Below are 57,671 nucleotides of genomic sequence, written 5' to 3'. Positions count from 1 at the left end.
TTCCCGATGAAGAGCGCTGCCGAAGTAGGAACCAGCAAGCAAATGCCGATGCCGCCAAGCACATATGGTGCCACTGGCGTCGCTTTCGGGAAGTGGCCATCGGGTCGACGCTTGCGCGCAATAGCGAAGCGTCGGATAAACAGAGCGGCACTCAACATGAGCAGGAACGCGCCGACAATCTGCAGCACCATCAAGCCGAATTCAATAAGGAAAAGGACCAGGTACGAGAGCAGCACCCCCACGACTACCCTCACTTACTCAGATTTCGGCATTAGTCAGAATCCGGTCGGCTTTCATTGCCGTCGGCTGCAACCACGCGCAAGGCGGACAAAAGGATCATGGCCTGGACTGCGTCAACCCGTGCAGCTGAACGCGTGTCCGATGCGTGCCCGACCGGTTGGTAAGTCGCGGCCATCTACGGGCTCCCCCGCCCTGGACCAGCAACCGCGACAAGCACCACCACGGCAGGTCAAGGGCACTTACCCCACTGGTGGTTCTGGTGATGATGAGGCGCACGCCCCCCTCCGTACAGCAGTGAAGTACAGCAGCGACAGCAACCGACAGCGCCCGCCATGAAGTCGACAGCGGCCCGAAAGCGGCCGTAATGACTCTGGATGACCGATCCATTCTTAGCTACGGATCAGAAGATCACGCCAAGCTAAGACGGTTCGGCCCTACGCCGGACCGTCTTAGCCTCGGTAGCGCCCGATTCCCTGCACTAGCAAGTGGGCGCCGTTGTCTCGACTGCTACCGGCCTGGCTTCCAGTCCGCATCGAGGATGGCAGCATGCACGGCGGCAACAATCATCGTGATAGCGAGGACGCCACCCATCCAGTTCTTCGGGTTGCCAAGGATCGACCCCAGAACGGCCGACCCGTAGATGATCGCCGCGTACACCGCTGGCACAGCCATGCTGACGACACGCTTCTTGGCCGCGATGAAAAACAGGGGCGGCGCGAGAAGGCCGGCCGACGCCACGACCGCGACGACCCAGACCACCTTGTGCACTGCGTTCGCGTACATGCGAGCCTGGATGGCACATTGATGTGTGGACTGGTCATGGTCCTCCCTTGGCTTCGCAGACGCCCAGTGTGACCTACGGCACCCACAGCCTGAAGGCGTTTCGAACGATACGCGGAGCGAACCTCAGTGCTCGCCTGGCTCCGGTCCGGCTATGCGGCTGGCATGCCAGTCCCGGACCGAGCGGGCCAGTACGACACGGGACCAACTGGCTGCGTGCCCGCCACGTGCCCGATCAGCCGGGGTCGCGCGGGGTGCAGCGGGGAACGGCAGCGAGAGCGCCATTAACGAGCTGGTCAGCTTCTTGGCAGGTCAGGCCGCAGGCGGGTACGCGATCTTCCAAACTAGCTACGCGGGTTCGATTCCCGTCGCCCGCTCTGAACACTCAAGGGCCAGGTCAGAGGATGTTTCCTCCGCCTGGCCCTGAGTCGTTTCCGGGCTTTTCCGGGCTTTCGATTGACGCCGCCCGCGTTCGCCGGTGTACTCCCACGCATGCCGGATGCGGACGCCGAAGCGGATACGACCCAGCGGTACCTGGAGAACAGGCTCTCCCAGTATCAGGAGTGGTACGACCGGAAAGCCGTCAGGATGAAGGCCATGCATCTCAGGATGCGGACCGTGTCCGTGGTCGGCGGTGCGCTGGTTCCCGTGCTCGTCAACATCGACCTGCCGTTCGCCAGGATCACCGCCACGGTGCTCAGCCTGGTCGTCGTCGGCTCCGTGTCGCTGGAGAGCGTGTACCGGTACCGCGAGATGTGGAAGAACTACCGGTCGACCGAGCAACTCCTCGGCCACGAGCGGGTCTACTTCGAGACCAGGGTGGGCCCGTACGCCGGCCTCTCGGACGGCGAGTCCTTCACGAGGCTGGTCGCGCGCGTGGAGAAGGCCATCGCCAACGAGAACTCCGCCACCTTGAACGTCATGACCCTGGGCGGGCAGGTCAACGCCGACCTTCAGGCCCAGTGCGTCATCCCCGAGGCCAGGCAGGAACGCCGGGACCCCTAGGGCTCCCCCTAGAGCTTGATGTTCGCGATCATCGTCGCGAGGGAGTTGAGGAAACGGTTCACGTCGTCCGCGATCGAGCTGGACGCCAGGAAGAAACCGAAGAGGGCCGCGACGATGGCGGGTCCTGTCTTGATGTGGTTGCCGCGGATCAGCACCACCAGGATGACCGCCAACAGAACCACCACTGACAGCGAAATGGCCACTACTGATCACACCTTCGGTCGTCCCCTGGTCGGCCCGGGGCGCACGGCCACGCACACCCCCACATGGACCATCCTCCCACCAACGGACCCTGCCTATCCGCCCCGTGACGAATCACCATCGTTCCGTTTCCGCCAACCACACGTGCACAAGTCATATTTCGGGCGCGGGGCGGGAGTCACGGCGCGGTGAGGCCGAGCAGGGAGCGGACATAGGCGTACTTCGCGGACAGCCGCTCGCGCGTGGGGCCGTCCAGTACGGCGAGCCGTGCGGGATCGGCGTTGTGCGCGAGGTCGGCCTCCTTGACCAGCAGGGCGCCCGGGGTGGCGAGGATGCGGGCCGCGTACTGCTCGACCGGTTCGCCGGGGCGCTTGGTGACCGCCAGGATCATGTCCTTCACGTGCTGCGGGAGGGCGGCGGAATCCAGCCAGGTGAGGCTGAGGGCCTCGTCCTCGATGGCGTCGTGGAGCCAGGCCGCCGCCTGCTGCTCGGGGCTGCCGCCGCGCACGCGGACGCCCTCGGCCACGGCCGCGAGGTGCTCCGCGTACGGCCGGCCGGCCTTGTCGGTCTGGCCCTCGTGCGCGGTGCGGGCGAGGGCCTCTACCTCGATGAGGGTCAGGGGGCTGCTCGTCATGCGATCTCCCTTGCCGCTGTCCGGAGGGCCTCCGCGACCCGGTGTACATCCGCCTGCGTGGTACGCCAGTTGGAGAACGCGGCGCGCAGGGCGGGGGTTCCCCCGTACACGGTCGGAGTGACGAAGACCTCGTCGGCCACGGCCTCGCGCAGGGCCGTCAGCCGGGCCGGGGTGGGGTCGGCGGCCAGAGTGAAGCAGACCACGTTGAGGCGGACCGGGGCGAGCAGGGTGAAGGCGGGGTCCCGGGAGAGGCGCTCGCCCAGGGCGCGGGCGCAGGCGATGTCGCGTTCGACGATCTCCCGATGGCCCTGGCGGCCGTACGCGCGGAGCGTGAACCAGGCGGCGAGGGCGCGCAGCCGGTGCGAGTTCTCCGGGGTGAGGTGGACCAGGTCGGGGTGGTCGCCGAGGGGGCCGAGGTAGGCGGCGGCGTTCTGGAAGACGCGGGCCTGGAGGTCTTGGCGGCGGGTGAACTGGACGGCGCTGTCGTAGGGGACGTTGAGCCACTTGTGCAGGTCGACGCAGAGCGAGTCGGAGGCGTCGAGCCCATCGGCGAGGTGCGCGTGGTCCGGGGAGAGGGCGGCGAAGGCGCCGAAGGCGGCGTCGGTGTGCAGCCAGAAGTCGTGGCGGGCCTTCAGCGCGGCGACGGCCCGGAGGTCGTCGAAGTCGACGAGGTTGACGGTGCCGGCGTTGGCGACGACCACGGCCGGGCCGGGCGTGTCGGCCAGCGCCCGCTCCAGCGCGGCCGGGTCCACGGCCTCGCGGCCGGGCAGGGTGGGGACCTTGACGAGGGAGCCGCGGCCCAGGCCGAGGACGGAGAGGGCCTTGGCGATGGAGGAGTGCGGGGCGCCGGAGAGCACGCGGACCGGGCCGAGTGCGGCGACGCCGTCCTCGGCCGGGGCGACGCCGAAGCGTTCGCCGAGCCATTCGCGGGCGATGGCGAGGCCGGTGGTGTTGGACATCGTGGCGCCGCTGACGAAGGTGCCGGTGTGGGCGGCGGAGAGGTGGAAGAGCTCGCGGAGCCAGCCCACGGTCTCGCGTTCGAGGTCCTGGCCGGCGCCGTCGAGGGCCGAGTTGGAGTTCTGGTCGTAGGCGGCGGTGAGCCAGTCCCCGGCGAGGGCGGCGGGGGTGGCGCCGCCGGTGACGAAGCCGAGGTAGCGGGGGCCGGCGGAGGCCGACAGCCGGGGCTCCCACCGGTCCTGGAAGGCGGCGAGGGCGGCTTCCGTCCCGGTGCCGTGCTCCGGGAGGGGCTCGGGGCCGTCCGGCTTCCCGGCGGGCGGTACGACGGGACGCGCGTCCAGGGCGGAGAGGGCGTCGGCGGCGGCGCGGCGGGTGGCGTCGAGGAGGTCGGGGAGCCGGGCGAGGTCGGCGGCGAGCGTGCGGTCCATGGCGGCACGTTAGGCGCCGCCGGGGTCTTGGGGGCGGGCCAATCCCGGGTGATTGGCCCGGCACTGCCCCACAAGTCGGCGGCGTCACGTCGGTAGGGTCGGAGGGATGATCACGAAGCGGTGGGTGCGGGGCCTTGTCGGGGGCGTGGTCGTGACGGGGGCGCTTGCGGGGGTCGCGGGCTGTGACACGCCGCCGGCGCCGAGGGCCGCGCCGGGGCCGACCCGGGCGCCGGCGACGCGTCCGGCCCCGCCCGCGCCGCAGCCGACGCCCACGCCGGCTCCCGGGCGGACGTCGGCTCTGCCGTGTCCCGAGGGCGGGGTGCGGCTCCTGGAAGGGTCCGGGGACGCCGCGATGGGACTGCGGCTGGAGGGGTACGAGCTGGTCAACTGCGGTACGGACGAGTACGTGCTGGAGGGCTACCCGGAGGTCAGGCTGCTCGACGGGGAGCAGCGGCCGGTGGAGGTGGCGGTCGGGCACGGCTCGGCACCGGTCACCTCGCAGGTGCCGGCCGTCGACGCCGCGCCGGGACGGGTGTCGCTGGCGCCGGGGCAGGCCGCGTCGATGGTGATGGTGTGGCGGAACCGGGTCACCGACGTGACCGTGCCGGCGGTCGAGGGGTGGGTACTGGAGGTGACGCCGAAGCCGGGCGCGCCGCGGCTGGCGATCCGGCTGACCCGGCCCGTCGACCTCGGGAACACCGGGCAGCTGGGGATCGGGCCGTGGCGGGACGCGGCCGCCCGGTAACACGGCCGCCCGGTAATGCCCGCGGGTCTCAAGCCGCCGCTCCCGCACTGGCCGGGGCCGGACGGGCGTCGCGGCGGGACACGGCCGCCCGGTGACGCCCGCCGGTCTCAAGCCGCCGCTCCCGCACTGGCCGGGGCCGGACGGGCGTCGCGGCGGGACACGGCCGCCCGGTGACGCCCGCCGGTCTCAGGCCACCCGCACCCGCGTGCGCCGGAACAGGACGGCCGTGGCGGGACGCGGCCGCCCGGTAATGCCCGCCGGTCTCAAGCCGCCGCTCCCGCACGGGCCGGGGCCGGACGGGCGGTGAGGGCGGTCATCCGGGTGGCGATGGCGGCGGCGGAGCTGTGCGTCAGCCGGTCCGCGATCAGGCCGTCGGCGAGGAAGAGCACCTGGTCGGCGTGGGCGGCGGCGGCCGGGTCGTGGGTGACCATCACGACGGTGGCGCGCAGGGAGTCGACGGCGGTCCGGAGCAGCCCGAGGACCTCGGCAGCGGTGGTGGTGTCGAGGGCGCCGGTGGGTTCGTCGGCGAAGACCACGTCGGGGCGGGTGACGAGGGCGCGGGCGATGGCGACGCTTCCCCTCGCTGCGCTGGGGAGACCCCAAGCTGCTGGCCGCCTGAGAGCTCGGCGGGGCGGCGCCGGCCCTTGCCCTCCAGGCCGACGCGGGCGAGCAGGTCGGCCGCCCGGGCGCGGTCGTGGCCCGCGGAGCGGCCGCCCGCGAGCCGCATCGGGAGCAGCACGTTCTGCTCGACGGTGAGGGAGGGCAGCAGGTTGAAGGCCTGGAAGACGAAGCCGAGGCGGCTGCGGCGCAGTTCGGTGAGCTCGTTCTCGTCCATGCCGGTGATCTCGGTGCCGCCGAGGCGGACGGAGCCCTCGGTGGGCACGTCCAGTCCGGCGGCGCACTGGAGGAAGGTGGACTTGCCGGAGCCGGAGGGGCCCATCACGGCGGTGAAGCTGCCGCGCGGCAGGCGCAGGTCGATCCCGCGCAGCGCGTGCACGGCGCCGGTCCCGTGCCCGTACCGGCGCCGTACGCCGCGCAGTTCCACGGCGGCCGAGGTGTCGTGCGCCTCCGCCGGCTCGTCGTGCCGCCGCTTGGTTCGCCGGATCCCCATGGTGTGCAGCCTTCCGTGACGTCGCTGTTCGTGGGGTCGACGCTACGGATCACGGTGGGCCGGCGGCCATGACGGCGCCCGGCGGAACGGGGGTGGGGCAAACCCCACCCCCCGGGCCGGACAGGTCCTATGGGGAGCGGCGGATCAGCAGCAGCGCGCGGTCGTCGTTGACGTCCTTGGCGACCTTTTCGATCAGGTGCCAGGCGGCGCCCTCCCAGCCGGCGGCGACGTAGCGGTCGGCTTCGCCGGTGAGGCGGTCGATGCCCTCGGTGATGTCGCGGTCGGCCGTCTCGACCAGGCCGTCGGTGAACAGCATCAGGACGTCGCCCCGGCGGAGGTTCCCGCGGGCGGGGGTGAATTCGGCGCCGTCGTAGACGCCGAGCAGCGGGCCCTCGCCGGTCTTCTCCTGCCAGCGGCCGGTGCCCGCGGAGAGCTGGAGGGCGGGCAGGTGGCCGGCGGAGAGGAGTTCGTAGTCGCCGGACGCCAGGTCCAGGACGAGGTGGATGGAGGTGGCGAAGCCCTCGTCCCAGTCCTGGCGGAGCAGGTAGCCGTTGGCGGCGGGCAGGAACCCGTGCGGCGGCAGCGCTCCGAGGAGGCCGCCGAAGGCGCCGGACAGCAGCAGGGCCCGGGAGCCCGCCTCCATGCCCTTGCCGGAGACGTCGGTCAGGACGATCTCCAGGGTCCGGCCGCCGTTGGTGCGGGCCGCGACGACGAAGTCGCCGGAGAAGGACTGGCCGCCGGCCGGGCGCAGGGCCATCTCGCGGTGCCAGCCGCGGGGCAGGGTGGGCAGCTTGCTCTGGACCCGGATCCGTTCGCGCAGGTCGAAGAGCATGGTGCCGCCGCGCCGCCAGGGCACGCCGACGCGGCTGCGGAACTGGGCGATGACCAGACCGAAGAAGCCGCAGGCCGCGACGACGAGGACGGTGCCGGGGGTGACCCGCGCCGGGCCCTGGGTGTAGGGGCCGAGTACGAGGGCCTCGACGATCAGCGCGCCCGCGGAGGCGGCGTACAGCGCGAGGAGGCTGGCGGGGCGCAGCAGCAGGCCGCCGGCCACGATCGGCAGGACGAGCGCCGAGGGCGAGAACCAGACGGGCAGCATCATGGTGCCGCAGGCGATGGCGGGGACGGTGGCCAGCAGTCCGGCGAGGGCGAGCCAGTCCGAGGCGTCGCCGCGGAAGTAGTCGACGGCGGATTTGCGCAGGCCGGTGCGCGCCCGGTGCGACAGCATGCGCATCCGGGCCATGAACGATTCCACGCGTGCTCCGGCCATTGCACCGGGACCCTATCCATCCCGGCTGTGGATGCGCAGGGGTACCCCTGGACCTGGGGACCACTGGCACCCGAAAACGCGTCGACTGCGACGGAATGCCCTGATAGGGATGACCGTATGGCCCTTGAGATGCGCGTATTGCAGGCTGATGAGTGGGATGTCTGGTACGACCAGCTGGAACTGGCGTTCGGCGGTGTGCCCGATTCCCCTCAGGAGCGAAAGCTGTACAAGTCGCTGACGGAGACGGAACGTTCGCTGGGCGTCTGGGACGGCGGGACGTGCGTGGGCTCGGCCGGCGCCTTCAGTTTCCGCCTTTCCGTGCCGGGCGGGGCGATCGTGCCGGCGGCCGGCGTGACGACGGTGGGCGTCTCCCCCACCCACCGGCGGCGCGGAGTGCTCACCTCCCTGATGCGCCGGCAGCTGGACGACATACGGACGGGTGGCGAACCGATCGCCGTGCTGACGGCCTCGGATCCGGCGATCTACGGGCGTTTCGGCTACGGCACGGCGACGTACTCCCTGGCCGTGGACGTGGACACGACCCGGGTCCGGCTCACCGTGCCGCCGGGTACGGACGAGATCCGGCTGCGCCTGGTCGACCCGGAGCGGGCGCTGGCGGACTGCGAGCGGGTCTACGCGGCGCTGGTCCCCCTGCGCCCCGGGATGCCGGCCCGGCAACCGGGCTGGGAGCGGCACGCGCTGCTGGACGGGCCCGCGCTGCGCGGGGGCGGGTCGGCGCTGAAGTGCGTGGTCGCCGAGCGGGAGGACGGCGAGGTGGTCGGGTACGCCCGCTACCGGGTCAAGGCCGACTGGGACCACACCGGTTCGGACGGCAAGGTCGAGGTCACCGGCATCGACGCGCTCGACCCGGCGGCGTACGCGGCGCTGTGGCGCTACCTCTTCGAGATCGATCTGACCTGGACGGTACGGGCGAACTCCCGGCCGGTGGACGACCCGCTGCTGCACCTGGTCAGTGACGTCCGGCGGTCGCGGCCGCGGTTCCGGGACTCGCTGCACGTACGGCTGGTCGACCTGCCGGCCGCGCTGGAGGCGCGGACGTACGGGGCTCCGGCGGATGTGGTCCTGGACGTCGAGGACGCGTTCTGCCCGTGGAACGGGGGCCGGTGGCGGCTGACCGCCGACGCCAAGGGCGCCGCCTCCTGCACGCGGACCGAGGAGCCGGCGGAGCTGGCACTGTCGGTCCGGGAGCTGGGTTCGGCGTACCTGGGCGGGATCACCCTCACCTCACTGGCGGCGGCCGGCCTCGTGCGCGAGCTGCGCGCGGGCGCCCTGGCCGAGGCCTCGCGGGCGTTCGCGGGGGACGTGGCCCCCTGGCTCCCGCACGGCTTCTAGCGGCCCGGTCGTGGTGGACCGGTCGTGGTGGACCGGTCGTGGCGGACCGGTCGTAGCGGACCGGTCGTAGCGGACAGTTCGTAGGGGACCGGTTCTAGCGGGACTGGCAGCCCGGGCACCAGAAGAGGTTGCGGGCGGCGAGATCGGCGGTGCGGATCTCGCCCCCGCAGATGTGGCAGGGCATGTTCGCCCTGCGGTAGACGTACACCTCACCGCCGTGGTCGTCCACCCGCGGCGGGCGGCCCATGGCCTCGGGCAGGTGCTCGTCGCGGACGGTGTCGATCCGGTTGTTCCGCACGCCCTCGCGCATGAGCGCGGCGAGGTCCGTCCACATGGCGTCCCACTCGGCGCGGGTGAGGTCCTTGCCCAGGCGGTACGGGTCGATGCCGTGCCGGAAGAGGACCTCGGCGCGGTAGACGTTGCCGATGCCCGCGACGATCTTCTGGTCCATCAGCAGGGCCGCGATCGTGGTGCGGGAGCGGGAGATCCGCCGCCAGGCCCGGTCCGGGTCGTCGGACGGCCGCAGCGGGTCGGGGCCGAGCCGGTCGTGTATCGCCTTCTTCTCGCCCTCGCCGATCAGCGCGCAGGCGGTGGGCCCGCGCAGGTCGGCGTAGTGCTGCTCGTTCAGCAGGCGCAGCCGGACCGTGTCGGTCGCGGGCGGCGCCGGGGCGGGGCCGAAGCCGAGCTTGCCGAAGAGGCCGAGGTGGATGTGGACCCAGGCGTCGCCCAGCTCCAGGAAGAGGTGCTTGCCGTGCGCCTCGGCGCTCTCCAGCTCGCGCCCGTCGAGCAGGGCCGCGCTCTCCGCGAAGCGGCCCTGCGGGCTGCTCACCCGGACCGGGCGGGTGGCGAACCGCTCGGTGTGGTCCTGGGCGAGGCGGTGGATCGTATGCCCCTCGGGCACGGCGGTACTCCTCGGACGGAACGGACACGAAAACGGCCGTGCCGCCCTCCGGGGGCGGCACGGCCGGGAGGCGGGATCAGCCCTGCGGGTGGTGGGCGGGGATCGGGGGCAGCTCGCCGGTCTGCTCGTAGGCGGAGAGCATGTCGATGCGGCGCGTGTGGCGCTCCTCGTCGGAGTACGGGGTCGCCAGGAAGGCCTCGATGAAGCTGACGGCCTCGTCCTGCGTGTGCATCCGGCCGCCGACGGAGATCACGTTGGCGTTGTTGTGCTCGCGGCCGAGCTTCGCGGTCTCCACGCTCCAGGCGAGGATGGCGCGGACGCCCTTGACCTTGTTCGCGGCGATCTGCTCGCCGTTGCCGGAGCCGCCGATCACGATGCCGAGGCTGTCGGCGTCCGCGGCGGTCTTCTCCGCGGCGCGGAGGCAGAACGGCGGGTAGTCGTCCACCGCGTCGTAGATGTGGGGCCCACAGTCGACGGGCTCGTGGCCGTTGTTCTTGAGCCAGTCCACCAGGTGGTTCTTGAGCTCAAAGCCGGCATGGTCGGATCCGAGATACACGCGCATGGAACGAGTGTGGCACGAGGGCCCCCGTCGGACCCCGGCAGGGTGTCGCGTAAGTCACTTCTAAAGCTCAAGTAAACCCAAAGACCGCAGATGGGACAGGGCGGACCGGGGTCCTGGACGTTCGTCCTTACGCAACGATCCGGATTGGGGTCTTCCGCCCTGCGTTCATCTCAGGTTTGAATGCCGGGGCTCGCAACCCGAGAACCTAAGGATCCGTCCATGAGCTCCACGACGACCCTTCAGAAGGAAGGCGACCCCATCGGCAACACCGGTGACGGTCAGCCCTCCGACGGTCTGAAGGCCGGTCTCAAGAACCGCCACCTGTCCATGATCGCCATCGGCGGTGTCATCGGCGCCGGCCTCTTCGTCGGTTCCGGTGGCGGCATCGCCAAGGCCGGCCCCGCCATCCTGATCTCCTACGCGCTGGTCGGCGCGATGGTCGTCTTCGTGATGCGGATGCTGGGCGAGATGGCCGCCGCCAGCCCGAACTCGGGCTCCTTCTCCGCCTACGCCGACCGCGCGCTCGGCCGCTGGGCCGGCTTCTCCATCGGCTGGCTGTACTGGTTCTTCTGGGTCGTCGTCCTGGCCGTGGAGGCCACCGCCGGTGCCTCGATCCTGGAGGGCTGGATCCCGGCCGTCCCGCAGTGGGCCTGGGCCCTGATCGTGATGGCGGTCCTGACCGTCACCAACCTCGGCTCCGTCGCCTCCTACGGCGAGTTCGAGTTCTGGTTCGCCGGCATCAAGGTCGTCGCCATCGGCGCCTTCGTGATCATCGGCATGCTGGCCGTCTTCGGCGTGCTGCCGGGCTCCGACAACCCGGGTGCGGGCTTCGCCCACCTGACCGACGCGGGCGGCTTCTTCCCCAACGGCTACGGCGCCGTCCTCACGGGCGTGCTGATGGTCGTCTTCTCCTTCATGGGCAGCGAGATCGTCACGCTGGCGGCCGGCGAGTCGGAGAACCCCCGCAAGGCGGTCACCCAGGCCACCAACTCCGTCATCTGGCGAATCGGCGTCTTCTACCTCGGCTCGATCTTCATCGTGCTGACGCTGCTCCCCTGGAACGACAAGTCGATCACCGAGAAGGGCTCGTACGTCGCCGCCCTGGACTCGATCGGCATCGCGCACGCCGGCACGATCATGGAGGTCATCGTCCTGACCGCCGTGCTGTCCTGCCTGAACTCGGGCCTCTACACCGCCTCCCGCATGGCCTTCTCGCTCGGTGAGCGCGGCGACGCCCCGAAGGCGTTCGCCAAGGTCAACTCCCGGGGCGTTCCGGTGGCCGCGATCCTGGGCTCCACGGTGTTCGGCTTCGTCGCCGTCTACTTCAACTACGCCTTCAAGGACACGGTCTTCAACTTCCTGCTGAACTCCTCCGGCGCCATCGCGCTCTTCGTGTGGCTGGTCATCTGCTTCACCCAGCTGAAGATGCGCGGGATCCTGGTCCGCGAGGCCCCGGAGAAGCTGACCGTGAAGATGTGGCTGTTCCCGTGGCTGACCTGGGCCACCGCCGCACTGATCACGTTCGTGATCGGCTACATGTTCGTGGACGACGCCAACCGCGAGGTGGTCACCCTGTCCACCCTGGTCGCCGGCCTGGTCGTGGCCGTCGGCGTGGTGCTGGACTTCCGCCGCAAGCGGGCCGCGCTGCGGGGCTGACCCCTGGTCGCGTACGTACGACGGAGCCCGGCCCGCCTCACAGGCGGGCCGGGCTCCGGTGCGTTCGGGAACTGCTCAGCCGGGGACTGCTCAGCCGCGGCGGCCCGCCAGCTTCCAGGCGGCCGGCAGGGCGCCCATCGCCAGGGCGGCCTTGAGCGCGTCGCCGATGAGGAACGGGGTCAGGCCCGCCGCGACGGCGGCGCTCAGGGACATGCCGGTGGCGGCCATCAGGTACGGCACGCCCACCGCGTAGATCACCGCGGAGCCGAGCACCATCGTGCCCGCCGTACGCGCCGCCGAGCGGTCGGCGCCGCGCTGCGCGAGGGCTCCGGCGAGGGTGGCGGCGAGCAGCATGCCGAGCACGTAGCCGAAGGAGGCGCCGCCCGCTCCGGAGGTGCCGTCCGCGAACCACGGCACGCCGGCCGTGCCGAGCAGGGCGTACAGCGCGAGCGAGAGGAAGCCGCGGCGGGCGCCGAACGCGGTGCCGACGAGCAGCGCCGCGAAGGTCTGGCCGGTGACCGGGACCGGGGAGCCGGGGACGGGCACGGCGAGCTGCGCGGCGAGCCCGGTGAGCGCGGCCCCGCCGACGACGAGCGCGATGTCGCGGACGCGGCTCGCGGGCAGCAGATCGGCGAGGACGGCGCCGGGCCGGAAGGAGACGGAAGCGGTGCTCATCGGAGGCTCCGGAAGATCGTGATGACGGGACGATCACCGACGTTAGTCCGCGGTCCACCGCCGCCCCACCGCCGCCCGGCACAAAGGCATACTCCCCGGTTTGGTGGAGACCGCACAAAGACCCCGACCCACACCCTCGCCGACGTGATCCGCGTCACGGGGCAGATCCGACAGCACGTCCGTTTTGCACGGAAGGCCGCCGCTCAGTGAGACTGTAGGGTCCCGCCAATCCTGATGCGGAGCCCCTACCGCCGCTGGGCCGAACGAGAGTACGAGCACCCCCTCATGCGCGACCGCCTGCCCGAAGCACCTCCCCTGACGGGCGACCTGCCCGCCGAACCCCTCAGCCACAGCCTCAAGCAGCGCCACCTGACCATGCTCGGCCTCGGCGGCGTGATCGGCGCCGGGCTCTTCGTCGGCTCCGGCGCCGGCATCGGCATCGCCGGTCCGGCGATCATCTGCTCGTACCTGCTCGCGGGCGTGCTCGCGATGCTGGTGATGCGGGCGCTCGGCGAGATGTCGGCCGCGATGCCCGCGTCCGGCTCCTTCTCGGTGTACGCGGAGAAGGCCCTGGGCCGCTGGGCCGGCTTCTCGGCGGGCTGGCTGTACTGGTTCCTGCTGGTCGTGGTGCTCGCCGTGGAGGCGACCGGCGCCGCGAAGATCGCGAACGGCTGGGTGCCCTCGGTCGACCAGTGGGTCTGGGTGCTGATCTTCATGGTGGTCTTCACCGCGACCAACCTGACGGCCGTGCGGAACTTCGGCGAGTTCGAGTTCTGGTTCGCCGCCCTCAAGGTCGGCGCGATCGTGCTGTTCCTGATCCTCGGCACCCTCGCCGTCTTCGGCGTGCTGCCCGACACGGACGCCGTGGGCATGGCCAACCTCACCGGCCACGGCGGCTTCTTCCCGGCCGGCATCGGCGGGGTCGTCGCCGGCATGCTCGCGGTCATCTTCGCCTTCGGCGGCCTGGAGGTCGTCACCATCGCGGCCGCCGAGTCGGACGACCCGGCCCGGTCCGTGGCCCGCGCCGTGCGCAGCGCGGTGTGGCGCATCCTCTTCTTCTACGTCGGCTCGATGCTGGTCATCGTGACCCTGCTGCCGTGGGACTCGCTGAAGCCGGGGATGAGCCCCTACGTGGCCGTCCTCGACTCGATCGGCATCCCGGCGGCCGGCCAGATCATGAACATCGTGGTGTTCGTGGCGCTGCTCTCGGCGCTCAACGCGAACCTGTACGGGTCCTCGCGCATGGTGTTCTCGCTGGCCGAGCGCGGCGAGGCGCCGAAGGCGCTGCTCAAGGTCACGGGCGGCGGGGTGCCGCGCCGCGCGGTGTTCGCCTCGGTGGCCTTCGGCTTCGTGTCGGTGCTGCTGAACCTGCTGTGGCCGGACACGATCTTCCTCTACATGCTCAACGCGGTCGGCGCGGTGCTGCTGTTCGTGTGGGCGCTGATCGCGGTCTCGCAGCTGAAGCTGCGGCGTGTGATCGAGCGGGACATGCCGGAGCGCCTGACGCTGCCGATGTGGCTGTTCCCGTACGCGACGTGGGCCGCGCTGCTGGGCATGGCGACGGTGCTGCTCCTGATGCTGTTCGACGACTCGGCCCGGCCGCAGCTGCTGTGGTCGTCCGGCGCGGCCGCCCTCGTCCTCGTGGTGGCCTTCGTACGGGAGCGGCGCACCCCGAAGTCATGACCGGCCCACGGCCCCACGGCCCGTGCGAAGGCCCCCCGCGCACCCGGCGCGGGGGGCCTTCGCGCGTCAGGTGCGCAGGTACGAGGCACCGTTGACGTCGAGAACGGTGCCCGAGCTCCAGCGCGCGGCGGGTGAGGCCAGGTACAGCACGGCGGCGGCGACCTCCTGCGGCGTGCCGACCCGGCCGAACGGGCTCTGCGCCCGGATCCGTTCGCCCTCCTCCCCTTCGAGCCGCCCGGCGACCCGCTCGGTGGCCACGAAGCCGGGCGCCACCGAGGCCACGGCGATGCCGTGCGGGGCCAGGGAGAGGGCGAGCGACTGGCCGAGCGCGTGCAGGGCCGCCTTGGTGGCGCCGTAGGCGGGGTGGTCGGGCTCGCCCCGGAACGCCCCGCGCGAGCCGATGTTGACGACGCGGCCCTCCCGCCGGCCGGCGATCATGCGGCGGGCAACGCAGTGGGAGAGGTTGGCCGGGGCGAAGAGGTTCACGGCGGCCGTCCGCCGCCAGGCCTCCTGCCAGTCGGCGTACGAGGTCGTGGGCAGCGGGTGCGCGAGCATCACGGCGGCGTTGTTCACGAGGACGTCGACGCCGCCGAGCGCCTCCTCGGTCTCGGCCGCGAGCGCTTCCACGCGGGTCGGGTCGGCGAGGTCGCCGGTGACGAGTAAGTGGCCCTCGCCCGGCAGGTCCGCGAGGGTCCGCTCGGCGTCCGCCTGCCGGGCCGTGCAGTGCACCGCGACCCGGTCGCCCTGCTCGGCGAAGGCGGTGGCGATGGCCCGCCCGATCCCCCGGGAGGCCCCGGTGACGAGCACCCCCCGGCCCGTCGCGGCCAGTTCCCGTACGGCGTGGCCCGTTCGGTCGTCCATCGGTCCCCCTTTCGTCGCGTCACCCGCGTCCTGCCGGCAGCGTACGGGGATGATCACGGCCGGTCATCCGGCTGTCCGGATATCGGACATCGACCATCCGGAGATCGGACAGGGGTGAGACTGGGGCACCTCATCACGTCCCCCCGCACACCGGACAGGCACACCCTCAATGAGCCAGAGCACCCTGACACCATCCGAACCGCGACAGACCGACGCCGGATCCCCCCTCGGCAACGGACTCAAGCAGCGCCACCTCTCGATGATCGCGCTCGGCGGTGTCATCGGCGCCGGACTCTTCGTCGGTTCCGGCGCCGGCATCGCCGCCGCGGGCCCCTCGATCGTGCTGGCGTACGCCGCCTCCGGGCTGCTGGTCATGTTCGTGATGCGGATGCTCGGCGAGATGTCCGCCGCCGACCCCGCTTCCGGCTCCTTCTCCGTCCACGCCGAGCGGGCGATCGGCCCCTGGGCCGGGTTCACCGCCGGCTGGATGTTCTGGACGCTGCTGTGCGTGGGGGTGGCCATCGAGGCCATCGGCGCGGCGCACATCATGACCGGCTGGTTCCCGGGCACCCCCTCCTGGATGTGGGTGCTGGTCTTCATGGCGGTCTTCTGCGGGTCCAACCTGGCCGCCGTCTCGAACTTCGGCGAGTTCGAGTTCTGGTTCGCCGCCCTCAAGATCGGCGCCATCGGACTCTTCCTGGGCCTGGGCGTGCTGGCCGTCCTGGGCGCACTGCCGGGGACCGGCTCCCCCGGCGCCGCCAACCTGCTGCACGACGGCGGCTTCCTGCCGGGCGGGGTGGACGGCCTGCTGGTCGGACTGCTGGCCTCGGTCGTCGCGTACGGCGGGCTGGAGACGGTGACCATCGCGGCCGCCGAGTCCGAGAACCCCGTCAAGGGCGTGGCCAGGGCCGTGAAGACCACCATGTGGCGGATCGCGATCGTCTACGTCGGCTCCATGCTGGTGATCGTCACCCTGCTCCCGTGGAACGACCCGGCGGTCACCGCCGACGGCCCGTACGCCGCCACCCTGGACCACCTGGGCATCCCCGCCGCCGGCGAGATCATGAACGTGGTCATCCTGGTCGCCCTGCTGTCCGCGATGAACGCCAACATCTACGGCTCCTCGCGCATGGCCTACTCCCTCGTCTCCCGCGGCCAGGGCCCGAAGGCGCTGGGCAAGGTCACCGGCCGCGTGCCGCGCCGGGCGGTGCTCGCCTCCTCCGGCTTCGGCTTCGTCACCGTGCTGCTGTCCTACTGGTACCCGGACACCCTGTTCGCCTGGCTGCTGAACATGGTCGGCGGGGTCATCCTCGTCGTCTGGGGGTTCATCGCCGTCTCGCAGTTGGTGCTGCGCCGCCGGCTGGAGCGCGAGGCCCCCGAGAAGCTGGTCGTGCGGATGTGGGGCTTCCCGTACCTGACCTGGGTGGCGCTGGCCGGGGTGGCCGGGGTGCTGGTGCTGATGGCCCTGGGCGAGGACACCCGTACCCAGGTGATCTTCACCGGCGGCCTGACCGCCGCCCTCGCGGCGACCGGATACGCGCTCCAGCGCGCTCGGGCCACCCCTACGAGCCTCTCGGAATAGATACTGCTAGCGTGCAGTTGCGCATTGATTGCAATAAGCAGTTGGCACGCCGAGGGGACCGGACACACGCATGGCCATCTACACGCTTCCTGAACTGCCTTACGACTACGCGGCGCTGGAGCCGGTGATCAACCCGCAGATCATCGAGCTGCACCACGACAAGCACCACGCGGCCTACGTCGCGGGCGCCAACACCACGCTGGAGCAGCTGGCGGAGGCGCGCGACAAGGAGAACTGGGGTGCGCTGAACGGCCTGGAGAAGAACCTCGCCTTCCACCTCTCCGGCCACATCCTGCACAGCATCTACTGGCACAACATGGCCAGCCCGAAGACCGGCGACGGCGGTGGCGTCCCCGACGAGAAGGACGGTCTGGGCGATCTTCCGGCCGCGATCACCGAGTCCTTCGGCTCCTTCGCCGCCTTCAAGAAGCAGCTGACCTTCGCGGCCTCCGCGACGCAGGGCTCCGGCTGGGGCGTGCTCGCGTACGAGCCCATCAGCGGCCGCCTGATCGTCGAGCAGGTCTACGACCACCAGGGCAACGTGGGCCAGGCCTCCGTGCCGATCCTGGTCTTCGACGCCTGGGAGCACGCCTTCTACCTCCAGTACAAGAACCAGAAGGTGGACTTCATCGAGGCGATGTGGAACGTCGTCAACTGGCAGGACGTGGCCAAGCGCTACGCCGACGCCAAGGCGAACACCCCGCTGCTGATCCCCGCCAAGGGCTGATCAGCACCCCGTAACCCCTCCCCCAGCTACCGCTGGGAGGTGCCCCCAGCCTCGTGATCGTCTTCTCAACTTTCGCGTGCGGGCGTGTCCACCGGAAGGCCCCCTTGAGGACGTGACTCAAGGGGGCCTTCCGCGCGCGGTACGCAGGGGCTACTCGAAGGAGGGACCCTTGGTGCGGGTGCGCTTGATCTCGTAGAAGCCGGGGGTGGAGGCGACGAGCAGGGTGCCGTCCCACAGCCGGGCGGCCGCCTCGCCGCGCGGGGTCGGGGTGACGACCGGGCCGAAGAAGGCCACGTCGTCGCCGTCTGCGCCGGGTACGGAGATCACCGGGGTGCCGACCTCCTGGCCGACCCGGTCGATGCCGTTGTTGTGGGAGGCGCGCAGCACCTCGTCGTACTCGTCGGAATCGGCGTAGGCGAGCAGCTCGGCCGGCAGGCCGACCTCCTCCAGCGCGGCGGCGATGACCTCGCGGGTCGGGCCCAGGTCGTCGTTGTGGATGCGGGTGCCGAGCGCCGTGTACAGCTTGCCGGTGATCTCCGCACCGTGCTTCTGCTGGGCCGCTATCACCACGCGCACCGGGGCCCAGCCCTTGGGGCCGAGCAGCTCGCGGTAGACCTCGGGCAGCTCGTCGAGCTTGTTCTCGTTGAGGACGGCCAGGCTCATCACGTGCCAGCGGACCTCGACGTCGCGGACCTTCTCGACCTCCAGCATCCAGCGCGACGTCATCCAGGCCCAAGGGCAGAGCGGGTCGAACCAGAAGTCGACCGGGGTCTTCTCGCGCACCTGGGTGTCGGTCATGTCTCTCCTCAGTCCTGGGTCCTCAATAGGAAAAAAGGCGCCACCGGCTCGCCTTCCACGTCGCCAACCAGGCAGGAGTCGCGCACATTCCCCGTGGGAGGATTCGTCACAAGAACGCGATCACGCACGAAGGAGTGCAGGTGCCCGGAGAGAATCTGTCCCGCGACGAGGCCCGCGAGCGGGCCGAACTGCTGTCCGTCGACGGGTACGAGGTGGTCCTCGACGTCAGGTCCGCGGTGGACGAGGCCGAACCGGCCGAGGGCCCCCGGACCTTCCGTTCGGTGACGACCATCCGTTTCCGGGCAGCGGCCGGCGGCGGCTCCACGTTCGCGGACCTGATCGCCCCTTCGGTGAACTCCGTGACCCTCAACGGGCGCGCGCTGGACGTGGCCGCCGTCTTCGACGGGTCCCGGATCGCCCTGGACGGCCTGGCCGCCGAGAACGTCCTGGTGGTGGACGCGAACTGCGCGTACAGCCGGACGGGCGAGGGCATGCACCGCTTCGTGGACCCGGAGGACGGCGAGGTCTACCTGTACACCCAGTACGAGCCGGCGGACGCCCGGCGGGTGTACGCGAACTTCGAGCAGCCGGACCTGAAGGCGCCGTACCGCTTCGAGGTGACCGCGCCCGAGGGCTGGCAGGTGTGGAGCAACGGCGCGGAGGAGTCCCGGGAGGCCGGGGTCTGGCGGTTCGCCGAGACCCGGCCGATCTCCACGTACATCACGTGCGTGGTCGCGGGCCCGTACCACTACGTGACGGACTCCTACACGCGCGGGGACCTGACCATCCCGCTCGGCGCGATGTGCCGCAAGGGGCTGGCGAAGCACTTCGACGCGGACGACGTCTTCCTGGTCACCAAGCAGGGCTTCGACCTCTTCCACGAGCTGTTCGACTACCCGTACCCGTTCGGCAAGTACGACCAGGCCTTCGTGCCGGAGTACAACCTGGGCGCGATGGAGAACCCGGGGATGGTGACCTTCCGGGAGGAGTACATCTTCCGCGGCAAGGTCACGCAGGCCTCGTACGAGCGGCGCGCGAACGTGATCCTGCACGAGATGGCGCACATGTGGTTCGGCGACCTCGTCACCATGAAGTGGTGGGACGACCTGTGGCTGAAGGAGTCCTTCGCCGACTTCATGGGCTCCTTCGGACTGGTCGAGGCGACCCGCTTCGACCAGGCGTGGGTCACCTTCGCCAACAGTCGCAAGGCGTGGGCCTACCGCGCCGACCAGCTGCCGTCCACGCACCCGATCACGGCCGACATCCGTGACCTGGAGGACGCGAAGCTGAACTTCGACGGGATCACGTACGCCAAGGGCGCGGCGGTCCTCAAGCAGCTGGTCGCCTATGTGGGGCGGGAGGCGTTCCTGGAGGGCGCGCGGCGCTACTTCAAGGCCAACGCGTACGGGAACACCACGCTGGACGACCTGCTGTCGGTGCTCGCGGAGGTCTCCGGGCGGGACATGGCCGAGTGGTCACGGGCCTGGCTGCAGACGGCGGGCGTGAACGTGCTGACCCCGGTGGTGACCTGCGACGCGGGCGGGCGCGTGACCGAGCTCGCGGTGGTGCAGGAGGGCGAGGAGCTGCGGCCGCACCGGGTCGCGGTCGGCCTGTACCGGCTGGAGTCCGACGGCACCCTGGTCCGCTACGCGCGGGCCGCGACGGACATGTCGGGCGCGCGGACCGTGGTCGCGGAGCTGGCGGGCCGGGAGCGGCCCGACCTGGTCCTGGTCAACGACGAGGACCTCACGTACTGCAAGATCCGCTTCGACGAGACCTCGCTGGCCACGCTGCGGGCGCACCTGGGCGACCTCACCGATCCGCTGGCGCGGGCGCTGAGCTGGTCGGCCCTGTGGAACCTGACGCGGGACGGGCTGATGCCCGCGCGTGACTTCGTCTCGCTGCTGCTGGCGCACGCGGGGCGGGAGACGGACGTCGGCGTGCTGCAGATGCTGCACGCGCAGGCGCTGACCGCGGTCAAGCACTACGCGGCGCCGGACTGGCGCGAGCAGGGCGGCCGGGAGCTGGCGGCGGGCGCGCTGCACGAGCTGCGGCTGGCGGAGCCGGGGTCGGAGCACCAGCTGACGTGGGCCCGCTTCTTCGCGGCGAGCGCGGCGACGGAGGGCGACTTCCAGCTGCTGCTGGGGCTGTTGGACGGCACGGCCCGGATCGACGGGCTGGAGGTGGACCAGGAGCTGCGCTGGGACTTCCTGCTGCCGCTGACCGCGCACGGCGCGGTGGACGAGGGTGTGCTCACCGCCGAACTGGCGCGGGACGACACGGCGTCGGGCAAGCGGCACGAGGTGCGGTGCCTGGCGGCGCGGCCGTCGGCGGCGGTGAAGGACCAGGCGTGGGCGGCGGTGATCGAGTCGGATGCGCTGTCGAACGCGCTGGTGGAGGCGACGATCGCGGGGATGCAGCAGTCCTCGCAGCGGGGGCTGCTGGCCGCTTACACGAAGCGCTACTTCGAGGTGATCGAGCGGGTGTGGGCGGACCGGTCGATCCAGATCGCCATGGATGTGGTGAAGGGGCTGTACCCCGCGCTGCAGGACTCCGAGTCCACCGTCGCCGCGACGGATGCCTGGCTCGCCGCCCACGCGGATGCGGCCCCTGCGCTTCGCCGCCTGATTCTTGAGTCCCGGGACGACCTGTCCCGAGCCCTGCGTGCCCAGTCCTGCGACGCGGCGGCGGGCTGACCCTGCGGGGCTCTCCCCCACCCCGCCCCTTCCCGAAACCGGGCTCTGCCCGGACCCGCGCCTCAAACTCCCCCAGCTACCGCTGGGAGGGGCCCCTGGCGGGGCTGGAATTGCCCTCCGGGCAACCCAGCCCCGCCAGGCGCAAGGTTGCGCTGCGCGCACTTCTGGGCCGACCCGAGCCAAATCCAGCCCCGCCGGCGCTTGAGGCGCGGGTTCTGGGGCGGAGCCCCGGCAGCGACGGCGGGCCTGTTCGGCGGCGCAGCCTATCGGCGGTCGAACGCCCGTACTTTAGCCCCGGCTTGTCCCGATTTGCCGACGGGCGTGTAACAGGGGTTAGCAAGGCCATGGCCTGAGGGAATCACCGCGTCATGAACCACAACGCGCCCCTCCCCCTCACCCACCTCACCGGCAGCCGCCCCCGCGTGCTGACCCTGGCCCAGCTGCGCGAGCACGGCGTGACCGCCTCCGACGCCGCCGAGCGGCTCTGGCAGCAGGTCCTGCCCGGGGTGTTCCTGCTCCACGCCGGGCCCGCGACCAGCGAGGAGCGGCTGCACGCGGCGCTGCTCTACGCGGGACGGCGCGGCGGCGAGGCCATGATCACCGGAATGGCGGCGCTCGCGCTGCACCGCTTCGCCTCCACGCCCCCGCTGCTCGCCCTCTCCCACATCGACGTACTCGTGCCCGGCACCCGGCGGCTGCGCTCCACCGGGGACGTGCGCATCATCCGCTCGCACACCCCGCCGCGCCCCCAGGAGGTGACCGGACTGCCGGTGGCCCCCGTCGCGCGGGCCGTCGCCGACGCCGTCGGCCAGCTGTCCGACGCGGGCACCGTACGCCGTCTGCTCAGCGAGGCCGTCCGCGGCGGACACTGCGAACCGGCGGCCGTCGTACGGGAGCTGACGGTGGCGCGGCTGCTGAACCGCCCGCACGTGGTCGACGCCGTCGAGTCACTGCTCGCCGAGGGCCGGGCCATGGCCGAGGACCGGCTCTACCACCTCGTACGGGGCTACGACCTGCCCGAGCCCGTGTGGAACGTGGACCTGCGGCTGCCCGGCGGCCCGCACCTCGGCGGGGTCGACGCGTACTGGCCCGAGCACGCCGTCGCCGTGGAGATCGACACCCGCGCCCCGCGGCAGGGCGAGGACGACCAGTGGTCCGAGTGCGTGCGCAAGCGGGAGACGCTGGAGCGGCTCGGGGTGACCGTCATCCACATCACCCCGCGCAAGCTCCGCGACTGGCCCGAGCAGCAGGCCGCGGTCGTCCGGACCGCCCTGGCGTCGTCCGGCGACCGCGAGCCCGCCGCCTATCTGGTGGTGCTCCCCGGGTGAGGCGGCAGCGACGGATCGGCCGGGGAGCACTCCGGGGCGCCCCACCGCAGCCGCCCCGGATGCCCGCTCTCCACCACCGATTCCCCGTGGAAGCGAACGCGCCGCTCCCCGTCGGCCCCGAGCAGGGTCTCCGCCCGGCCGCTGAGCCGGAGCACCGCACCGCTCTCCCGGTCCGGGCACAACCGGTCACATACCCTTGAGGGGTTAGCGGGAGCGCGAAGAAGGGTCGGAGAGATGACGGCGGATCCACGACCCCTGACCGGGGAGCCGGTCGCCCTCGACCTGCTGAACACCCGCTGGGTCATGGACGGCGAGCCCCTGGACCTCTTCGCGGGCGCCACCGGACTCACCCGGGTCGAAGGGCTCGCGGTCTGGCTGGAGAGCACCGGCCTGGCCGGCCGCTTCCGCGCGGACGCCCCGGCCCTCATCCACCTGCTGACCGCCCGCGAGGCGCTGGCCCGCGCGGTGGCCGACCCGGCCGACGAGAGCGCGCGCGCCCTGGTCGACGCGGTACTGGAGCACGGCCGGATCCGGCCCACCCTGACCGCCGAAGGCCCGGGCGAGCGGACCGAGTTCGACGATCGGACCTGGGGTCCGGCGTGGACGGCCGCCCGGAACTACCTGGAGCTGCTGGACTCCGCACCCGACCGGATCCGCGCGTGCGCCTCCGAGACGTGCGTCCTGCACTTCCACGACACCTCGCGCAACGGCACCCGGCGCTAGTGCTCGATGGCCGCCTGCGGAAACCGGGCGAAAGCCTCCCGTCATTACGCGCGCACGCGCGAGCGCTGAAACCCCGGAAGTTGTCACACCCGATCTGGGACGGAGTCCTGGTCCGGTCCTGACATGCAGTCGGGAAGTCGACAAATCCACTCATCAACCGATGGGATTCGTACGAGTCTGCCCCGGTACGGCCGCGTTGGCGGATATACCGCAGTGGCGAGAGTGCGCCATGGCAGGTCTCGGTCAATGACAAGCCTCCCCAAAGAGCTGTCACGTGAGGAAAGCTGACCGGTCATCCGGCACCGAAATCCGGACCGTTTCTTTCACTTACCAGGGATGCTGATGACCCTCGAATCCCCCAGCTCCATACCCGGGGCCAGACGCGCGGCGCGCGTCGCAGCCGCGGCCGGCCTGGTCGCCGCCCTCGCGGCCACCGGCGCCGCGCCCGTGTTCGCCGCCTCGGGCGCCGACAAGCCGGGCACCAACCCGGCCGTGAAGTCCGCCGATCAGAAGATCGGTTCGGCCGACGCCGAGCTGCTCCAGGAGGCCAAGGCCAAGGGTGACGCGACCGTCACCGTCATGGTCGCGACCGCCCCCGGCCAGACCAAGCAGGTGGCCGACCAGCTCGACGCCGTCCAGGGCGCCTCGGTGGGCCAGACGTACGACAAGCTCGGCTACGTCCGCGCCACCCTGCCCACCGGCAAGGCGGAGGCCGCGCTGAAGGCGGCCGCCAAGCTGTCCTCGGTGCACGGCATCGACCTGCGGCACGAGATCCAGCTGCCGGACCCGCGCCCCGACACCCACGGCGAGTCGGGCGCGGTCAAGAAGACCGCGGCCGAGACGTACGCGGCGCCGGACAAGAACACCCCGGCGAAGAACCCGTACAACCCGTCCTTCGAGACGGGCGCGGTCGACTTCGTCGCGAAGAACCCGCAGGCCGACGGCCGCGGCGTGACCATCGGCATCATGGACTCGGGCGTCGACCTCGGCCACCCGGCCCTGCAGAAGACCACCACCGGCGAGCGCAAGATCGTCGACTGGGTCACCGCGACCGACCCGATCACGGACAACGACGCCACCTGGCGCGCCCAGATCACCCCGGTCACGGCCGCCGGCGGCACCTTCACGGCGGGCGGCCAGAGCTGGAAGGCGCCCGAGGGCAGCTTCCAGTGGAGCCGGTTCAGCGAGTCGATCACCGCCAACGGTGACATGAAGGGCGACGTCAACCGGGACGGGGACACCACCGACCGGTTCGGCCTGCTCTACGACGTCGCCGCCGGCACCGTCCGCGTCGACACCGACCAGGACGGCGACTTCACGAACAACGAGCCGATGAAGCCGTACAAGGACGGCTACCAGATCGGCTACTTCGGCACGGACAACCCGGCGACCGACGTCGCCGAGCGCATCCCGTTCGTGATCGAGATCCGCAAGGACGTCCCGATGGACCCGCTGGGCGGTGACTGGGTCGGCAAGAAGGCCGACTTCGTCAACGTCGGCATCATCGAGTCCGAGCACGGCACGCACGTCGCCGGCATCACCGCCGCCAACAGCCTGTTCGGCGGCAAGATGAACGGCGAGGCGCCCGGCGCGAAGATCGTCTCCTCGCGCGCCTGCACCTGGTCCGGCGGCTGCACCAACATCGCGCTGACCGAGGGCATGATCGACCTCGTCGTCAACCGCGGCGTCGACATCGTCAACATGTCGATCGGCGGCCTCCCGGCGCTGAACGACGGCAACAACGCGCGCTCCGAGCTCTACAAGAACCTCATCGACACCTACGGTGTCCAGCTCGTCATCTCGGCGGGCAACGAGGGCCCCGGTGTCAACACCATCGGCGACCCCGGCCTCGCGGACAAGGTCATCTCCGTGGGCGCCGCGGTCTCCAAGGAGACCTGGGCCGCCAACTACGGCTCCGGCGTGACCAAGAAGTACAACATGTTCCCCTTCTCCTCGCGCGGTCCGCGTGAGGACGGCGGGTTCACCCCGACCATCACCGCCCCCGGCGCCTCGATCAACACGATCCAGACCTGGCTGCCCGGCGCCCCGGTGAAGGAGGCCGGCTACAACCTCCCGGCCGGTTACGGCATGCTCCAGGGCACCTCGATGTCCTCGCCGCAGGCGGCGGGCGCCAGCGCCCTGCTGATCTCGGCCGCCAAGCAGCAGAACATCAAGCTGACCCCGGCGAGCCTGCGCGTGGCGCTCACCAGCACCGCGAAGAAGATCGACGACGTCCCGGCGCACGCCCAGGGCTCCGGCCTGATCAACGTCGTCGACGCGTGGGAGTCCATCCAGCGCGACGCGAAGGCCAACGAGTTCACCGTCAAGGCCCCGGTCGACACCGCGATCGACCAGTTCCTGAAGACCCCGGGCTTCGGCACCGGCGTGTACGACCGCGAGGGCGGCCTCAAGGTCGGCCAGAAGAAGGTCTACGACGTCGTCGTCACCCGCACCACGGGCGTCAAGTACGGCACCCGGCACAACCTGAGCTGGCGCAACAACGACGGCACCTTCAAGGTCATCGGCGGCTACGACTACGTCACCCTGCCGCTGAACAAGCCCGTCACCATCAAGGTCGAGGCCAACGCCAAGTCGGGCGGCGTCCACAGCGGCATCCTGCAGCTGGACGACGAGACCACCGAGGGCATCGACAAGCAGATCCTGACGACCGTCGTCGCGGCGACCCCGCTGGCGGCCCCGTCGTACACGATGTCGGACACCTCCTCCGTGCAGCGCAACAGCCACAAGTCGTACTTCGTGACCGTCCCGGCGGGCGCGAAGACCCTTGAGGTCGCCCTCGGCGGTCTCGCGGCGGGCAGCCAGACGCGCTTCATCTCGATCCACCCGTACGGTGTGGGCGTAGAGGACAGCGCGACGACCCAGTGCTACCCGAACTACGACAACCCGGCGAACGCGTGCCGCCCCGACCTGCGCTCGTACGCCGACCCGCAGCCGGGCGTCTGGGAGATCGAGGTCGAGTCGCGCCGTACGTCGCCGCTGCTCGACAACCCGTTCAAGCTGGACGTCTCCGTGCTCGGCGCGGCCTTCGACCCCGCGGTCAAGGTCCTGCCCGAGGTGAAGCTGGGCACCCCCGCCCCGGTCCAGTGGTCCATCAAGAACAACGCCGCGGCCATCTCCGCCGGCAAGCTCAAGGGCGGCCCGCTCGGCTCCGCGAAGGTCGCCAAGCCGACCATCGCCGCCGGTGAGACCCAGACCACCGAGGTCACGATCGGCGAGGGCGTCTCCCGCCTCGACATCGCGATCGGCAAGGTGTCCGACACCGCTGCCGACCTCGACCTGGACGTGTACAAGGACGGCGTCAAGGTCGGCTCCTCGGCCGACGGCGACTCCGAGGAGGCCGTGAGCCTGGCCAACCCGGCCGCGGGCACCTACACCATCCAGGTGTTCGGCTACGCGATCCCGTCCGGCTCCACCACGTACGACTACCGCGACGTGTACTTCTCGGCTGCCCTGGGCTCCGTCCAGGTCGACGAGGCCGCGGCGGTGAACCTCGCCACCGGCGCCACCGCGCAGGTCTCGGCGAACGTCCTGGTCAACAGCGCGGCCCCCGAGGGCCGGCAGTTCTTCGGCCAGGTCCAGCTGCTGAACGCCCGCGGCACCGCCGCCGGCACCGGCAGCGTGCAGATCGAGAAGGTCCTGCCGTAGTACGAAACCGAAGGGCCGGTGCTCGTCAGAGCACCGGCCCTTCGGTCTTTTCCGGCGCACCAACCGGCTCTGACCTGGCAAAACGGGTGTACGGGGGGTTATGCGGCACGCCCGCCACGAACGCGCCACGGGGGTTCATATTCCGGACACCGTCCGTTCCTCGGACAATGGATTGGACAAGGCTCGTGGGGTCGAACGCATGATGGCCTCACGCGCGCCCGCGTCGTAGGTACCAGAAGGAGTCACCGTGAGGGTCGGAATCGTCGGAGCCACCGGACAGGTCGGCGGAGTCATGCGCGGCATCCTCGCCGAGCGGAAGTTCCCGGTGGACGAGCTGCGGCTGTTCGCCTCGGCCCGTTCCGCGGGCTCCACCCTCGAATGGGAGGGCCAGGAGATCACCATCGAGGATGCCTCGACGGCCGACTACTCCGGCCTGGACATCGTGCTCTTCTCCGCGGGCGGCGCCACCTCCAAGGTCCTCGCCGAGAAGGTCGCCTCGCAGGGCGCCGTCGTGATCGACAACTCCTCCGCCTGGCGCGGCCACCCCGAGGTCCCCCTCGTCGTCTCCGAGGTCAACCCGCACGCGATCAGGAACCGCCCCAAGGGCATCATCGCGAACCCGAACTGCACGACGATGGCCGCGATGCCGGTGCTGCGCCCGCTGCACGAAGAGGCCGGCCTGTCCGCGCTGATCGCCACCACCTACCAGGCCGTGTCGGGCTCCGGCCTGGCCGGTGTCGCCGAGCTCAAGTCCCAGGCCTGCGCGGTCTCCGAGGCCGCCGACCAGCTGACCTTCGACGGCGGCGCGGTGGACTTCCCGGAGCCGGCCGTCTACAAGCGGCCCATCGCCTACAACGTCGTCCCGCTCGCCGGCTCGATCGTGGACGACGGCTCCTTCGAGACCGACGAGGAGCAGAAGCTCCGCAACGAGTCCCGCAAGATCCTGGAGATCCCGGAGCTCAAGGTCTCCGGCACCTGCGTGCGCGTGCCGGTCTTCTCCGGGCACTCCCTCCAGATCAACGCCCGCTTCGACCGCCCGATCAGCGTCGAGCGCGCCTACGAGCTGCTGAAGGACGCCCCGGGCGTCGAGCTGTCGGAGATCCCGACCCCGCTCCAGGCCGCCGGCAAGGACGCCTCGTACGTGGGCCGCATCCGCGCCGACGAGACGGTCGAGAACGGCCTCGCGCTGTTCCTCTCGAACGACAACCTGCGCAAGGGCGCGGCCCTGAACGCGGTCCAGATCGCGGAGCTCGTCGCCGAGGAGCTGCGCGGCTGACCCCGCTCGCACGGATGAGATGAGGGGGCGGCACCGTGACGGTGCCGCCCCTCGTCCGCGTCAGGGCCTGCGCACCTCGAACTGGAAGCAGCCGAATTCGGCGGCCCGGACGTGCACGAGGGCGACCTGCGGATCGTCGAAGGCCTCGTCCAGGGCCTGCCCGACCACGCCGTCCGGGTCGTCGCCGAGGTCGAGCACCCGGCCGCCGAGGATGTGTCCCCGGGCGCTGTACCGCCGGGCGGTGCGCCGTACGCCCGGCCGGGCGAACGGGTACGCCCCGCCGTCCGCGGGCCCGCCGCAGTCCTCGGCGTGGATGAAGACCGGCCCCTGCTCGTCGTACGCGCCCGGATCCGCGCCGGTCTCGGCGGCCCAGCGCCGCAGCGGTGCGTACGCGACGAGCGCGATGCGCTCACCGGCCGCGCTCGGCCGCAGGCAGCACCGCAGCGGCGCGCCGCCCTCGTCATCGGTGTAGGGGGCGCAGTTCCGCCCCGCGTCGTCACGTGTGCGGAGCTCCTTGAGCGCCGCCGCCCCGATGGGCCTCACCTGGTGTCTGATGCTCATGCCCTCCAGCCTCCCCGTGGGCGGCGGCCGTGTCCGGCGGGTTTCCGACGTCGCGTTCGCCTGTGGGTTACTCCGACGCGCCGCCCCGGGCCTCGTGGAAAGATGGCGGGCACCGTCACCATCGAAGGAGATGACCGCGTGCCAGGCACGAATCTCACCCGTGAAGAGGCTCAGCAGCGGGCGAAGCTGCTGACCGTCGACTCCTACGAGATCGAACTCGATCTCAGCGGCGCGCAGGAGGGCGGCACGTACCCGTCCGTGACCACCGTGCGCTTCCAGTCGGCCGAGGCCGGGGCCGAGACCTTCATCGACCTGGTCGCCCCGGCCGTGCACGAGGTCGTCCTGAACGGCAAGGCGCTGGACGTCGCGGCCGTCTTCCGGGACTCCCGCATCGCGCTGGCGGGCCTCGCGGCCGGGGCGAACGAGCTCCGGGTCGTCGCCGACTGCGCCTACACCAACACCGGCGAGGGCCTGCACCGCTTCGTCGACCCGGTCGACCAGCAGGCGTACCTGTACACCCAGTTCGAGGTGCCTGACGCGCGGCGGGTCTTCGCCAGCTTCGAGCAGCCCGACCTGAAGGCCACGTTCCGGTTCACCGTGACGGCCCCCGAGGGCTGGACGGTCATCTCGAACTCGCCGACGCCGGAGCCCAAGGACCGGGTGTGGGCCTTCGAGCCGACCCCGCGCATCTCCTCGTACATCACCGCGCTGATCGTCGGCCCGTACCACGCCGTGCACAGCTCCTACGAGGGCAAGGACGGGCAGTCCGTGCCGCTCGGCATCTACTGCCGCCCCTCGCTGGCCGAGTTCCTCGACGCCGACGCGATCTTCGACGTGACCCGGCAGGGCTTCGACTGGTTCCAGGACAAGTTCGCGTACGACTACCCGTTCGCCAAGTACGACCAGCTCTTCGTCCCGGAGTTCAACGCGGGCGCCATGGAGAACGCGGGCGCGGTCACCATCCGCGACCAGTACGTCTTCCGCTCGAAGGTGACGGACGCGGCGTACGAGGTGCGCGCGGAGACCATCCTGCACGAGCTCGCCCACATGTGGTTCGGCGACCTGGTGACCATGGAGTGGTGGAACGACCTGTGGCTGAACGAGTCGTTCGCCACCTACACCTCCATCGCCTGCCAGGCCTACGCGGAGGGCTCGAAGTGGCCGCACGCGTGGACCACCTTCGCCAACTCCATGAAGACCTGGGCGTACCGGCAGGACCAGCTGCCGTCCACCCACCCGATCATGGCGGACATCCGTGACCTGGACGACGTCCTGGTCAACTTCGACGGCATCACGTACGCCAAGGGCGCCTCGGTGCTCAAGCAGCTCGTCGCCTACGTCGGCATGGACGCCTTCTTCAAGGGCGTGCAGGCGTACTTCAAGGCGCACGCGTACGGGAACACGCGCCTGTCCGACCTGCTGGGCGCCCTGGAGGAGACCTCGGGCCGCGACCTGGCCGCCTGGTCGAAGGCGTGGCTGGAGACGGCCGGCATCAACATCCTGCGGCCCGAGATCACCACCGACGACGCCGGCGTCATCAGCGCCTTCGCCATCCGCCAGGAGGCCCCGGCCCTGCCGACGGGCGCGAAGGGCGAGCCGGTCCTGCGTCCGCACCGGATCGCGGTCGGCCTGTACGAGCTCCGGGACGGCCGCCTCGTGCGCACCGACCGGATCGAGCTGGACATCGACGGCGCGCTGACGGCGGTGCCGGAGCTCGTGGGCCGCACCCGCCCGACCGTCGTGCTGCTCAACGACGACGACCTGTCGTACGCGAAGGTCCGTCTGGACGAGGCCTCCCTCGCGAACGTCACCGCGCACCTCGGCGACTTCACCGAGTCCCTGCCGCGCGCGCTGTGCTGGGCGTCGGCCTGGGACATGACGCGGGACGGCGAGCTCGCCACCCGCGACTACTTCGCGCTGGTCCTCTCGGGGATCGGCAAGGAGTCCGACATCGGCGTCGTCCAGTCGCTGCACCGTCAGGTGAAGCTGGCCATCGACCTGTACGCCGACCCGGCGTGGCGCGAGGAGGGCCTGGCGACCTGGACCGAGGCCACGCTGAAGCACCTGCGTGGGGCCGAGCCGGGCAGCGACCACCAGCTGGCGTGGGCGCGTGCCTTCGCGGCCACGGCCCGCACCGAGGGTCAGCTGACCTACCTGTCGGCGCTGCTGGACGGCGCGGCCGAGATCGAGGGCCTGGTCGTCGACACCGAGCTGCGCTGGACCTTCCTGGAGCGCCTCGCCGCCACCGGTGTCGCCGGTGAGGCGGCCATCGCGGCCGAGCTGGAGCGGGACTCCACGGCGGCGGGCGAGCGCCACGCGGCGACCGCCCGGGCCGCGCGCCCGACGGCGGAGGCCAAGGCCGAGGCGTGGGCCTCGGTGGTGGAGTCCGCCGACCTGCCGAACGCGGTGCAGGAGGCGGTGATCGGGGGCTTCGTCCAGACCGACCAGCGCGAGCTGCTGGCCCCGTACTCCGAGAAGTACTTCGCGGCGGTCAAGGCGGTCTGGGACACCCGGAGCCACGAGATCGCGCAGCAGATCGCGGTGGGTCTCTACCCGTCCCTGCTGGTCTCCGAGGAGACCCTGGCCGCGACGGACGCGTGGCTGGCCTCGGCCGAGCCGAACGCGGCCCTGCGCCGCCTGGTCTCGGAGTCCCGCGCGGGCGTCGAGCGCGCGCTGAAGGCCCAGGCTGCGGATTCCGCTGCCGCTCGGGCCTAAGGAGCCTCCCGGGCTCCGCCCGGCCCCCCGCCGGAGGGACTGCCCCTCCGGCGGGGGCGCCCGCACCCGCGGGAGCGAGGCCGTCCTCCGGGTGCGGCACCGCTGCCGGGGACCAGCCCCCGGACCCTCCCCCAGACTCCGTCCGGGGGTACCCCCAGCGCCTCAAACGCCGGCGGGGCTGAGGTTGCCAAACCCAGCCCCGCTGGCGTTTGAGGCGCGGGGTCTGGGGCGGAGCCCCAGGTCTTTGAGCCGCGCCGGCGATTGAGGCGGAGTCCGGGGAACGGCTCCGCGCAGCGGGCGGGCCCGGCTAGACCCGTTCGGCGGCGACGGCCCGCAGGGCCGTGAGGACGTGGGCCACCGCGGGCGCGGCCTCGCCGCCACGCCGGACCGCCGCGATGACGTGCCGCGTGGGCCGGTCACGGGCCAGCACCCGCACCGCCACCCCCGAGGCCCGGCTCGACACCATGCGCGGCACCAGCGCCACCCCCATCCCCGCCTCGACCATGGCCAGGATCGCGGTCCACCCGGACGCCGAGTGCGCCTGCTCCGGGACGAAGCCGGCCGCCTCGCACGCGGTACGGGCGATCTCCTGCCACGGGCCGCTGCCCCCGTAGATCCACGGGTCGCCGGACAGGTCCGCCAGCCGCAGGTCAGGCGCGGCCGCCAGCGGATGCCCCGGCGGGAGCGCCACGTCCAGCGGGTCCTCCAGGAGCGTCATCCGGGTGAACCGGGCATCGCGCGCACTCGGCGCGTGGGCCGCCAGCGACAGCGCCACGTCCACGGCTCCGGCCGACAGCAGCTCGTACGACTCCGCCGCCTCCGTCTCCCGTACCCGGATCTCCACCCCGGGGTGCGTCCGCCGCAGCGCCGCCACCGCCGGGACCACGAGCGCCGGCACGGCGGTGGAGAAGGCCCCGATCCGCACCTCCCCCGCGTCCCCGGCGAGATACCCGGCCAGCTCCGCGTCGGCCCGCTCCAGCTGCGCGAACACGGCCTCCGCGTGCCGCAGTACGAGATGCGCGGCGTCGGTGAGCCGGACCCTGCGGCCCTGGGCCTCCAGCAGCACCACCCCCAGCTGCCGGGCGAGGTTCGTCAGCTGCTGCGAAACGGCCGAGGGCGTCATGTGCAGCGCCTCGGCCGTCGCGGTCACGGTCCCCTGTTCGGCGAGGGTCCGCAGGATCCGCAGCTTCTTGATGTCCCACTCGGTCATGGGGCCGAACCTACCGCCGGGCACCCAGCCCCACACCGCCGAGGATGAGCGCCATGCAGAGCAGTTGCGCCGGGCCGGTCGCCTCGCCGATGAGCAGGAAGCCGAGTCCCGCCACGCACACCGGCTGAAGGTAGTAGACGACTCCGGCGCGGGCCGCGCCGATGATCGAGATCGCCTTGTTCCAGGCGAAGAAGGCGACGGCCGAGGAGAACACCCCGACGTACAGCAGCGGTCCGACCGTTCCGGCGGTGATCTCGAAGCCGCCCTGGACGGAGACGGAGACGGCGTAGGCCGGTGCCAGCATCAGCGCGCCGAGCACGAAGGTGGTGATCAGGAAGGCCAGGCCGCCCAGTTCGGCGGGCTTGCGCTTGAGCAGTGCGCTGTACGTGGCGAAGGAGAGGGCCGCGCCGAACATCCACAGGTCGCCGGCGCCGAAGTCGAAGCCGATCGAGCCGTCGCCGACCAGCAGCAGCACCCCGACGGCGGCGAGCAGCAGTCCGAAGGTGCGCCGGGCGCCGAGCCGTTCGCCGCCGATGCGGGCGTACAGCGCCATGATGACCGGCGAAGCGGCCATGATCATGCCCATGTTGGAGGCGGAGGTGGTCAGTCCGGCCTGGTGCACGAGGGTGTTGTAGAGGGCGACGCCGAACAGCGTGGCGAGGGCGATGAAACCGAAGTGCTCGCGGATCAGGGCCCGCTGCTGCCAGGCCTGACGGGCCGCGAAGGGGGTGACCGCGAGGGTGGCGATGATCCAGCGCCAGAAGACGGCCTGGACGGGCGGGACGCTGTCGGCCATCCCCCGGGTGGCGACGAAGCTGCCGGACCAGACGACCGTCGCGAGCAGGGCGAGGAGTACGCCGAGTCCGGCGGCTCCCGTCTTCCCCGTGGCTGCGGGCTTGCCTTGCGAAACGGTACGGACGCGGTCCATGACGGCCACTGTGTGTCTCCCCCTCGGGGTCGGGTCTGTTTGTCGTGGGACCTACCGTCGCACCCGCTCATCGCTCAGGTCTATCGAAATGTTTTGATTGATCTGTTCAGCTGAGCTGAAAGGTTGGTCCTTCCCGGCGCTACGGGCGGCAGCGAGCTGACCGGCGACGGTGGCACCGAAGGCGATCGCCATGCCCACCAGCTGCACGGGGGACAGCGCCTGCCCGAGGGCGGCCCAGCCTATGACGGCGGCGGTGAGCGGGGAGAGCGGGCCGAGCAGGGTGACCGAGGTGGCGGTGAGCTGCCCTATGCCGCGGAACCAGAGCCAGTACGCGATCCCGGTGTTGATCAGCATCATGTAGCCGTAGCCGAGGAAGGCCTGGCCGTCGAGCGCGGGCGGCGCCCCTTCGACGAGCGCGGCTACCGGGATGATGACCAGCCCGCCCGCGGTGAGCTGCCAGCCCGTCATCGCCAGCGGGCCGACGCCCTCGGGGCGGCCCCAGCGCTTGGTCATCACGGTGCCCGCGCCCATGGAGGCGGACGAGATGACGCCGGCGACGACGCCGACGAGGTCGAGCTTCGCCTCGGCGGTGAGGACGACCATGCTCACGCCGAACGCCCCTACGACGGCGGCGAGTACGGTGCGCAGGCTCGCCCGCTCTCCGAGGACGAGGGCGGCGAGTCCGATGACGAACAGCGGGCCGACGGCGCCGAGCACGGCCGCGACCCCGCCGGGCAGCCGGTACGCGGCGAGGAACAGCAGCGGGAAGAAAGCGCCGATGTTGAGCGTGCCGAGGACGGCGGACTTCCACCACCACTGGCCCTTGGGCAGGGTGCGGGCGAGGGCGGTCAGCAGCAGCCCCGCGGGCAGGGCCCGCATCACCCCGGTGAACAGGGGCCGGTCGGGCGGGAGCAGCTCGGTGGCCACGAAGTAGGTCGAGCCCCAGGAGACGGGGGCGAGGGCGGTCAGGGCGACGGTGGCGAAACGCTTCATGGTGGACGGCTCCTCGATGGGGAGGAAAGGAGGAAGAGCGGGAAGGCGGGACCGGGCGGAGGCGGCTCAGGCCGCGGCGGGCACCGGCGGGCGCGGGGCGGCGACGGCCGGCGGTTCGGCGTACACGGCCTCGGCGGGCAGGTGCCGCTCCAGCCGGAGGAGCGCGAGGGCGGCGCCGAGCGCGGTGACGGTCAGGACGGCCCAGGGCAGGCGGCCGTCGACGGCGAGCAGGGCCGTGAAGAGGGAGGGGGCCAGCGCGGTGGCCAGCGAGTAGGACAGCTGGTAGGTGGCCAGGTAGCGGCCGCGGACGGCCTCGGGGGCCGCGGAGACCGACAGGGCGCCGCCGGAGGGGCTGTGCACCAGTTCGCCGAGGGTGTAGACGACGACGATGACCAGCAGGGCGACGAGTGTGGCGGTCTGTCCGGGGCGGAGCGTCCCGAGCACGATCTGCCCGACGAAGGCGGCGGCGAAGAGCAGCGCGCCGAGGGCCGCGGAGCGGGTGCGGCGGGCGCCGGAGCGCCGGACCCGGCCCGCGATCAGGACGCCGACGCCCGCGCACAGGACGGTGTTGACGGTGAACGCGGCTCCGGTGAGGGAGTCGGGGGCCGTCAGCCAGGTGGAGAGGTAGAGCGGGAAGAGCACGGAGAGGGCGGAGTACCCCAGCGCGGTGAGGAAGTTGGCGGCGGTGAGTCCGAGGAAGGGCCGGTCCCGCAGGACCATCCGGTAGCCGGCGGGCGCCCGCCCGGTGGAACCTGCCGCGGCCTCGCGGACCGAGCCGACCGAGCGGACAGAGCGGACCCGGCTGACGAGCAGTCCGGCGAGGGCGAAGGCCAGGGAGTTGCCCCAGGCGGTGTACGCGAATCCGCCTGTGCCCCACAGCGCCAGCACACCGGACACGAGCAGGGCGCCCGCGCCCATCCCGGCGTTCTGCAGGGCCCGGGTGGAGGCCTGGAGCCGGTCGCGGGCGGCGCCGTGCGCGACCTCCCCGATCAGGGACTGCTGGACGACGGAGAAGGACCGGTCGGCGAGGGCGGTGACGAGGGCGACCGCGGCGAAGGCGGGCAGGGAGCCCGCGAAGGGATAGAGGGCGAAGCCGAGCGCCCGTATCCCGTAGAGCACCAGGTTGACCTTCTTGGCACCGAACCGGTCGACGGCCGTGCCCGCCAGCGGCATGAAGACCAGCCCGGCCACCCCCGTGACGGTCATGACCAGGCCGACCAGGGTGAAGGAGAGCCCCGTGACGTGGTGGAAGAAGACCAGCGAGAACGGGACGTACATGCCGATCCCGACCGCGCTGATCCCGATGCCGAGGAGCAGGGACCGCTCCCCCGTCACCCGTACCTCGCCGACTGCCTTCATGGTGTCCCCCCTGTGCATCGCCAAGAATCGCCACACGAATCGCTTGCTCGAAAGTAGCTTATCGCTAAGCTACTTTCCGTCAAGCTACTTTCTTGCGAACGACCGAGTGGAATCGGATACTCCAGCCATGAAGGACGAGAAGGACGCCGTCGACGCGATCACCGCCCAGTGGTACGCGGTACGCCCCGACCTGGAAACGGCCCCCATGGCCGTCTTCGGCCGCATCTACCGGATCGCCAGGGCCATGGGCGACGCGATCGAGCAGGCCTACGCCCGCTTCGGCATCTCGCGCGGGGAGTTCGACGTCGTGGCCACGCTGCGCCGCTCCGGCGCTCCGTACACGCTCTCACCGCGCCAGCTGTCGGCCACGCTCATGCTCACCACGGGCGGTATGACCGGGCGTCTGGACAAGCTGGAGAAGGCCGGGCTGCTCTGCCGCAAGCCCGACCCCCACGACCGGCGCGGGCTCCAGGTCACGATCACCGACCGGGGCCTCGCGCTCATCGACGAGGCCGTCACCGCCGGCCTGGAGGTGCAGCGCGCCGCGCTCACCGGGCTCAGCGACGAGGAGGTCAAGGTGCTCACCGGCCTGCTCCGCAAGCTGATGGCCGGGGTCTGAGGACACGGCCGGCACAGCCGACACGGCCGGAAGACACAACAAGGCGCCGAGGGTCGCCACACGACCGCATCACCTCGGTCGTGCGGACCCCCGGCGCCCGGGAAGTCCTGCGGTGCCGGCCCGGTGGGCCGGACCAGGTCAGCCTTGCTGCTTGCGCGACTTGTCGCCGACCATCACGAGACCCGCGATGACCAGGAACAGCACGATCGGCGTCACCACGTACAGGCCGATCGTCTCGCCGATGCTCAGGCCCGTGCCCGGGTCGTCGCCGTCGTCGCGGGTCACCGCCAGGGCGGGAGACGTCATCAGCAGCATCATCAGCGTCGTTCCGGCCGTGACGGCGGCGGCGCGCAGAGCGTTCTTCTTGTCCACGGTGCAAACGTAGCGAACACCCGAACGGGCCGCGCGCCCGGGGGTGCCGTACGGGGTCACCCTCTTCGCCACCCGTCCTCGGCGAGCCCCTTGCGCACCGCGCTCAGCAGGGCGTTCGCGCGCGGCGAGGCGGTCAGCTCCTCCAGGGTCAGCGGGCGCCCCGCGGCATCGGCGACCGGGAGCCGCCAATTGGGGTACTGGTCCCAGGTGCCCGGCAGGTTCTGCGGCCGCCGGTCCCCCACCGCGTCCGGCAGCCACACGCCGACCAGCCGCGCGGGCGTGCGCAGCAGGAAGGCGTACAGGGCCCGTACGGCGGCCTCCTCGCCCTTGGTGTCCAGGCCGAGGCGGTCCAGTACGGCCAGCCACTCGGCGGTGTCGGCGGCGTCCTCGGCCCGTTCCGACTCGACGGGACGGGTCAGCAGACCGAGCCGGTCGCGCAGTTCCACATGGCCGCCGGCGAGCTTGGCGGCCGTGGGCGGAAGATCGTGGGTGGTGGCGGTGGCCATGCAGTCGGCCCGCCAGTCCTGCGGGGCGAGCGGGTTCCCGCTGCCCGACCAGTCGCGCTCGAACCAGAGCACCGAGGTCCCGAGCACCCCGCGCCGGGCCAGCGCCCGGCGCACCCGGGGCTCCACCGTGCCGAGGTCCTCGCCGATGACCAGGGCCCCGGCGCGGTGGGCCTCCAGCACCAGGACCGCCAGCATGGCCTCGCCGTCGTAGCCGACGTACGTGCCCTCGCCGGGCGGGCACCCCTCCGGGATCCACCAGAGCCGGAACAGGCCCATGACGTGGTCGATCCGCAGGGCGCCCGCGTACCGGAACACCCCGCGCAGCAGGGCCCGGAAGGGGGCGAAGCCGGTGGCCGCCAGCCGGTCGGGGCGCCACGGGGGCAGCCCCCAGTCCTGGCCGCGCGCGTTGAAGGCGTCCGGCGGGGCCCCGACGGAGATGTCCCGGGCGTGGAAGGGGCCGGTACGGGCGTCCGAGCCGTCGGGATGCACCCCGACGGCCAGGTCGTGCACGATGCCGACGGCCATGCCGGCCTCACGGGCGGCCCGCTGGGCGGCGGCGAGCTGGGTGTCGGTCAGCCAGACCAGCCAGCGGTGGAAGTCCAGCCGCTGCTCGGGGTCCTCGCCGACCGCGGTCGCGCACCAGGCGGCGTGCCGGTCCAGCGGCGGGCCCTGCCCGGCGCGGAACTCACCGTAGGCGGCCTCCCGTTCGGGCGTGCGCGGGACGGCGTACAGGAGCTCCAGAGCGGCCCGCTTGAGCGCCCAGACGGCATCCCGGTCGATCAGCGCGCCCTTCTCCAGCACCTCGCGGCGCAGCTCCCCGCCCCGGGCGGCGAGTTCGGCGAGGGCCTCGCGGTCGGGGCAGCGGGCGTATTCGGGCACGTCCTCGACGCGCAGGTGGACCGGATCGGGGAAGCGGCGGGAGGAGGGCCGGTAGGGGGAGGGGTCGGTGGGGGTGCCGGGCACGGCCGCGTGCAGCGGGTTGACCTGGATGAAGCCGGCGCCGTGGGTGTGCCCGGCCCACCGCGCGAGGTCGGCGAGGTCGCCCAGGTCGCCCATGCCCCAGGAGCGCTCCGAGAGGAGGGAGTAGAGCTGGACGAGCAGCCCGTGGGCGCGCTCGGGCGCGGCGGGGGCCCGGTCAGGGGCCGCGATCAGGGTGGCTTCGGCCGTGCGGCCGTCGGGCAGGGCGGCGGTGATCCGGTGGACGCCCAGGGGCAGCCCGTCGGGCAGCGGCCCGCCGGGGCCGGTCTCCCACGCGACGGCCTCGTGGGGCGCCCCGTGGGGCGCCTCGTCCGGTACTTCCTCGGGCTCCAGCCGGATCCGGGTCCCGGCGGGCAGGGCGGCCAGCGCGTCCGGCGGCGGTTCGCCCGCCCAGTGCACCAGTACGGGCGGCAGCAGCCGGGCCGCGGCCTCGTGTTCGGCGGCCGCCAGGGCCCCCCGGACGTCCTCGGGGGTGTCGGTGACCACGCCCAGCATCCCGAGCACGGTGGCGACCGTCGCCCGCGGCACCTGGACGGTGACGTCCGCGGCGGGCTGGTAGGCGGTGGCGATGCCGTGCAGGTCCGCGAGCCGGGCCAGGTCGTCGTCCATCTACGGGCACTCCTTCGTGCATGAGGGTGAGTCAGAAGCGTGGTGCAGAAGGGTGGGACACCGCCGGGGAAACACCGCAGCTCTACCCACTCGGGGGCATCGCATTCCTGGCGTATCCCGGTCAGATCACCCACCAGGATTGACACTCCGACCGCACGGGTGGTGGGCTCGGGCTCATTCGTACGAGCGGGGGACGTCTCGGGACGAGGAGACTCGGTGCAGCTCAGGGGCAGGAAGCGGACGACGGCCGCCGCCGTCGCGGTGCTCGGCACACTGCTGGGCGGGGCCGTGGCGTCCGCGCCTCCCGGGTTCCTCGCGGCGCCGTCCGGACCGTCCGGACCGTCCGCCACGGGCGGCCCGGCCAAGGATCCGGCACCCGTCGCCGCCCCCGGGCCCGTCCTCGACCCGGGAGCCGACACCCCGCGCACCGCGGCCGAGGGCCCGGCCGTGTGGCCCCGGCCGCAGTCGATGGCCGCCGACCCGGCGCGCGAGGTGCCGCTGGGCGCGGAGGCCGTACTGGTGGCACCGTCCGACGCCGACCCCCACGCGGTCCAGACGGTCCGGGACGCCCTGCGCGCGGCGGGCGTACGGACCCTGCACGAGCGGGCCCCCGGGGCGCCGCTGCCCGGGCGGGGCACCGTCGTACGGCTCCAGGGCCGGGACGCGGAGGAGGCGCTGCGGGCGCTGGGCGCGGCCGAGGCCCGCGATCTGCCGGACGGGGGCTACCGGCTGGCCGTGGGACGGCCCGGCGGCCGGGCCACGGTCGCACTGGCCGGCGTAGGGGAGGACGGGCTGTTCCACGCGGCCCAGACGCTGCGACAGCTGCTCGCGGCCGGTGGCGGGAAGGCGCCCGGGGTGCTGGTGCGGGACTGGCCCACGGCGCCGGTACGCGGGATCGCCGAGGCCTTCTACGGGCAGCCCTGGACGCAGGAACAGCGGCTGGCGCAGCTGGACTTCATGGGACGCACCAAGCAGAACCGGCTGCTGCTCGCGCCGGGCGACGACGCGTACCGGACGACGGCCTGGCGCCAGGAGTACCCCGCGGAACGGCAGGAGGAGTTCCGGGCGCTGGCCGAACGGGCCCGAGCCAACCGGGTCGTCCTGGGCTGGGCGGTGACCCCGGGGCAGTCGATGTGCCTGTCCTCGGCGGCCGACCGGGCGGCGCTCGCGCGCAAGCTGGACGCGATGTGGGAGCTGGGCTTCCGGGCCTTCCAGGTGCAGTTCCAGGACATCAGCTACTCCGAGTGGGGCTGTTCGGCGGACCGGGAGCGGTTCGGGAAGGGCCCGGCGGCGGCCGCGAAGGCGCACGCGGAGGTCGCGGGCGAACTGGCGGCGCACCTGGCCGCACGGCATCCGGGGGCGGCCCCGCTGTCGCTGCTGCCGACGGAGTTCTACCAGGAGGGCGCCACCACCTACCGGACGGCCCTGTCCGGCGCGTTGGACCCGCGGGTGGAGGTGGCCTGGACGGGCGTGGGCGTGGTACCGCGCACCATCACCGGCAGGGAGCTGGCCGGGGCGCGCTCGGCGCTGGGCCACCCGCTGGTCACCATGGACAACTACCCGGTGAACGACTGGGATCCGGACCGGATCTTCCTCGGCCCGTACGCGGGCCGCGAGCCGGCGGTCGCGGGCGGCTCGGCGGCGCTGCTGACCAACGCGATGCCGCAGGGCACCCTGTCCCGCATCCCGGTCTTCACGGCGGCCGACTTCGCCTGGAATCCGCGCGGCTACCGGCCCGGGGAGTCCTGGGCGGCGGCAGTGCGCGAGCTGTCCGGCCCCGACCCGCGCACCCGCGAGGCGGTGGCGGCGCTGGCCGGGAACACGGCCTCGTCGGGTCTGAAGCAGCAGGAGTCCGCATACCTGGGGCCGCTGGTCGAGCAGTTCTGGAAGGCGCGGGCCGCGGGCGACCCGGCGGCCGGGACCGAGCTGCGCAAGGCGTTCACGGTCCTGCGCGAGGCCCCCGGCCGGCTCCCGGGCCTCACGGACGAGGCGGGGCCCTGGCTGGAGCGGCTGTCGCGCTACGGGGCGGCGGGCGAGCTGGCGGTCGACGCGCTGCGGGCCCAGGCCCGCGGCGACGGGGCGGCCGCCTGGCAGGCCGCGCAGGCGCTGACGCGCGCCCGGCAGGCGCTGGCCGAGCCGGGCGCGGCCACGGTGGACAAGGCCGTCCTGGAGCCCTTCCTGACGAAGGCGGCGGCGGAGGCGGACGCGTGGACCGGGGCCGGCCGGCAGACGGGCGAGGTGACCAAGGACGCGGGCGCCTGGACGGTACGGCTGGACGCACAGCATCCGGTCGCGGCGGTGACGGTGGCCACCGACCCGTTCCCGGCCGGGGTCCGGGGCGCGGCGGTGGAGGCCCACGTACCGGGCGAGGGCTGGCGCACGGTGGGCGCGGCCGCGGCGTCCGGCTGGACCCAGGTGGACACGGCGGGGCTGCGCGCCGACGCGGTACGGCTGTCCTGGGCCGGGACCGCGCCGACCGTGCACCGGGTGGTGCCCTGGCTCGGGGACGGGCCCCGGGCCCGCTTCGAACTGGCGGACGGGGGCGCGGTCGACGCCGAGATCGGCGGCGCCGCGCGGCCGGTGGTGGCGGAGCTGACCGCGCTGGGGCCGGGCGAGGTCCGGGGGCCGCTGTCCGCGCGGGCGCCGCGGGGCATCGAGGTCCGGCTGCCGGAGCGCGCCGTGGCGCCGCGCGGCGGGCGGGTGTCGATCCCGTTCGAGGTCGCGGTCGCGCGGGACGTGCCGCCGGGCACCTACCAGGTGCCGGTGGTCTTCGACGGGGAGGCGCGCACCCTGACGGTACGGGCGGTGCTCCGCACCGGCGGCCCGGACCTGCTGCGCACGGCGCGGGCGCGTTCGTCGGCGGACGAGACGCCCGCCTTCCCGGCCTCGGCGGCCGTGGACGGCTCCCCGGCCACTCGCTGGTCCTCACCGCCGGTGGACGGCGCGTGGTGGCAGGCGGAACTCCCGGCCCCGGCCCGGATCGGCCGCCTGGACCTCCACTGGCAGGAGGCCCACCCCTCGTCCTACCGCGTCGAGACCTCGCCGGACGGCCACACCTGGTACCCGGCCGCCACCGTGTCGGCCTCGGCGGGCGGCCGCGAATCCCTCCGGGTGGACGCCCCCGGAACCCGATTCCTGCGTGTCACGTGCGAGCGGCGCGCGACACGCTACGGCTGCTCCCTCTGGTCGGCGGAGGCCTACGCGGTCACCCCGTAGCCGCGGCCCGTCGTCCTGGGGCTCCGCCCCAGGACGACGGGCCGCCGGGTCAGGACGCCGCGACGCCGATCCGCTCCAGCGCGTCCTCGGCGCCGTACGGCTGGAGGTACGGCATCCACCGCGGATCCCGGTGCCCCGTCCCGATGATGCGCCAGGCCAGGCCCGACGGGGGCGCCGGCTGGTGGCGCAGGCGCCAGCCGAGTTCCAGCAGGTGCCGGTCGGCCTTGACGTGGTTGCAGCGGCGGCACGCGGCGACGACGTTGTCCCACGCGTGCTGGCCGCCCCGGCTGCGCGGGATGACGTGGTCGACGCTGGTGGCGACGGCGCCGCAGTACATGCAGCGGCCCCCGTCCCGTGCGAACAGGGCGCGCCGGGTGAGCGGAACGGGCCCCCGGTAGGGGACCCGCACGAACCGCTTGAGCCGGACCACGCTGGGCGCGGGGACGGCTCTGGTCGCGCTGTGCAGATAGGCGCCGGATTCCTCCAGGGAGACCGCTTTGTTCTCCAGGACGAGGACGAGCGCGCGGCGGAGCGGTACGACGCCGAGGGGCTCGTACGACGCATTGAGGACCAGGACGTGCGGCACGGACTGCCTCCTTGTACGCCGGCGGCGCGTGGCTCGCGCCGGGACGATCTGCTCTCCAGTCTCTCCTTATGGCTGGTCGAAGCGCCACCACGAGCCCGTAACGGGTCCGAGGTGTTTTCAACCACACCCGGGTCATCCCCAGGTGAGCCTGGTCTCTCCCTCGAACACCGACCCCCTCGACAAATACGGCGAAGGGAATGCCCCGTTAGTGTGGTTGGTCTGCCCGCACCACCGCCCCCGGACTCCGTCCGGGGGGACCCCCGGCGGGCAGACCGCTACACCTGGAGGTTTTTCGCCGTGCCCTGGCCTGCCGCCCTGCTGCCCCTGGCAACAGACACCCCGGACGCGTCCACGAAGCTCAAGGAGACGCACGAGAGCGTCACCGAGGCCGCGAGCTTCATCGAGGAGAACTGGGCCACCTGGCTCAGCATCGGTCTGCGCATCCTCCTGATCGTCGTGATCGCGGCAGCGCTGCGCTCGGTGGTCCGCAAGGCGCTGACCAAGCTGATAAACCGGATGAACACCAGCGCCGAGGCGGTCGAGGGCACCGCGCTCGGCGGGCTGCTGGTCAACGCCGAGCGGCGCCGCCAGCGTTCGGAGGCGATCGGTTCGGTACTCCGTTCGGTTGCCTCGTTCGTGATCCTCGGCACGGCCGCGCTGATGGTGCTGGCCGCGCTGAAGATCGACCTGGCCCCGCTGCTGGCGAGTGCCGGTGTGGCCGGTGTGGCGATCGGTTTCGGCGCCCGGAACCTGGTGACGGACTTCCTGTCCGGCGTGTTCATGATCATGGAGGACCAGTACGGCGTCGGCGACACGATCGACGCGGGCGTGGCCTCGGGCGAGGTCATAGAGGTCGGCCTGCGCGTGACCAAGCTGCGCGGGGACAACGGCGAGATCTGGTACGTGCGCAACGGCGAGATCAAGCGGATCGGCAACCTCAGCCAGGGCTGGGCGACCGCGGGCGTGGCCGTCCAGGTGAAGCCGTCGGAGAACCTGGCCCGGATCCGCGAGGTGGTCCAGGGGGTCGCCGACACCCTCGCGAAGGAGTCCCCTTGGGACGAGCGCCTGTGGGGTCCGGTGGAGGTGCTGGGCCTGGACGAGGTGCTGCTCGCCTCGATGACGGTGAAGGTGTCGGCGAAGACGATGCCGGGCCAGCAGTTCGCGGTGGAGCGGGAGCTGCGCTGGCGGATCAAGGAAGCCTTCGACGCGGCGGGCATCCGGATCATCGGCGGCATGCCGGCCGCGGAGGAGGACGAGGAGGCGCCGGACCCCTCGGCCGCCGTCGCCGCGCCGTCCGCGCTGGCGAACCCGGCTTCCCCGCAGTCGCTGGCCACCACCCCGATCCCGCAGCCGGCCGGCCCGCGGATCACCAAGTAACCCGGAAGTCGTCGCCGCTGCCCCGCAGGTCATTCGTGAATGACCTGCGGGGCAGCGGCATTGACACGGCCCGAACGGTGATAGGAAACTTACCTAACAGTTCACCTCGGTGAGGGAGAGAGCACACCATGCCCGCCGCCACGCCCGGAACGCCCAGCCTCTTGCGCGCCATGAACGACCGGGCCGCACTGGAGCTGCTGCTGACGCACGGCCCGCTGTCCCGGACCAGGATCGGGCACCTGACCGGGCTGTCCAAGCCCACCGCCTCCCAGCTCCTGGCCCGCCTGGAGGCCGCCGGGCTCGTCGTGGCCACCGGCACCGACGGCGGCCGCCCCGGCCCCAGCGCCCAGCTGTACGCGGTCAACCCCCGGGCCGCGTACGTCGGCGGCATCGACGTCACCCCGGGCCGCGTGCTGGCGGCCGTCGCCGATCTGACCGGCACGGTGACCGGCACGCACGAGGTCCCGTACACCGAGGGCAAGGGCGCCGTCGAGCAGGTCGCCGAAGCCCTCGGCGGCGCCGTCAAGGCCGCCGGGCTGCACCTCTCCGACCTGCACCGGGCGGTCATCGCCACCCCGGGCGCCTTCGACCCGCAGAGCGGCCGGCTGCGGTACGCCAGCCACCTCCCCGGGTGGCACTCCCCCACCCTCCTCGACGAGCTGGCGGCCGCCCTGCCGATGCCGGTCGAGTACGAGAACGACGTCAACCTCGCCGCCGTCGCCGAGCAGCGCCTCGGCGCGGCGCGCGGCCACGAGGACTTCGTCCTGCTGTGGAACGAGGAGGGCCTCGGCGCCGCCCTGGTGCTCGGCGGCCGGCTGCACCGCGGCTGGACCGGCGGCGCGGGCGAGGTGGGCTTCCTGCCCGTGCCGGGCCATCCCCTCGTCCGCCAGGTCACCCGGGCCAACACCGGCGGCTACCAGGAGCTGGCCGGCGTACAGGTGGTTCCCGGGCTCGCCGCGGAACAGGGCGTCGAGATCCCGCCGCTCCCCGCCTCCGAGGGCCCGCACAGCGCGGAGGTGGCCGCCGCCGTCGCGCTGCTCGTGCAGGCCGCGGCCACGCCCGAGGGGGCGCACCTGCGCTTCCTCCAGTCGTACGCCACCCTGCTGGCCACCGGCCTCGCCTCGCTCGTCGCCGTGCTGGACCCGGAGATCGTCGTGCTGTCCGGGGCCGTGATCGCCGCCGGCGGCGACCCGCTGCGCGGCCTGCTGGAGGCCGAGCTCGCCGAACTGGCCCCGTCCCGGCCCCGGCTGGTCTCCGGCGAGGTGCCCGAACGGCCGGTGCTGCGCGGTGCGCTGGAGAGCGCGCTGGCCGCCACCCGCGACGAGGTGTTCGACACCTCCCGCTGAACCGCCCGCCCGCCCCGCGCCCCGACCCCGGACCCCCCACACCCCGCACAGGCACCCCCACAGGAAGTTCCTCCCTCAGAGAGCGAGCCCCGCCATGCCCAGAACCGGACGCCTGACCGCCACCGCCACCCTCCTCGCCGCGATATCCGTCCTCGCCACCGCCTGTACCGGCCAGAGCGGCGCCGAGGCCGCCGACGACCCCGACAAGGACGTCACCCTCAACTTCTGGCACGGCTGGTCCGCGCCGGGCGAGACCAAGGCGATCGAGGAGAACATCGCCCGGTTCGAGAAGGCGCACCCGAACATCAAGGTCCAGGTCACGGGCAACATGACCGACGACAAGATCAACCAGGCGCTGCGCGCGGGCGGCGACAAGGCTCCCGACGCGGTCGCCTCCTTCACCACCGACAGCGTCGGCAAGTTCTGCAACTCCCGCGCCTTCGCCGATCTGAACCCCTTCCTCCGGAAGTCCGGGGTGGACAAGGCGAAGGTCTTCCCCAAGACCCTGCTGGAATACACCCAGTTCAAGGGCAACCAGTGCACGCTGCCGCTGCTGAACGACGCCTACGGCCTCGTCTACAACAAGACCGCCTTCGCGGCCGCCGGCATCACCGAGCCCCCCAGGACGTGGAGCCAGTTCACCGAGGTCGCGCAGAAGCTGACCAAACCCAAGGGCGATTCGTACGAGCAGGTCGGCCTCATGCCCACCTACCACGGCTACGAGACCACCCCCATGCGGCTGGCCGCGCAGTGGAGCCCCACCTACTTCGGCGCCGACGGCAGGTCCAACCTCGCCAAGGACCCGGCCTTCGCGAAGATGCTGACCGCGCAGAAGGACCTGGTCGACAAGCTCGGCGGCTACGAGAAGCTGGAGCGGTTCCGCAACACCTTCGGTGACGAGTGGAGTGCCGAACACCCCTTCCACACCGGCCAGGTGGCCATGCAGATCGACGGCGAGTGGCGGGCCTCGATGGCGAAGGAGGCCGGTGTCCCCTTCGAGATCGGCACCGCGCCGCTGCCCGTCCCCGACGACCAGGCCGCCGACTACGGCAAGGGCTACCTCTCCGGCACGATCATGGGCATCGCCTCGGGCAGCAAGAAGCAGAACGCCGCCTGGGAGCTGGTGAAGTACATGACGACCGACACCGAGGCGGTGGTGGCCTTCGCCAACGCCATCCACAACGTGCCGTCCACGCTGGCGGCGCTGGAGTCCCCGAGCCTCCAGGTGTCCCCGGAGTTCATGACCTTCCTCGACATCGCCCGGCACCCCAAGTCCAGCACCACCCCGGCCCGGGCCGACGGCGGCACCTACCAGCTGACCTTCGAGGACTTCGCGTACGGGGTCGAGAAGGGCGATGTCACCGACATCCCGGCCGGGCTCGCCAGGACCGACCAGCAGATCGACACGGACATCGCGAAGGCCGAGTAGCCTCCGATGCCCTCGACGACCACCCACACCCTGCGGACGAAGCACCTGCGGTCCGCACTGCGGACCGCAGCCTTCATGTCCCCCTGGCTGATCGGGTTCGCGGTCTTCTTCGCCTACCCGCTGCTGTCCACCGTGTACTTCTCCTTCACCCGGTACGACGGCTTCCGGCAGCCCGCCCTCAACGGCCTGGACAACTGGACCTACGTCTTCACGGACTACCCGCTGTTCTGGCCGGCGATGCGCAACACCCTGTGGCTCGTCGTGGTGATGGTCAGCTGCCGGGTCGTCTTCGGCCTCGGCACCGGCCTGCTCATCACGAAGATCAAGACGGGCGCCGGGATCTTCCGGACCCTCTTCTACCTGCCCTACCTGGCCCCGCCGGTCGCCGCGACCCTCGCCTTCGTCTTCCTGCTCAACCCCGGCACCGGACCCGTCAACAGCCTGCTGGACGCGGTGGGGCTGCCCACCCCCGGCTGGTTCACCGACGCCGCCTGGTCCAAGCCCGCGCTGACCGCCCTCGCGCTGTGGGGGGTGGGCGACCTGATGGTCATCTTCATGGCCGCGCTGCTCGACGTACCGAAGGAGCAGTACGAGGCAGCGGAGCTGGACGGGGCCGGGGCCTGGGCGCGGTTCCGGCACATCACCCTGCCGAACATCTCGCCGATCATCCTGTTCGCGGTGGTCACCGGGGTCATCCAGGCCATGCAGTACTACACCCAGCCGCTGGTGGCCGGGAAGGTGGCGGCCGGGGTGATCGGCGGCTCGGGCCAGCAGTTCGAGCCCGGCTACCCCGACAAGTCGACCCTGACCCTGCCCCAGCTCGTCTACAACCTCGGCTTCCAGCGCTTCGACTACGGCACCGCCTGCGTCGTGGCACTGGTCCTGTTCGCCCTCTCCATGGCCTTCACCGCGCTCCTGATGCGCCGCCGTGGCGGACTGATCGGAGCGGGCGGTTGAGCACGACCACGAGCACCCGCGGCGGCAAGCCCGTACTGCACTGGATCGCCGTGCACTCCCTGGGCGTGGCGGCCGCCCTGTTCTTCGTCCTCCCCTTCGTGTTCCTGCTGCTCACCTCCCTGATGGGCGACCGGCAGGCGCTGACCAGCGACCTGTGGCCGGACACCTGGGAGTGGGACAACTACGCCCAGGTGTGGAACACACCGGGCTTCCTGACCTGGTGGCGCAACACGCTGTTGTACGCCGGGCTCGGCACCCTGTTGACCGTGGTGTCCTCCGTGCCCGTCGCGTACGCGCTCGCCAAGTTCCGCTTCCGCGGGCAGCGGCTCTCCCTGCTGCTGGTGATCGCGATGATGATGCTGCCGCCGCAGGTGGTGGTCATCCCCATGTACCTGTTCTGGGCCAAGCAGCTCGACCTGTCGGGCACCCTGTGGCCGCTGATCATCCCGATGGCGTTCGGCGACGCCTTCACCATCTTCCTGCTCCGCCAGTTCCTGCTGACCATCCCAGGCGAGTACCTGGACGCGGCCCGCGTGGACGGCTGCGGCGAGGTGCGCACCCTGCTGCGGGTCGTACTGCCGATGGCGAAGCCCGGGATGGCCGCCGCCGCGCTGTTCCAGTTCTTCTGCGCCTGGAACGACTACTTCGGCCCGCAGATCTACGCCTCCGACAACCCGGCCGCCTGGACCCTCAGTTACGGACTGGAGTCCTTCAAGGGGGCGCACCACACCAACTGGAACCTGACCATGGCCGCGACCGTACTGGTCATGGCGCCCGTGATCGTCCTCTTCTTCTTCGCCCAGAAGGCGTTCGTCGAGGGAGTCACCCTCACCGGAGTGAAAGGCTAGCGACGGATGAAACTCGCAGTGGTGGGTGGCGGTTCCACCTACACCCCCGAGCTGATCGACGGCTTCGCGCGGCTGCGCGACACCCTGCCGATCGGCGAACTGGTGCTGATCGACCCCGCGGCCGAGCGGCTGGAGCTGATCGGCGGCCTGGCCCGGCGGATCTTCGCCCGGCAGGGGCACCCGGGCCTGATCACCACCACCTCCGACCTCGACGCGGGGGTCGACGGCGCGGACGCCGTCCTGCTCCAGCTGCGCGTCGGCGGGCAGGCGGCCCGGCTCCAGGACGAGACCTGGCCGCTGGAGTGCGGCTGCGTCGGGCAGGAGACCACCGGCGCGGGCGGGCTCGCCAAGGCGCTGCGCACCGTCCCGGTGGTCCTCGACATCGCCGAGCGGGTCCGGCGGGCCAACCCCGACGCGTGGATCATCGACTTCACCAACCCGGTCGGCATCGTCACCCGCGCCCTGCTCCGGGCCGGGCACAAGGCGGTCGGCCTGTGCAACGTCGCCATCGGCTTCCAGCGGAAGTTCGCGGCCCTGCTGGACCTCGCGCCGGCCGACATCCACCTGGACCACGTGGGCCTCAACCACCTCACCTGGGAGCGGGGCGTGCGACGCGGCGGCCCGGACGGCGAGGACCTGCTGCCGCGGCTGCTCGCCGAGCACGGCGAGGCCATCGCCGGGGACATCCGGCTGCCGCGCGCCGTGCTGGACCGGCTGGGCGTCGTACCGTCGTACTACCTGCGGTACTTCTACGCGCACGACGAGGTCGTACGGGAGCTCGCGACCAAGCCCTCGCGGGCCGCCGAGGTCGCCGCGATGGAGCGGGAGCTGCTCGCCCTGTACGCGGACCCGGCGCTGGACGAGAAGCCGGCACTGCTGGCCCGGCGGGGCGGCGCCTTCTACTCGGAGGCGGCCGTGGACCTGGCGGCCTCGCTGCTGGGCGACGGCGGACCGGCCGTCCAGGTGGTCAACACGCTCAACAACGGGACGCTGCCGTTCCTCGCGGACGACGCCGTCATCGAGGTCCAGGCCCGCGTCGACGCCTCCGGTCCGGTGCCGCTGGCCGTGCCGCGGCTGGACCCGCTCCACGCCGGGCTGATCTCGCACGTGACGGCGTACGAGGACCTCGCGCTGGACGCGGCGCTGCGCGGCGGCCGCGACCGGGTCTTCCGGGCGCTGCTGGCGCATCCGCTGGTCGGCCGGTTCGACCTCGCGGAGGGGCTGACGGACCGGCTGCTCGCGCACAACAAGGAGCACCTGCCGTGGGCGTGAAGCTCCGTTCCGTGCTGGCCGTCGACGCGGGCAACAGCAAGACGGACGTGTCACTGGTCGCCCCGGACGGCTCGGTGATGTGCACCGGGCGGGCCGGGGGTTTCCAGCCCTTCCGCACGGGCGTGGCCGCGGCCGTCGACGTGATCGCGGAGGCGATGGCCTCCGTCGGCATGTACGTCGGGGAAGAGGCCGGGCCCTGTGTCGATCACGTGTCGGCCTGTCTGGCGAACGCCGATTTCCCGGTGGAGGAGTGGACGCTGGCCCGCGAGATCGAGCGCCGGGGCTGGGGCCGCACGACGGCGGTGCACAACGACACGTTCGCCCTGCTGCGGGCCGGGCTGCCCTCGGGCGCCGGGCCGCGCGGTGTGGCGGTGGTGTGCGGGGCGGGCATCAACTGCGTGGGGATGACGGCGGACGGGCGGACCGCCCGCTTCCCTTCGATCGGCCGGATCTCCGGCGACTGGGGTGGCGGGGGCGGACTGGCCGAGGAGGCCCTGTGGTTCGCGGCCCGCGCCGAGGACGGCCGGGGCGAGGCGACGGAGCTGGCCCGGGCCCTGCCCGCACACTTCGGCCTCGACTCGATGTACGCGCTGATCGAGGCCCTGCATCTGGACCGCATCCCGGGCGGGCGGCGGCACGAGCTGACTCCGGTGCTGTTCGCGGTGGCGGCCGCCGGGGACCCGGTGGCGCTGTCCCTGGTGCACCGGCAGGCGGAGGAGATCGCGACCATGGCGACGGTGGCCCTGGGCCGCCTGGACCTGCTGTCCGAGGAGGTGCCGGTGGTGCTGGGGGGCAGCGTGCTGACGGCCCGGCATCCGCAGCTCAACGGGCGGATCGAGGAGCTCCTGGCCGAACGGGCCCCGCGCGCCCGGGTGTCGGTGGTGACGGCCCCGCCGGTGCTGGGTGCCGCGCTGCTGGGCCTGGACGCGCTCGGCTCCCCGCCCTCGGCCGGCGCGAAACTCCGTGCCCATTTCGGGTGAACCGGCCCCGGGGGGCGGCATCTCTGGAACCGTGGAGGTCGTAGGGACGTATTGACGGTGAAGGGGTGGCGGGGGCGGCCGCAGGGGGCGGCTCACCCGAGATCCAGCACCGGGTGCTGTGGTCGACCGTCGCTACGGCCATACTGCTGCGGAGCAGGGACAGGACCGAGGGGGAGGTCACGGTGGCCATCACATCACGCGCGCCCGCGCCGGGGGGCGGTCTCGCCGTGCCGCCCGCCGGGCCGCCGGCGATGCCGCCGGGTGCCCCGCCGGGGCGGGGTACCGCCTGGGCCGAGGGCGTGGAGCGGCTGCGTGCCGCGGCGACCACCGAGCCCGGCCGGCTGCGGATCATCGGCGCCGCGCTGGCCGCCCTGATCCTGCTGTTCGGCGCGGTGGCCCTCTGGGAGATCTCCGGCCGGTCCGCCGCCGCCGATGACGTCGTGGGCCGCAGCCAGCCGCTGAGCGCGGACGCGGCGAGCATCTACCGCTCCCTCGCGGACGCCGACACCGCCTCCTCCAGCGGCTTCCTGCTGGGCGCCAAGGACGAGCACGAGGTCCGCCAGCGGTACGAGAAGGACATAGCGAACGCCTCCAGGCTGCTGGTGAGCGCGGCCGCCAACACCGGGGGCAGCGAGGACGCCCGCGCCCAGATCACCCTGCTGAGCGAGCAGCTGCCGCGGTACACCGGCCTGATCGAGCAGGCCCGGGCCGCCAACCGGCAGGGCCTGCCGCTGGGCGGCGCCTATCTCCGGTACGCCAACGAGCAGATGACCACGCAGCTGCTGCCGGCCGCGCAGCGGCTGTACGAGGCCGAGACGGGCCGGCTCTACACGGACTACGACGACGCCCGGTCCTGGCCGCTGGCCTCGCTCGCCGCGGGCCTGGTCGCGCTCGCCGGCCTGGCGTGGGCGCAGTGGCGCAACTACCGGCGGACGAACAGGGTGTTCAACCACGGTCTGCTGGCGGCGACGGCCGCGTCCGTGGTGGTGCTGCTGTGGCTGGCCGTGGGGCACACGGTGGCGCGGTCCTCGCTGAGTGAGGCCCGCGCACAGGGGCAGGAGTCCCTGAAGGTGCTCAACGACGCGCGGATCGCCTCCCTCCAGGCGCGGGCGGGCGAGAACCTGACGCTGATCGCCCGGGGCGCCGTACTGGCCGAGGACAAGAAGTCCGACAAGTACGACGTGGACTTCACGACCAACATGAAGGAGCTGGACGCCGGGCTGGCGACCGCGCTGCGGCTGGCCGACGACGAGGCGGGCCGGGAGCCGGTGACCCGCGCCGCGGACGGCGTGAAGCAGTGGAAGCAGCGGCACACGGCGGCCCGGGAGGCGGACCTGAAGGGGGACTACGAGGCCGCCCTGCCCCAGGTCGTCGGGGACAAGGACCACAAGGACAGCAGCGGGGCCGCCTTCGACATCGTGGACGCCTCGCTGGAACGGGCGGTGGCCCACGAGCAGCAGGAGTTCACCCGGGCGGCCGGGGACGGGCTCGGCGCTCTGGGCGGCCTGCTGACCGGCACGGCGGCCCTCGTGGTCGTCGGCGCGGCGGCGGCGCTGCTCGGTATCGGGCGCAGGCTTTCGGAGTACAGGTGAGAGCGATGCGGATACGAGCGATGCGGGCCTCCGAAGGTCACGGGAACGGCGGGAACGGCAAGAGCGGCGGGAACGAGGTGTCCGGGGTGTCCGGGGTGTCCGGGGTGTCCGGGGTGTCCGGGGTGTCCGGGGTGCGGAGGCTGACGGGCCGGCTGCGCGGCTGGGGCGGGGTGACCGCCATGGCCGCCGCCTGCGCCGTGACGGCGGGGGCCGTGCTGCTGCCGCTGGCCCGGGCGACACCGGACGCCGGACACCCGCCGGTGGTCCGCGAGCCCGCCTCGATGGCGGTGGCCCCGGCCGCGCCCTGGGTGCTCACCGACACCTGCCCGGACCCGGAGGCCAGCCTGCGCCCGTCCGGTCTGGACGGCGCGGCCATCGCCCGGATCAAGGCGGCGGGCAAACTCGTCGCGGGCGTGGACCAGAACAGCTTCCGCTGGGGCTACCGCAACCAGGCCAAGGAGGGCGGCGGCCTCGACGGCTTCGACATCGACCTGGTGAAGGCCATCGCCCAGGACATCCTGGGCGACCCGAACGCGGTGATCTACCGGGCCATCCCCACCAGTCAGCGCGTCCCCGCGCTCCAGGAGGGCCGCGTCGACATCGTCGTGCGGACCATGACCATCAACTGCAAGCGGCTGGAGGACGTCGCCTTCTCGACGGCCTACTTCGAGGCGGGGCAGCAGGTGCTGGCCCCCAAGGGTTCGCCGATCACCGGGTACGACACCTCCCTGAAGGACAAGCGGATCTGCTTCGCCTCCGGTTCCACGGCGGAGGCCGCGCTGAAGTCCCAGTCGTACGGCTCGGTGCCGGTCACCGTGCCCAACCAGCTGGACTGCCTGGTCCGCCTCCAGCTGGGCGAGGTGGACGGCATCATCACGGACAACGCCCTCGCCGCCGGCCAGGCCGCGCAGGACCCCGCGGTACAGCTGGTCGGCTCGCCCTTCACCCGCGAGTTCTACGGCGTGGCGATGAACAAGGACGCCTCCGACCTGGTACGCCGGGTCAACAAGGTGCTGGAGGGCTATCGTGCGGGCGGCAACGACAGTCCGTGGATGAAGTCGTACCTCAAGCACCTGGCGCCCGTGCTGCCCGGCGTGACCGGACCGCCCGCGCCCAAGTACCGGGACGGCTGAGGCCGGTGGCGGGCAGAGGACCGGACACGGAGCAGGACACGGATTCGGACACCGGATCGGACACCGGGTCGGGCACGGAGGCGGAAGCGGAGGCACAGTCGGTGGAGGCGTGGTCGGCAGTGATGGACCGGGACGACGTCGACCGCGCCCTGTCCCGGCTGGGCGCGGAGCACGAGGCCGTCGAGACGTCCCTGCTCGCCCTCCAGGACCACGCCGGGCGCCGGCTGCTGGAAGGCGCCGGGCTGACCGGGATCACCAAGGAGCGGTGGGCGGCCGCCGACGCGGACATCACCCGGCTGTGGAGGTACTTCGACGCCTACAGCGGGGCCCTGAGCGCCGCCCGGGAGGTCCGCGAGCGGCGCCGCTGGCCGAACCGCGAGGACCTGGTCGAGCTGACCGAGCGGCTGCGCGGGCCCGGAGTGCTGATCGCCGGCGCCGCCGTGGAGGGCGTCGCGCTGGCGGAGCGCCTCTCGCTCGCCGAGCTGGTGGCCCGGATGAACGAGCTGTACGCGAGCTCGCTGGACGTGGTGGTCGCCGCCGACGCGGTGTGGTCGGCGCTGCCCGCGCGGATCGACCTGCTCGCCGCCGAGCTGCACCGCACCCGCTCCCTGGCCCACTCCGTGGGCGTGCGCCCGGGTGAACACCCCTCGGGCGACGACCTGGAGGCCATCACCGCCGAGCTGGCGGAGCTGCGCGCGCAGGTGATCGCGGACCCGCTGGCGTTCTGGGTGCCGGCGACGGGCAGTTCCGCGCCCGGCGGCGGCCGCCCCGACACCAGGCGCTACGACCGGGCCGCGCTCGCGCTGGAGGACGTACGCCGGGAGGTCGAGGCCGTGCTGGACGTACGGCAGGACGCCGAGCAGCGGCTGATCAGCCTGCGGGACGTGCTCTCGCGGGCGGACCGGACCCTGGCGGAGGCGCGGACCGCGCGCGGCGAGGTACTGGCGAAGATCGCCGCGTCGGAGGTGCCCGCGGTGAGCGGCCCGCCGACGGTGCTGCAGGAGCAGCTCGCGGCGGCGGCCGAGCACCGGCGGCGGTCCCGCTGGCACCGGCTGTCACCGCTGCTGGAGTCGCTGGAGGAACGGGCCGAGGAGGAACTGCGCAGGGCCCGTGAATCGTTGACAGCGGTGACGGCACCCTTGGCGGTACGGGCCGAACTGCGCGGGCGGCTCGACGCGTACAAGGCGAAGGTGGCCCGGCACGGGCTGGCGGAGGACCCGCTGCTGATGGAGCGGTACGACACGGCCCGGCGGATGCTGTGGAGCGCGCCCTGCGACCTGCGGGCCGCCGAACAGGCCGTCCTGCGCTACCAGCAGTCGGCGGCCGAGGCGTTGCAGGGCACGGGGACTCCCGGAAAGGACGGCGCATGAGCCTGATCGGAACGGCGTGCGTTCGCCCCGGCTGCCCGGGGACGTACGAGGACATGGGCGGCGGCGAGCTGTACTGCGACACCTGCGGGCTGGCGCCCGTCGGCTCCGTCGCGGCGGGTGCGGAGGAGCTGGTGTCGCCGCCGACGGGGATGACGAGCGCGGCGCGCGGCTCCCTGGGGTCCGCCGGGTCCCGTGGGTCGTTCGGTTCACACGGGTCGCAGGGGTCGCACGGATCGCATGGGTCTCAGGGGTCTCAGGGCTCGCACGGTTCGGCGCGGTCCTCGGCCTCGGCGCGGTCCTCGCGTTCGTCGCGTTCGTCGTCGTCCCGCCGCTCGGTGTCGGGGCGGCTCTCTCGCTCGCTGTCGGGCAGCGCCTCCACCCGGTCGGTGTCGGTGCGCAGTTCGGGCTCGGCGCCGTCGTCCTCGGGGCGCGGCCGGCTCGGGGCCGGGCTGGTCAACGTACCGGAAGTGCCCCGTCCGGATCCTTCGGCGGCGGTGCTGGAGAACCCGGAGGTGCCGGAGCGCAAGCGGTTCTGCTCGCGCTCGGACTGCGGGGCCCCGGTGGGACGGGCCCGGGGCGAGCGGCCGGGCCGTACGGAGGGCTTCTGCACCAAGTGCGGGCACCCGTACTCCTTCGTGCCCAAGCTGCGCGCGGGCGATGTGGTGCACGGCCAGTACGAGGTGGCCGGCTGCCTCGCGCACGGCGGGCTCGGCTGGGTGTACCTCGCGGTGGACCGGGCGGTCTCGGACCGGTGGGTGGTGCTCAAGGGCCTGCTGGACACCGGGGACCAGGACGCGATGGAGGCCGCGATCTCCGAGCGGCGCTTCCTCGCGGAGATCGAGCACTCCAACATCGTGCGGATCTACAACTTCGTGGAGCACCTGGACCAGCGGACCGGTTCGCTGGACGGGTACATCGTCATGGAGTACGTGGGCGGCAAGTCGCTGAAGGAGATAGCGAACGAGCGACGTCGGCCGGACGGCCGGCGTGATCCGCTGCCGGTGGAGCAGGCCTGCGCGTACGGCATCGAGGCCCTGGAAGCGCTCGGCCACTTGCACAGCAGAAACCTTCTGTACTGCGACTTCAAGGTCGACAACGCGATCCAGCAGCAGGACCAGCTGAAGCTGATCGACATGGGCGCGGTGCGGCGGATGGACGACGAGGAGTCGGCCATCTACGGCACAGTGGGCTACCAGGCCCCGGAGGTCGCGGAGCTGGGTCCCTCGGTCGCCTCCGACCTGTACACGGTGGCGCGCACGCTGGCCGTCCTGACCTTCGACTTCCAGGGCTACACCAATGTGTTCGTGGACTCGCTCCCGGACCCGGAGCACATCGAGGTGTTCGGGCGGTACGAGTCCTTCTACCGGCTGCTCGTACGGGCCACCGACCCGGATCCCGGGCGGCGGTTCTCGTCCGCGCAGGAGATGGCGGACCAGCTGACGGGCGTGCTGCGGGAGGTGGTCGCCCTCCAGACGGGCCGGCCGCGGCCGCAGCTGTCCACGCTCTTCGGCCCGGAGCTGCGCGTTCCGGACACCCGGCTGTTCACCGACGCGCCGGGGGCGGAGGTCTCCCGGCTGGGCGAACGGGTCGCCGCCTCCCGGCGGAGCAGGCTGTTCGGCCCCGGCCGCCGCACCCCGGCCGCCGCCGCAGCCGGTCCGCCCGGCCCCGGCGGACAGCCCGTCGGTGCCCCGCTCGGCGGCGCCGCCCTGCCCGCGGGCGCACCCGGCCCGTGGCCGCAGCCGCCCGTCGGCGGGACCCCGCCCGGCGGGACCGCCCTGCCCGCGGGCTCCGCCGGGGCGCCGCTGCCCGGGCTCGGAACCACCGCCACGCATGTGGCGGGTGCGCCGGTGCCGGGACCCCGGTCGGCGCCCGTGTCCACGGCGATGGCGTCGGCTCCGGCCGGGGGCCCGGTGGCCGCACCCGTGTCCCCGCCGCCGCCCGCGGGAGCGACGACGCTCGACGCCCGCGACACCGCGCTGGCGCTGCCCGTACCGCTGGTGGACGCGGCCGACCCCAACGCCGGTTTCCTCGCCGGCCTGCTGGCCACCGCACCCGGCGACCTCCTGGGCGCCCTCGGTTCGGCGCCGGCCGATTCGGCCGAGCTGCGGCTGCGGGAGCTGCGGGCCCGCCTGGAGCTGGGCGAACTGGCCGCCGCCGGCCGCACCCTGGCCGAGCTGGAGGCCCGGCACCCGGACGACTGGCGGGTGGTGTGGGCCCGCGGGATCGCCTCGCTGGCCACCGGGGAGAACGAGATCGCGGCCCTGTCCTTCGACGCGATCTACGACGCCTTCCCGGGCGAGCCCGCGCCGAAGCTGGCCCTCGGGCTGTGCGCTGAGGTCCTGGGCCAGCTGGACAACGCCGCCGAGTACTACCGCCTCGTCTGGAGCACCGACCCCGGGTTCGTGAGCGCGGCCTTCGGGCTGGCCCGGGTCCGACTGGCCGCCGGCGACCGGGCCGGAGCCGTGCGCACGCTGGAGTCCGTACCGGAGGCGTCCATCCACTACACCGCCGCGCGGGTGGCGGCCGTACGCGCACGTCTGCGCGACCGGTCCCCGCAGGAGCCCCTGCTCGCCGATCTGGCGGCCGCCGCCGACCAGGTGGAGGCGCTGCGGCGGTTCGGGCTGGACCCGGAGCGCCACGAGCGGCTCACGACGGAAGTTCTGGGCTCGGCCCTCGACTGGGTACTGTCGGGTAGCCGGGGTTCCGACCCCGGAAGGACCTCGCTGCTCGGCAGCCAACTGGACGAACGGGGCCTGCGCTTCGGAATGGAGCGCTCGTACCGCGTACTCGCACGGCTGGCGCAGCGGGGCGAGGAGAGGATCGAACTGGTGGAGCGGGCAAACCGTTTCCGTCCCCG

Annotated in this window: 44 protein-coding genes and 2 pseudogenes (2 of these 46 only partly in view); 26 read left to right on the top strand and 20 right to left on the bottom strand. The window is 72.3% G+C overall.

From position 1 onward, the window contains the following. Together ACGFYQ_RS01595 and ACGFYQ_RS01590 are read right to left on the bottom strand one after the other, a co-directional pair. Positions 1–242, bottom strand: the 5' portion of a protein-coding gene (locus ACGFYQ_RS01595) for a hypothetical protein (protein ID WP_393738778.1). Its footprint begins 34 nt before the window's first position; the window shows 242 of its 276 coding nt (coding positions 1–242); the start codon lies at positions 240–242; its stop codon lies beyond the left edge, outside the window. A gap of 505 nt (positions 243–747) precedes the next feature. Continuing rightward, positions 748–1,023: a hypothetical protein gene (locus tag ACGFYQ_RS01590; RefSeq protein ID WP_393738776.1), complete on the bottom strand. Its 276-nt coding sequence runs from the start codon at positions 1,021–1,023 to the stop codon at positions 748–750. Positions 1,024–1,512: 489 nt separating this feature from the next. Between ACGFYQ_RS01590 and ACGFYQ_RS01585 the strand changes: the two genes are divergently transcribed. Next, positions 1,513–2,025: a DUF4231 domain-containing protein gene (locus tag ACGFYQ_RS01585; RefSeq protein ID WP_393738774.1), complete on the top strand. Its 513-nt coding sequence runs from the start codon at positions 1,513–1,515 to the stop codon at positions 2,023–2,025. Between the two features lie 8 nt (positions 2,026–2,033). Here ACGFYQ_RS01585 and ACGFYQ_RS01580 read toward each other — a convergent pair whose 3' ends face one another. From ACGFYQ_RS01580 to ACGFYQ_RS01570, 3 genes are all read right to left on the bottom strand, one after another. Next, a complete protein-coding gene (locus ACGFYQ_RS01580) occupies positions 2,034–2,228 on the bottom strand; it encodes a membrane protein (RefSeq protein WP_030008564.1) in 195 nt (64 codons plus the stop codon). Between the two features lie 176 nt (positions 2,229–2,404). Next, positions 2,405–2,860, bottom strand: coding sequence for an HD domain-containing protein (locus tag ACGFYQ_RS01575; RefSeq protein WP_393738772.1), 456 nt, complete (start codon positions 2,858–2,860; stop codon positions 2,405–2,407). Continuing rightward, a complete protein-coding gene (locus ACGFYQ_RS01570; RefSeq protein ID WP_393738770.1) occupies positions 2,857–4,245 on the bottom strand; it encodes a pyridoxal phosphate-dependent decarboxylase family protein in 1,389 nt (462 codons plus the stop codon). Before ACGFYQ_RS01570 ends, ACGFYQ_RS01575 begins: the two co-directional genes overlap by 4 nt. Positions 4,246–4,351: 106 nt before the next feature. On the opposite strand from ACGFYQ_RS01570, the gene ACGFYQ_RS01565 reads away from it, so the two are divergent. Continuing rightward, positions 4,352–4,990, top strand: a complete 639-nt coding sequence (locus ACGFYQ_RS01565) for a DUF4232 domain-containing protein (RefSeq protein WP_393738768.1) — start codon at positions 4,352–4,354, stop codon at positions 4,988–4,990. Positions 4,991–5,253: 263 nt separating this feature from the next. Here ACGFYQ_RS01565 and ACGFYQ_RS01560 read toward each other — a convergent pair. Together ACGFYQ_RS01560 and ACGFYQ_RS01555 are read right to left on the bottom strand one after the other, a co-directional pair. Further along, positions 5,254–6,101: pseudogene (locus ACGFYQ_RS01560) on the bottom strand (ABC transporter ATP-binding protein). A gap of 127 nt (positions 6,102–6,228) precedes the next feature. Then, positions 6,229–7,371, bottom strand: a complete 1,143-nt coding sequence (locus ACGFYQ_RS01555) for a PP2C family protein-serine/threonine phosphatase (RefSeq protein WP_393738766.1) — start codon at positions 7,369–7,371, stop codon at positions 6,229–6,231. A gap of 117 nt (positions 7,372–7,488) precedes the next feature. On the opposite strand from ACGFYQ_RS01555, the gene ACGFYQ_RS01550 reads away from it, so the two are divergent. Next, positions 7,489–8,724: a GNAT family N-acetyltransferase gene (locus ACGFYQ_RS01550; protein WP_393738764.1), complete on the top strand. Its 1,236-nt coding sequence runs from the start codon at positions 7,489–7,491 to the stop codon at positions 8,722–8,724. 94 nt (positions 8,725–8,818) lie between these two features. On the opposite strand, the gene ACGFYQ_RS01545 is transcribed toward ACGFYQ_RS01550, so the two are convergent. Further along, complete coding sequence (locus ACGFYQ_RS01545; RefSeq protein WP_393738762.1) at positions 8,819–9,625, bottom strand: Fpg/Nei family DNA glycosylase; 807 nt, start codon at positions 9,623–9,625, stop codon at positions 8,819–8,821. Between the two features lie 76 nt (positions 9,626–9,701). Beyond that, positions 9,702–10,187: a ribose-5-phosphate isomerase gene (locus ACGFYQ_RS01540; protein ID WP_362598285.1), complete on the bottom strand. Its 486-nt coding sequence runs from the start codon at positions 10,185–10,187 to the stop codon at positions 9,702–9,704. Between the two features lie 219 nt (positions 10,188–10,406). Between ACGFYQ_RS01540 and ACGFYQ_RS01535 the strand changes: the two genes are divergently transcribed. Further along, positions 10,407–11,843, top strand: a complete 1,437-nt coding sequence (locus tag ACGFYQ_RS01535; protein ID WP_393738759.1) for an amino acid permease — start codon at positions 10,407–10,409, stop codon at positions 11,841–11,843. A gap of 90 nt (positions 11,844–11,933) precedes the next feature. On the opposite strand, the gene ACGFYQ_RS01530 is transcribed toward ACGFYQ_RS01535, so the two are convergent. Further along, on the bottom strand, positions 11,934–12,518 hold the full coding sequence (locus ACGFYQ_RS01530) for a biotin transporter BioY (RefSeq protein ID WP_393738757.1): 585 nt from the start codon (positions 12,516–12,518) through the stop codon (positions 11,934–11,936). A 285-nt stretch (positions 12,519–12,803) separates the two neighbouring features. On the opposite strand from ACGFYQ_RS01530, the gene ACGFYQ_RS01525 reads away from it, so the two are divergent. Then, positions 12,804–14,201 carry an amino acid permease gene (locus tag ACGFYQ_RS01525; RefSeq protein ID WP_393739690.1) on the top strand — a complete coding sequence of 466 codons (1,398 nt, stop codon included), beginning with the start codon at positions 12,804–12,806 and terminating at the stop codon, positions 14,199–14,201. Between the two features lie 66 nt (positions 14,202–14,267). On the opposite strand, the gene ACGFYQ_RS01520 is transcribed toward ACGFYQ_RS01525, so the two are convergent. Further along, positions 14,268–15,062: an SDR family NAD(P)-dependent oxidoreductase gene (locus ACGFYQ_RS01520; protein WP_393738755.1), complete on the bottom strand. Its 795-nt coding sequence runs from the start codon at positions 15,060–15,062 to the stop codon at positions 14,268–14,270. 169 nt (positions 15,063–15,231) lie between these two features. Between ACGFYQ_RS01520 and ACGFYQ_RS01515 the strand changes: the two genes are divergently transcribed. Both ACGFYQ_RS01515 and ACGFYQ_RS01510 read left to right on the top strand, forming a co-directional pair. Continuing rightward, positions 15,232–16,644, top strand: coding sequence for an amino acid permease (locus ACGFYQ_RS01515; RefSeq protein WP_393738753.1), 1,413 nt, complete (start codon positions 15,232–15,234; stop codon positions 16,642–16,644). A gap of 70 nt (positions 16,645–16,714) precedes the next feature. Then, positions 16,715–17,371, top strand: coding sequence for a superoxide dismutase (locus ACGFYQ_RS01510; protein WP_393738751.1), 657 nt, complete (start codon positions 16,715–16,717; stop codon positions 17,369–17,371). Between the two features lie 150 nt (positions 17,372–17,521). Here the strand turns inward: ACGFYQ_RS01510 and ACGFYQ_RS01505 are convergent, their stop codons facing one another. Then, positions 17,522–18,169 carry a DsbA family protein gene (locus ACGFYQ_RS01505; RefSeq protein ID WP_393738749.1) on the bottom strand — a complete coding sequence of 216 codons (648 nt, stop codon included), beginning with the start codon at positions 18,167–18,169 and terminating at the stop codon, positions 17,522–17,524. A 140-nt stretch (positions 18,170–18,309) separates the two neighbouring features. Between ACGFYQ_RS01505 and pepN (ACGFYQ_RS01500) the strand changes: the two genes are divergently transcribed. The 5 genes and pseudogenes from pepN (ACGFYQ_RS01500) to ACGFYQ_RS01480 all read left to right on the top strand — a co-directional run bounded on the left by pepN (ACGFYQ_RS01500) (position 18,310) and on the right by ACGFYQ_RS01480 (position 27,858). Further along, positions 18,310–20,865 (top strand): aminopeptidase N, encoded by a 2,556-nt coding sequence (pepN, locus tag ACGFYQ_RS01500; RefSeq protein WP_393738747.1) that lies wholly within the window; start codon positions 18,310–18,312, stop codon positions 20,863–20,865. A 368-nt stretch (positions 20,866–21,233) separates the two neighbouring features. Continuing rightward, positions 21,234–22,193 carry a hypothetical protein gene (locus tag ACGFYQ_RS01495; RefSeq protein ID WP_393738745.1) on the top strand — a complete coding sequence of 320 codons (960 nt, stop codon included), beginning with the start codon at positions 21,234–21,236 and terminating at the stop codon, positions 22,191–22,193. Between the two features lie 234 nt (positions 22,194–22,427). After that, positions 22,428–22,985 (top strand): annotated as a pseudogene (locus ACGFYQ_RS01490) (CGNR zinc finger domain-containing protein). A 273-nt stretch (positions 22,986–23,258) separates the two neighbouring features. Next, positions 23,259–26,582, top strand: a complete 3,324-nt coding sequence (locus tag ACGFYQ_RS01485) for a S8 family serine peptidase (protein WP_393738743.1) — start codon at positions 23,259–23,261, stop codon at positions 26,580–26,582. A 247-nt stretch (positions 26,583–26,829) separates the two neighbouring features. Next, complete coding sequence (locus ACGFYQ_RS01480) at positions 26,830–27,858, top strand: aspartate-semialdehyde dehydrogenase (RefSeq protein WP_393738741.1); 1,029 nt, start codon at positions 26,830–26,832, stop codon at positions 27,856–27,858. Between the two features lie 60 nt (positions 27,859–27,918). On the opposite strand, the gene ACGFYQ_RS01475 is transcribed toward ACGFYQ_RS01480, so the two are convergent. Continuing rightward, a complete protein-coding gene (locus ACGFYQ_RS01475) occupies positions 27,919–28,419 on the bottom strand; it encodes a DUF1203 domain-containing protein (RefSeq protein WP_393738739.1) in 501 nt (166 codons plus the stop codon). Between the two features lie 138 nt (positions 28,420–28,557). Between ACGFYQ_RS01475 and pepN (ACGFYQ_RS01470) the strand changes: the two genes are divergently transcribed. Continuing rightward, positions 28,558–31,134 (top strand): aminopeptidase N, encoded by a 2,577-nt coding sequence (gene pepN / locus ACGFYQ_RS01470; protein ID WP_393738737.1) that lies wholly within the window; start codon positions 28,558–28,560, stop codon positions 31,132–31,134. A gap of 307 nt (positions 31,135–31,441) precedes the next feature. On the opposite strand, the gene ACGFYQ_RS01465 is transcribed toward pepN (ACGFYQ_RS01470), so the two are convergent. From ACGFYQ_RS01465 to ACGFYQ_RS01450, 4 genes are all read right to left on the bottom strand, one after another. After that, on the bottom strand, positions 31,442–32,344 hold the full coding sequence (locus ACGFYQ_RS01465) for a LysR family transcriptional regulator (protein WP_393738734.1): 903 nt from the start codon (positions 32,342–32,344) through the stop codon (positions 31,442–31,444). Positions 32,345–32,354: 10 nt separating this feature from the next. Beyond that, complete coding sequence (locus ACGFYQ_RS01460; protein ID WP_393738732.1) at positions 32,355–33,281, bottom strand: DMT family transporter; 927 nt, start codon at positions 33,279–33,281, stop codon at positions 32,355–32,357. A 42-nt stretch (positions 33,282–33,323) separates the two neighbouring features. Then, a complete protein-coding gene (locus tag ACGFYQ_RS01455; protein WP_393738730.1) occupies positions 33,324–34,265 on the bottom strand; it encodes an EamA family transporter in 942 nt (313 codons plus the stop codon). 66 nt (positions 34,266–34,331) lie between these two features. Continuing rightward, positions 34,332–35,624 (bottom strand): MFS transporter, encoded by a 1,293-nt coding sequence (locus ACGFYQ_RS01450; RefSeq protein WP_393738728.1) that lies wholly within the window; start codon positions 35,622–35,624, stop codon positions 34,332–34,334. A gap of 127 nt (positions 35,625–35,751) precedes the next feature. On the opposite strand from ACGFYQ_RS01450, the gene ACGFYQ_RS01445 reads away from it, so the two are divergent. After that, positions 35,752–36,243 carry a MarR family winged helix-turn-helix transcriptional regulator gene (locus tag ACGFYQ_RS01445; protein WP_393738726.1) on the top strand — a complete coding sequence of 164 codons (492 nt, stop codon included), beginning with the start codon at positions 35,752–35,754 and terminating at the stop codon, positions 36,241–36,243. Positions 36,244–36,381: 138 nt separating this feature from the next. Here the strand turns inward: ACGFYQ_RS01445 and ACGFYQ_RS01440 are convergent, their stop codons facing one another. Both ACGFYQ_RS01440 and ACGFYQ_RS01435 read right to left on the bottom strand, forming a co-directional pair. Continuing rightward, positions 36,382–36,615: a hypothetical protein gene (locus ACGFYQ_RS01440; protein WP_393738724.1), complete on the bottom strand. Its 234-nt coding sequence runs from the start codon at positions 36,613–36,615 to the stop codon at positions 36,382–36,384. Positions 36,616–36,671: 56 nt separating this feature from the next. Beyond that, positions 36,672–38,708, bottom strand: a complete 2,037-nt coding sequence (locus ACGFYQ_RS01435; protein WP_393738722.1) for a 4-alpha-glucanotransferase — start codon at positions 38,706–38,708, stop codon at positions 36,672–36,674. A gap of 216 nt (positions 38,709–38,924) precedes the next feature. Here ACGFYQ_RS01435 and ACGFYQ_RS01430 point away from each other — a divergent pair, with 216 nt between their 5' ends. Further along, the gene (locus ACGFYQ_RS01430; protein ID WP_393738720.1) at positions 38,925–41,924 is read left to right on the top strand and encodes a beta-N-acetylglucosaminidase domain-containing protein; all 3,000 of its coding nucleotides are present in this window, start codon (positions 38,925–38,927) and stop codon (positions 41,922–41,924) included. Positions 41,925–41,973: 49 nt separating this feature from the next. Here the strand turns inward: ACGFYQ_RS01430 and ACGFYQ_RS01425 are convergent, their stop codons facing one another. Next, positions 41,974–42,510: an HNH endonuclease gene (locus ACGFYQ_RS01425; protein WP_030710765.1), complete on the bottom strand. Its 537-nt coding sequence runs from the start codon at positions 42,508–42,510 to the stop codon at positions 41,974–41,976. A gap of 297 nt (positions 42,511–42,807) precedes the next feature. Between ACGFYQ_RS01425 and ACGFYQ_RS01420 the strand changes: the two genes are divergently transcribed. The 11 genes from ACGFYQ_RS01420 to ACGFYQ_RS01370 all read left to right on the top strand — a co-directional run. Beyond that, positions 42,808–43,887: a mechanosensitive ion channel family protein gene (locus tag ACGFYQ_RS01420; RefSeq protein WP_393738718.1), complete on the top strand. Its 1,080-nt coding sequence runs from the start codon at positions 42,808–42,810 to the stop codon at positions 43,885–43,887. 128 nt (positions 43,888–44,015) lie between these two features. Then, a complete protein-coding gene (locus ACGFYQ_RS01415) occupies positions 44,016–45,233 on the top strand; it encodes an ROK family protein (protein ID WP_393738716.1) in 1,218 nt (405 codons plus the stop codon). 94 nt (positions 45,234–45,327) lie between these two features. Beyond that, on the top strand, positions 45,328–46,662 hold the full coding sequence (locus ACGFYQ_RS01410; RefSeq protein WP_393738714.1) for an ABC transporter substrate-binding protein: 1,335 nt from the start codon (positions 45,328–45,330) through the stop codon (positions 46,660–46,662). A gap of 6 nt (positions 46,663–46,668) precedes the next feature. Further along, positions 46,669–47,619 (top strand): carbohydrate ABC transporter permease, encoded by a 951-nt coding sequence (locus ACGFYQ_RS01405; RefSeq protein WP_393738712.1) that lies wholly within the window; start codon positions 46,669–46,671, stop codon positions 47,617–47,619. Beyond that, positions 47,616–48,467 carry a carbohydrate ABC transporter permease gene (locus ACGFYQ_RS01400; RefSeq protein WP_393738710.1) on the top strand — a complete coding sequence of 284 codons (852 nt, stop codon included), beginning with the start codon at positions 47,616–47,618 and terminating at the stop codon, positions 48,465–48,467. Before ACGFYQ_RS01405 ends, ACGFYQ_RS01400 begins: the two co-directional genes overlap by 4 nt. Before the next feature lie 6 nt (positions 48,468–48,473). Continuing rightward, entirely contained in the window at positions 48,474–49,739 is a 1,266-nt protein-coding gene (locus ACGFYQ_RS01395; RefSeq protein WP_393738708.1) for a 6-phospho-beta-glucosidase, read from the top strand. Beyond that, complete coding sequence (locus ACGFYQ_RS01390) at positions 49,730–50,719, top strand: N-acetylglucosamine kinase (protein WP_393738706.1); 990 nt, start codon at positions 49,730–49,732, stop codon at positions 50,717–50,719. Before ACGFYQ_RS01395 ends, ACGFYQ_RS01390 begins: the two co-directional genes overlap by 10 nt. A gap of 251 nt (positions 50,720–50,970) precedes the next feature. Then, positions 50,971–52,311 (top strand): hypothetical protein, encoded by a 1,341-nt coding sequence (locus ACGFYQ_RS01385; protein ID WP_393739688.1) that lies wholly within the window; start codon positions 50,971–50,973, stop codon positions 52,309–52,311. Positions 52,312–52,490: 179 nt separating this feature from the next. Next, on the top strand, positions 52,491–53,444 hold the full coding sequence (locus tag ACGFYQ_RS01380) for a glutamate ABC transporter substrate-binding protein (RefSeq protein ID WP_393739686.1): 954 nt from the start codon (positions 52,491–52,493) through the stop codon (positions 53,442–53,444). A 122-nt stretch (positions 53,445–53,566) separates the two neighbouring features. Then, the gene (locus ACGFYQ_RS01375; RefSeq protein ID WP_393739684.1) at positions 53,567–54,814 is read left to right on the top strand and encodes a hypothetical protein; all 1,248 of its coding nucleotides are present in this window, start codon (positions 53,567–53,569) and stop codon (positions 54,812–54,814) included. After that, positions 54,811–57,671, top strand: partial view of a tetratricopeptide repeat protein gene (locus ACGFYQ_RS01370; protein WP_393738704.1) — the 5' portion only. It continues 13 nt past the right edge of the window; 2,861 of the gene's 2,874 nt are visible here — the first part of the coding sequence; the start codon lies at positions 54,811–54,813; its stop codon lies beyond the right edge, outside the window. The genes ACGFYQ_RS01375 and ACGFYQ_RS01370 overlap by 4 nt, the downstream gene beginning before the upstream one ends.

This window comes from Streptomyces sp. NPDC048258 (assembly GCF_043201995.1).
Taxonomy (GTDB): domain Bacteria; phylum Actinomycetota; class Actinomycetes; order Streptomycetales; family Streptomycetaceae; genus Streptomyces.
Note: the sequence above shows the minus strand (reverse complement) of the source record. Positions and strands in the feature narration are given on the sequence as shown.

Coding starts and splice junctions, on each gene's coding strand:
- ACGFYQ_RS01590 (WP_393738776.1), bottom strand. CDS start 1,023: ATGTACGCGAACGCAGTGCACAAGGTGGTCTGGGTCGTCGCGGTCGTG.
- ACGFYQ_RS01585 (WP_393738774.1), top strand. CDS start 1,513: ATGCCGGATGCGGACGCCGAAGCGGATACGACCCAGCGGTACCTGGAG.
- ACGFYQ_RS01575 (WP_393738772.1), bottom strand. CDS start 2,860: ATGACGAGCAGCCCCCTGACCCTCATCGAGGTAGAGGCCCTCGCCCGC.
- ACGFYQ_RS01570 (WP_393738770.1), bottom strand. CDS start 4,245: ATGGACCGCACGCTCGCCGCCGACCTCGCCCGGCTCCCCGACCTCCTC.
- ACGFYQ_RS01565 (WP_393738768.1), top strand. CDS start 4,352: ATGATCACGAAGCGGTGGGTGCGGGGCCTTGTCGGGGGCGTGGTCGTG.
- ACGFYQ_RS01555 (WP_393738766.1), bottom strand. CDS start 7,371: ATGGCCGGAGCACGCGTGGAATCGTTCATGGCCCGGATGCGCATGCTG.
- ACGFYQ_RS01550 (WP_393738764.1), top strand. CDS start 7,489: ATGGCCCTTGAGATGCGCGTATTGCAGGCTGATGAGTGGGATGTCTGG.
- ACGFYQ_RS01540 (WP_362598285.1), bottom strand. CDS start 10,187: ATGCGCGTGTATCTCGGATCCGACCATGCCGGCTTTGAGCTCAAGAAC.
- ACGFYQ_RS01535 (WP_393738759.1), top strand. CDS start 10,407: ATGAGCTCCACGACGACCCTTCAGAAGGAAGGCGACCCCATCGGCAAC.
- ACGFYQ_RS01530 (WP_393738757.1), bottom strand. CDS start 12,518: ATGAGCACCGCTTCCGTCTCCTTCCGGCCCGGCGCCGTCCTCGCCGAT.
- ACGFYQ_RS01525 (WP_393739690.1), top strand. CDS start 12,804: ATGCGCGACCGCCTGCCCGAAGCACCTCCCCTGACGGGCGACCTGCCC.
- ACGFYQ_RS01520 (WP_393738755.1), bottom strand. CDS start 15,062: ATGGACGACCGAACGGGCCACGCCGTACGGGAACTGGCCGCGACGGGC.
- ACGFYQ_RS01515 (WP_393738753.1), top strand. CDS start 15,232: ATGAGCCAGAGCACCCTGACACCATCCGAACCGCGACAGACCGACGCC.
- ACGFYQ_RS01510 (WP_393738751.1), top strand. CDS start 16,715: ATGGCCATCTACACGCTTCCTGAACTGCCTTACGACTACGCGGCGCTG.
- ACGFYQ_RS01505 (WP_393738749.1), bottom strand. CDS start 18,169: ATGACCGACACCCAGGTGCGCGAGAAGACCCCGGTCGACTTCTGGTTC.
- ACGFYQ_RS01495 (WP_393738745.1), top strand. CDS start 21,234: ATGAACCACAACGCGCCCCTCCCCCTCACCCACCTCACCGGCAGCCGC.
- ACGFYQ_RS01485 (WP_393738743.1), top strand. CDS start 23,259: ATGACCCTCGAATCCCCCAGCTCCATACCCGGGGCCAGACGCGCGGCG.
- ACGFYQ_RS01475 (WP_393738739.1), bottom strand. CDS start 28,419: ATGAGCATCAGACACCAGGTGAGGCCCATCGGGGCGGCGGCGCTCAAG.
- ACGFYQ_RS01465 (WP_393738734.1), bottom strand. CDS start 32,344: ATGACCGAGTGGGACATCAAGAAGCTGCGGATCCTGCGGACCCTCGCC.
- ACGFYQ_RS01455 (WP_393738730.1), bottom strand. CDS start 34,265: ATGAAGCGTTTCGCCACCGTCGCCCTGACCGCCCTCGCCCCCGTCTCC.
- ACGFYQ_RS01450 (WP_393738728.1), bottom strand. CDS start 35,624: ATGAAGGCAGTCGGCGAGGTACGGGTGACGGGGGAGCGGTCCCTGCTC.
- ACGFYQ_RS01445 (WP_393738726.1), top strand. CDS start 35,752: ATGAAGGACGAGAAGGACGCCGTCGACGCGATCACCGCCCAGTGGTAC.
- ACGFYQ_RS01435 (WP_393738722.1), bottom strand. CDS start 38,708: ATGGACGACGACCTGGCCCGGCTCGCGGACCTGCACGGCATCGCCACC.
- ACGFYQ_RS01415 (WP_393738716.1), top strand. CDS start 44,016: ATGCCCGCCGCCACGCCCGGAACGCCCAGCCTCTTGCGCGCCATGAAC.
- ACGFYQ_RS01410 (WP_393738714.1), top strand. CDS start 45,328: ATGCCCAGAACCGGACGCCTGACCGCCACCGCCACCCTCCTCGCCGCG.
- ACGFYQ_RS01405 (WP_393738712.1), top strand. CDS start 46,669: ATGCCCTCGACGACCACCCACACCCTGCGGACGAAGCACCTGCGGTCC.
- ACGFYQ_RS01395 (WP_393738708.1), top strand. CDS start 48,474: ATGAAACTCGCAGTGGTGGGTGGCGGTTCCACCTACACCCCCGAGCTG.
- ACGFYQ_RS01385 (WP_393739688.1), top strand. CDS start 50,971: ATGCCGCCGGGTGCCCCGCCGGGGCGGGGTACCGCCTGGGCCGAGGGC.
- ACGFYQ_RS01380 (WP_393739686.1), top strand. CDS start 52,491: ATGGCCGCCGCCTGCGCCGTGACGGCGGGGGCCGTGCTGCTGCCGCTG.
- ACGFYQ_RS01375 (WP_393739684.1), top strand. CDS start 53,567: ATGGACCGGGACGACGTCGACCGCGCCCTGTCCCGGCTGGGCGCGGAG.